The 56323-nt window shown below is 70.3% G+C and carries 47 protein-coding genes and 8 pseudogenes; 26 read left to right on the top strand and 29 right to left on the bottom strand.

All coding sequences use genetic code 11. The features are described from left to right. Positions 1-716 precede the first annotated feature (716 nt). Complete coding sequence (locus AB0N07_RS02285) at positions 717-1091, top strand: hypothetical protein (RefSeq protein WP_365831152.1); 375 nt, start codon at positions 717-719, stop codon at positions 1089-1091. Here AB0N07_RS02285 and AB0N07_RS02280 read toward each other — a convergent pair. The 6 genes and pseudogenes from AB0N07_RS02280 to AB0N07_RS02255 form a co-directional block, all read right to left on the bottom strand. Next, positions 1072-1368: pseudogene (locus tag AB0N07_RS02280) on the bottom strand (SCO5918 family protein); the annotation flags it as partial. The gene AB0N07_RS02285 and the pseudogene AB0N07_RS02280 overlap by 20 nt on opposite strands. Positions 1369-1688: 320 nt before the next feature. Beyond that, on the bottom strand, positions 1689-1892 hold the full coding sequence (locus AB0N07_RS02275) for a cold-shock protein (RefSeq protein WP_004986771.1): 204 nt from the start codon (positions 1890-1892) through the stop codon (positions 1689-1691). Positions 1893-2385: 493 nt separating this feature from the next. Further along, the gene (locus AB0N07_RS02270; RefSeq protein ID WP_365831150.1) at positions 2386-2856 is read right to left on the bottom strand and encodes an SHOCT domain-containing protein; all 471 of its coding nucleotides are present in this window, start codon (positions 2854-2856) and stop codon (positions 2386-2388) included. A 58-nt stretch (positions 2857-2914) separates the two neighbouring features. Further along, positions 2915-3793 (bottom strand): YhjD/YihY/BrkB family envelope integrity protein, encoded by an 879-nt coding sequence (locus tag AB0N07_RS02265; protein ID WP_365831148.1) that lies wholly within the window; start codon positions 3791-3793, stop codon positions 2915-2917. A 496-nt stretch (positions 3794-4289) separates the two neighbouring features. Then, on the bottom strand, positions 4290-4952 hold the full coding sequence (locus AB0N07_RS02260; protein WP_365831146.1) for an HdeD family acid-resistance protein: 663 nt from the start codon (positions 4950-4952) through the stop codon (positions 4290-4292). Positions 4953-5223: 271 nt separating this feature from the next. Beyond that, positions 5224-5433, bottom strand: a complete 210-nt coding sequence (locus AB0N07_RS02255) for a hypothetical protein (protein WP_365831144.1) — start codon at positions 5431-5433, stop codon at positions 5224-5226. Between the two features lie 199 nt (positions 5434-5632). On the opposite strand from AB0N07_RS02255, the pseudogene AB0N07_RS02250 reads away from it, so the two are divergent. The 5 genes and pseudogenes from AB0N07_RS02250 to AB0N07_RS02230 form a co-directional block, all read left to right on the top strand. Beyond that, positions 5633-6874, top strand: a pseudogene (locus tag AB0N07_RS02250) (glycoside hydrolase family 15 protein); the annotation flags it as partial. 118 nt (positions 6875-6992) lie between these two features. Further along, positions 6993-10046 carry a Tn3 family transposase gene (locus tag AB0N07_RS02245; protein ID WP_365831142.1) on the top strand — a complete coding sequence of 1018 codons (3054 nt, stop codon included), beginning with the start codon at positions 6993-6995 and terminating at the stop codon, positions 10044-10046. A gap of 177 nt (positions 10047-10223) precedes the next feature. Further along, positions 10224-10610 carry a luciferase family protein gene (locus AB0N07_RS02240; protein WP_365831140.1) on the top strand — a complete coding sequence of 129 codons (387 nt, stop codon included), beginning with the start codon at positions 10224-10226 and terminating at the stop codon, positions 10608-10610. A gap of 39 nt (positions 10611-10649) precedes the next feature. Next, a complete protein-coding gene (locus tag AB0N07_RS02235) occupies positions 10650-10868 on the top strand; it encodes a three-helix bundle dimerization domain-containing protein (RefSeq protein WP_365831138.1) in 219 nt (72 codons plus the stop codon). Between the two features lie 178 nt (positions 10869-11046). Then, a complete protein-coding gene (locus tag AB0N07_RS02230; protein WP_365831136.1) occupies positions 11047-11358 on the top strand; it encodes a hypothetical protein in 312 nt (103 codons plus the stop codon). 81 nt (positions 11359-11439) lie between these two features. Here the strand turns inward: AB0N07_RS02230 and AB0N07_RS02225 are convergent, their stop codons facing one another. The 6 genes and pseudogenes from AB0N07_RS02225 to AB0N07_RS02200 form a co-directional block, all read right to left on the bottom strand. Beyond that, the gene (locus tag AB0N07_RS02225) at positions 11440-12417 is read right to left on the bottom strand and encodes a site-specific integrase (RefSeq protein WP_365831134.1); all 978 of its coding nucleotides are present in this window, start codon (positions 12415-12417) and stop codon (positions 11440-11442) included. A 209-nt stretch (positions 12418-12626) separates the two neighbouring features. After that, positions 12627-13082: pseudogene (locus AB0N07_RS02220) on the bottom strand (helix-turn-helix transcriptional regulator); the annotation flags it as partial. Positions 13083-13233: 151 nt separating this feature from the next. Further along, a complete protein-coding gene (locus AB0N07_RS02215) occupies positions 13234-13761 on the bottom strand; it encodes a hypothetical protein (RefSeq protein WP_365831132.1) in 528 nt (175 codons plus the stop codon). Between the two features lie 120 nt (positions 13762-13881). Next, on the bottom strand, positions 13882-14736 hold the full coding sequence (locus AB0N07_RS02210; protein WP_365831130.1) for a class II glutamine amidotransferase: 855 nt from the start codon (positions 14734-14736) through the stop codon (positions 13882-13884). Positions 14737-14867: 131 nt separating this feature from the next. Continuing rightward, positions 14868-15152, bottom strand: a complete 285-nt coding sequence (locus tag AB0N07_RS02205; protein WP_365831128.1) for an SHOCT domain-containing protein — start codon at positions 15150-15152, stop codon at positions 14868-14870. A 30-nt stretch (positions 15153-15182) separates the two neighbouring features. Then, positions 15183-15605 carry a DUF6325 family protein gene (locus tag AB0N07_RS02200; protein ID WP_365831186.1) on the bottom strand — a complete coding sequence of 141 codons (423 nt, stop codon included), beginning with the start codon at positions 15603-15605 and terminating at the stop codon, positions 15183-15185. 174 nt (positions 15606-15779) lie between these two features. Between AB0N07_RS02200 and AB0N07_RS02195 the strand changes: the two genes are divergently transcribed. Beyond that, positions 15780-17117, top strand: coding sequence for a hypothetical protein (locus AB0N07_RS02195; RefSeq protein WP_365831126.1), 1338 nt, complete (start codon positions 15780-15782; stop codon positions 17115-17117). Between the two features lie 120 nt (positions 17118-17237). Here AB0N07_RS02195 and AB0N07_RS02190 read toward each other — a convergent pair whose 3' ends face one another. The 3 genes from AB0N07_RS02190 to AB0N07_RS02180 form a co-directional block, all read right to left on the bottom strand. Further along, positions 17238-18005, bottom strand: coding sequence for an amino acid ABC transporter ATP-binding protein (locus tag AB0N07_RS02190; protein WP_365831184.1), 768 nt, complete (start codon positions 18003-18005; stop codon positions 17238-17240). 85 nt (positions 18006-18090) lie between these two features. Next, complete coding sequence (locus AB0N07_RS02185; RefSeq protein WP_365831124.1) at positions 18091-18936, bottom strand: amino acid ABC transporter permease; 846 nt, start codon at positions 18934-18936, stop codon at positions 18091-18093. A gap of 31 nt (positions 18937-18967) precedes the next feature. Next, on the bottom strand, positions 18968-19843 hold the full coding sequence (locus AB0N07_RS02180) for an ABC transporter substrate-binding protein (RefSeq protein ID WP_365831122.1): 876 nt from the start codon (positions 19841-19843) through the stop codon (positions 18968-18970). A 183-nt stretch (positions 19844-20026) separates the two neighbouring features. On the opposite strand from AB0N07_RS02180, the gene AB0N07_RS02175 reads away from it, so the two are divergent. The 3 genes from AB0N07_RS02175 (at position 20027) to AB0N07_RS02165 (ending at position 23416) form a co-directional block, all read left to right on the top strand. Then, a complete protein-coding gene (locus AB0N07_RS02175; protein ID WP_365831120.1) occupies positions 20027-21643 on the top strand; it encodes a gamma-glutamyltransferase in 1617 nt (538 codons plus the stop codon). 51 nt (positions 21644-21694) lie between these two features. Further along, positions 21695-22408 carry a TetR/AcrR family transcriptional regulator C-terminal domain-containing protein gene (locus tag AB0N07_RS02170; protein WP_365831118.1) on the top strand — a complete coding sequence of 238 codons (714 nt, stop codon included), beginning with the start codon at positions 21695-21697 and terminating at the stop codon, positions 22406-22408. 330 nt (positions 22409-22738) lie between these two features. Then, complete coding sequence (locus AB0N07_RS02165) at positions 22739-23416, top strand: GAP family protein (RefSeq protein ID WP_365831116.1); 678 nt, start codon at positions 22739-22741, stop codon at positions 23414-23416. 20 nt (positions 23417-23436) lie between these two features. On the opposite strand, the gene AB0N07_RS02160 is transcribed toward AB0N07_RS02165, so the two are convergent. From AB0N07_RS02160 to AB0N07_RS02150, 3 genes are read right to left on the bottom strand one after another with little or no spacing between them, the layout of a single operon-like run. After that, positions 23437-24657, bottom strand: a complete 1221-nt coding sequence (locus AB0N07_RS02160; protein ID WP_365831114.1) for a cytochrome P450 — start codon at positions 24655-24657, stop codon at positions 23437-23439. Positions 24658-24670: 13 nt separating this feature from the next. Further along, a complete protein-coding gene (locus AB0N07_RS02155; RefSeq protein ID WP_365831112.1) occupies positions 24671-26065 on the bottom strand; it encodes an FAD/NAD(P)-binding oxidoreductase in 1395 nt (464 codons plus the stop codon). Beyond that, positions 26062-26289, bottom strand: a complete 228-nt coding sequence (locus AB0N07_RS02150) for a ferredoxin (RefSeq protein ID WP_365831110.1) — start codon at positions 26287-26289, stop codon at positions 26062-26064. The genes AB0N07_RS02155 and AB0N07_RS02150 overlap by 4 nt, the downstream gene beginning before the upstream one ends. An 881-nt stretch (positions 26290-27170) precedes the next feature. On the opposite strand from AB0N07_RS02150, the gene AB0N07_RS02145 reads away from it, so the two are divergent. From AB0N07_RS02145 to AB0N07_RS02125, 5 genes are all read left to right on the top strand, one after another. Beyond that, positions 27171-28010: an SDR family oxidoreductase gene (locus AB0N07_RS02145; RefSeq protein ID WP_365831108.1), complete on the top strand. Its 840-nt coding sequence runs from the start codon at positions 27171-27173 to the stop codon at positions 28008-28010. A gap of 643 nt (positions 28011-28653) precedes the next feature. After that, on the top strand, positions 28654-29811 hold the full coding sequence (locus tag AB0N07_RS02140; protein ID WP_365831106.1) for a SpoIIE family protein phosphatase: 1158 nt from the start codon (positions 28654-28656) through the stop codon (positions 29809-29811). A 375-nt stretch (positions 29812-30186) separates the two neighbouring features. Further along, positions 30187-31698: an SDR family oxidoreductase gene (locus AB0N07_RS02135; RefSeq protein WP_365831182.1), complete on the top strand. Its 1512-nt coding sequence runs from the start codon at positions 30187-30189 to the stop codon at positions 31696-31698. Between the two features lie 16 nt (positions 31699-31714). Then, on the top strand, positions 31715-33082 hold the full coding sequence (locus AB0N07_RS02130) for a deoxyribodipyrimidine photo-lyase (RefSeq protein WP_365831104.1): 1368 nt from the start codon (positions 31715-31717) through the stop codon (positions 33080-33082). A gap of 455 nt (positions 33083-33537) precedes the next feature. Further along, positions 33538-33705 carry a hypothetical protein gene (locus AB0N07_RS02125; protein ID WP_365831102.1) on the top strand — a complete coding sequence of 56 codons (168 nt, stop codon included), beginning with the start codon at positions 33538-33540 and terminating at the stop codon, positions 33703-33705. Here AB0N07_RS02125 and AB0N07_RS02120 read toward each other — a convergent pair whose 3' ends face one another. Next, positions 33706-34260: a hypothetical protein gene (locus AB0N07_RS02120; RefSeq protein ID WP_365831100.1), complete on the bottom strand. Its 555-nt coding sequence runs from the start codon at positions 34258-34260 to the stop codon at positions 33706-33708. It lies immediately after the preceding gene. A gap of 193 nt (positions 34261-34453) precedes the next feature. Here AB0N07_RS02120 and AB0N07_RS02115 point away from each other — a divergent pair, with 193 nt between their 5' ends. After that, positions 34454-37126 (top strand): glycosyl hydrolase, encoded by a 2673-nt coding sequence (locus tag AB0N07_RS02115; RefSeq protein WP_365831098.1) that lies wholly within the window; start codon positions 34454-34456, stop codon positions 37124-37126. Positions 37127-37199: 73 nt separating this feature from the next. Here AB0N07_RS02115 and AB0N07_RS02110 read toward each other — a convergent pair whose 3' ends face one another. Together AB0N07_RS02110 and AB0N07_RS02105 are read right to left on the bottom strand one after the other, a co-directional pair. Then, on the bottom strand, positions 37200-37421 hold the full coding sequence (locus tag AB0N07_RS02110; RefSeq protein ID WP_365831096.1) for a hypothetical protein: 222 nt from the start codon (positions 37419-37421) through the stop codon (positions 37200-37202). A 458-nt stretch (positions 37422-37879) separates the two neighbouring features. Then, positions 37880-38293, bottom strand: a complete 414-nt coding sequence (locus tag AB0N07_RS02105) for a carboxypeptidase-like regulatory domain-containing protein (RefSeq protein WP_365831094.1) — start codon at positions 38291-38293, stop codon at positions 37880-37882. A 104-nt stretch (positions 38294-38397) separates the two neighbouring features. Here AB0N07_RS02105 and AB0N07_RS02100 point away from each other — a divergent pair. Together AB0N07_RS02100 and AB0N07_RS02095 are read left to right on the top strand one after the other, a co-directional pair. Continuing rightward, positions 38398-38806, top strand: a pseudogene (locus tag AB0N07_RS02100) (aquaporin family protein); the annotation flags it as partial. Beyond that, a complete protein-coding gene (locus AB0N07_RS02095) occupies positions 38803-39231 on the top strand; it encodes an arsenate reductase ArsC (protein WP_365831092.1) in 429 nt (142 codons plus the stop codon). The pseudogene AB0N07_RS02100 and the gene AB0N07_RS02095, both read left to right, overlap by 4 nt. A 561-nt stretch (positions 39232-39792) precedes the next feature. Here AB0N07_RS02095 and AB0N07_RS02090 read toward each other — a convergent pair. From AB0N07_RS02090 to AB0N07_RS02070, 5 genes are all read right to left on the bottom strand, one after another. Next, positions 39793-40944 (bottom strand): ABC transporter substrate-binding protein, encoded by a 1152-nt coding sequence (locus AB0N07_RS02090; protein WP_365831090.1) that lies wholly within the window; start codon positions 40942-40944, stop codon positions 39793-39795. A gap of 140 nt (positions 40945-41084) precedes the next feature. Further along, a complete protein-coding gene (locus AB0N07_RS02085) occupies positions 41085-41465 on the bottom strand; it encodes a nuclear transport factor 2 family protein (protein WP_365831088.1) in 381 nt (126 codons plus the stop codon). Between the two features lie 35 nt (positions 41466-41500). Next, on the bottom strand, positions 41501-41911 hold the full coding sequence (locus tag AB0N07_RS02080; RefSeq protein ID WP_365831086.1) for a nuclear transport factor 2 family protein: 411 nt from the start codon (positions 41909-41911) through the stop codon (positions 41501-41503). 2 nt (positions 41912-41913) lie between these two features. Next, entirely contained in the window at positions 41914-42720 is an 807-nt protein-coding gene (locus AB0N07_RS02075) for an MBL fold metallo-hydrolase (RefSeq protein WP_365831084.1), read from the bottom strand. A gap of 259 nt (positions 42721-42979) precedes the next feature. Then, the gene (locus AB0N07_RS02070; protein WP_365831082.1) at positions 42980-43144 is read right to left on the bottom strand and encodes a hypothetical protein; all 165 of its coding nucleotides are present in this window, start codon (positions 43142-43144) and stop codon (positions 42980-42982) included. A gap of 125 nt (positions 43145-43269) precedes the next feature. On the opposite strand from AB0N07_RS02070, the gene AB0N07_RS02065 reads away from it, so the two are divergent. Both AB0N07_RS02065 and AB0N07_RS02060 read left to right on the top strand, forming a co-directional pair. Next, on the top strand, positions 43270-43707 hold the full coding sequence (locus AB0N07_RS02065; RefSeq protein WP_365831080.1) for a MarR family transcriptional regulator: 438 nt from the start codon (positions 43270-43272) through the stop codon (positions 43705-43707). A gap of 542 nt (positions 43708-44249) precedes the next feature. Then, a pseudogene (locus AB0N07_RS02060) lies at positions 44250-44378 on the top strand (1,4-alpha-glucan branching protein); the annotation flags it as partial. Between the two features lie 268 nt (positions 44379-44646). Here AB0N07_RS02060 and AB0N07_RS02055 read toward each other — a convergent pair. Continuing rightward, positions 44647-45603 (bottom strand): nuclear transport factor 2 family protein, encoded by a 957-nt coding sequence (locus AB0N07_RS02055; RefSeq protein ID WP_365831078.1) that lies wholly within the window; start codon positions 45601-45603, stop codon positions 44647-44649. 180 nt (positions 45604-45783) lie between these two features. On the opposite strand from AB0N07_RS02055, the pseudogene AB0N07_RS02050 reads away from it, so the two are divergent. Next, positions 45784-46015: pseudogene (locus AB0N07_RS02050) on the top strand (aldo/keto reductase); the annotation flags it as partial. Between the two features lie 537 nt (positions 46016-46552). On the opposite strand, the gene AB0N07_RS02045 reads toward AB0N07_RS02050, so the two are convergent. After that, positions 46553-47461 (bottom strand): helix-turn-helix transcriptional regulator, encoded by a 909-nt coding sequence (locus tag AB0N07_RS02045; RefSeq protein ID WP_365831180.1) that lies wholly within the window; start codon positions 47459-47461, stop codon positions 46553-46555. Positions 47462-47824: 363 nt separating this feature from the next. Beyond that, a pseudogene (locus tag AB0N07_RS02040) lies at positions 47825-48733 on the bottom strand (AraC family transcriptional regulator). Positions 48734-48861: 128 nt separating this feature from the next. On the opposite strand from AB0N07_RS02040, the pseudogene AB0N07_RS02035 reads away from it, so the two are divergent. The 5 genes and pseudogenes from AB0N07_RS02035 to AB0N07_RS02015 form a co-directional block, all read left to right on the top strand. Further along, positions 48862-49049 (top strand): annotated as a pseudogene (locus AB0N07_RS02035) (MBL fold metallo-hydrolase); the annotation flags it as partial. A 151-nt stretch (positions 49050-49200) separates the two neighbouring features. Continuing rightward, on the top strand, positions 49201-49851 hold the full coding sequence (locus AB0N07_RS02030; RefSeq protein ID WP_365831076.1) for an NAD(P)-binding domain-containing protein: 651 nt from the start codon (positions 49201-49203) through the stop codon (positions 49849-49851). 98 nt (positions 49852-49949) lie between these two features. Then, on the top strand, positions 49950-50891 hold the full coding sequence (locus tag AB0N07_RS02025) for a hypothetical protein (RefSeq protein WP_365831074.1): 942 nt from the start codon (positions 49950-49952) through the stop codon (positions 50889-50891). An 893-nt stretch (positions 50892-51784) separates the two neighbouring features. Further along, the gene (locus tag AB0N07_RS02020) at positions 51785-54751 is read left to right on the top strand and encodes a winged helix-turn-helix domain-containing protein (RefSeq protein WP_365831072.1); all 2967 of its coding nucleotides are present in this window, start codon (positions 51785-51787) and stop codon (positions 54749-54751) included. An 825-nt stretch (positions 54752-55576) separates the two neighbouring features. Then, the gene (locus AB0N07_RS02015; RefSeq protein ID WP_365831070.1) at positions 55577-56239 is read left to right on the top strand and encodes a ribonuclease domain-containing protein; all 663 of its coding nucleotides are present in this window, start codon (positions 55577-55579) and stop codon (positions 56237-56239) included. Positions 56240-56323: the final 84 nt, after the last annotated feature.

Here is a 56323-nt window from a genome sequence, read left to right as displayed (position 1 = left end):
GGGGTCCGGGGCCCTTGGTGGGGGGGGGTTTGTGGTGGTCGTCCAGCGGATCTTTGTGGGGGTTGCCCGATGTCATGACACCGGGGTGTGCACCGGGGGGGGGGGCCGTGGTCCGTACCCCCACCAGGGCCCCGAAGGAAATTGAACACCATCTGTCGGCCCTACTGCTGTGCCGACCTTCTGTTTCCGCTACCCGGCCCGGCAGAGGGGGGTGCGGGGGGATCGCAGCTGCTTGACCGGGGACCACCATCCATTCCGGGGTCTTGCGGTACCCGGGCCGAGGGCTACTCGGGCCGGGCGATCCTGATGGCGTCTGCTCCTCCGTTCGTCTCTGAACCAACCACTGATTGAACCGGTACTGCTGTTGGCAGCTCCTCAAGGTGCGAGCCGCCCAGTGCGGCTCTCAGTCCCGTCACCATCTGGGAACACTCTGGCTTCGAGGCTCAAGAGCCGCACTGACCTGCGTACTTCGTATTTCAGCCACCCGCCAGTTCGTGTCTGGCGGGTCTCGTCGACCGTGTCTACGAGAAGAAGCATACCCACGGCGGCGACGAAAATCTACTCCAGCGAGAGAAGGTTTCACTCTTCTGGTGGAGGAAGATCCCTGCCTTGACCGGCCCTCACCGGTGGGCGGAAGCCGCCTGCTTGCCGCGCGCGCAACCACTTCGGCCCCGCAGGGGTTTCGGGTGCGGGCGGGCCGCATAAGCTCTGCTGTCATGTCAAACCCTGATGAGCTGCTCGTCGCCATCTCCGCCGCGGTGGAGTCCGAGCGAAGCAATCAGATGTCGCTGACCGTGGTCGTCGGCGGCGCCGTCATCACCGGCCGGCTGGCTCCCGAGGCCGTGTGGAGGGAGCGGGTGGCGGAGGTCCTGAAGGACTCGGACCGTCTCGGCCCGTTCTCGGACGTCTTCGCCCGCCCTCCGGGAGGGAACCGGTCCGGTCGCGAAGAGGCGCCCACGCATCTGCACTTCCATCTCGCCCGGATCCTGCAGGGGAGCCTCGGGATCCCGGAGACGGGTGGTATGTACCGAGTCGCGATCAAGGACGTCAGCGCATGGACCGTAGGAGATCTCATCCACTTCGACCGGTGAGACGCTGCCCCGGCCGGGATCCCGAGGGCGGTTTACCGCCCCTCCTCGCACGGCCGCGGGGGTCGGCGCCGCCGACCAGCGCGGACGCGGTGTGGAGGAGAGCGGGTCCACCCTCGCCCACGGGCGCGCCCTCGGGGCGGTCGTGGCAGGTGAAGCCGGGCCGCGTCATGGCCCGGCCGACTTCTCGGGCGGTGAAGTCGGGCGGGTCCCGTCGCGTGATGACCTGACCCGCCTGCTTGACGGGGTGGCGACGGCGGCCGACGGTCACGGACTCACCACCTCCGCGCCGGCACGAGCGCGTCGGTGACCTGCTGGGCCGGCTCACGGGTGGAGACGAGAAGGTGGCCGCCACCCGGTACGTCACGGCCGGCCGAACAGTCGGGCAGTGCGAACTCGCCTGGCGCCGGCTGTCGGTTTCGGAACCTTCCTCGACACAGGCACGTGTCAAGGAATTTCCGCAGCAGATGAGTGGCGCGGAGATTCGTGAGAACGGGTCGGAAAATGACAGGGGCGAATCACCCTGGGAATAAAGCGAGCTGGGGCCCGCACCTCATGGTGCGGACCCCAGCTGCGAAAGTATGCGTCAGTGCCGGTGCGTCAGGCGGGAACGATGTTCTCGGCCGTCGGGCCCTTCTGGCCCTGCGCGATGTCGAACGACACCTTCTGGCCTTCCAGCAGCTCGCGGAAGCCCTGGGCGGCGATGTTCGAGTAGTGGGCGAAGACGTCGGCGCCGCCGCCGTCCTGCTCGATGAAGCCGAAGCCCTTTTCCGCGTTGAACCACTTCACGGTGCCAGTAGCCATGTTGTTTCTCCTTCGGAGGCGGTGTACGGGAATACGCCCTGTGCGCATTCCGTGTCGCCGTGATGATCAGCCGTCGGAAAAACCTTCTGGCAACCACACCTGCAACTGAGTTCGACAGTAGCACGGTGCGATCGGCCTCGCGCGGTCGAAAATTCCGCTCCGCCGGGTGGTCGAGGAATACTCGCCGTACCCCGCACCTATTTCTCATTTCACGGGAACAGATATTGCTCTCCGCGGGCGCGGCTTTCCTGCCGTGCGTCCCGCCCGGAGCGCTCTGACCTCCCTCGACGGGACATGCGCCGCTGCCACCGTCGTCGGCGGACGGCACCACGGCGAACGCACCCGAGACTGCCGTACTGCAACAAAGGTCACACGAGACTTCCGAGCGGTGCGCCCGTTGGGCTGCGGGCCCTTCTCCTGCCTCCTCGCGCCTGCCTGCCGTGTGTGCGTCGTGGTCATGCCGGCGCCTCGTTCCGTGCCGTCCTGCGCGTGCTCAACGTCCGTAGGTGGGGGAGGCGGTGGTGCCCGAGCCGGTGGCCGGCCCGTGGCCGGTCAGGACCAGTTCCTTCGCCCTGCTGAATTCCTCGTCCGTGATGTCGCCGCGGGCGCGGATCTCGGACAGCCTGGCGAGTTCCTCGACGCTGCTGCGTTGACCCTGGTCGGCCACGGCCGCCCTGATGTGGGCGTCGAAGGCGTCCTGCTGTGCCCGGGCCTGCGCCATCTCCCGGCGGCCCATGTTCTTGCCGCGGGCGATCACGTAGACGAGGACGCCCAGGAATGGCAGGGCGATGGTGAACACCAGCCAACCGGCTTTCGCCCACCCGTTCATGGCGTCGTCACGGAAGATGTCGACGACGACGCGGAAGAGCAGGACGAACCACATGATCCACAGGAAGAACAGGAGCATGCTCCAGAAGACGCTCAGCATGGGGTAGTCGTACGCCAGGTACGTCTGCGCGCTCATGTCACTCCTCCGTCCCGGGCGCTCGCCCGGCCGCCGTTGCGTGCTCGCTTCAGCGTGCTCACGGTCCAGGACCCGGTGCCTCACCCCTCGCGGGTGAGCGTGCGGCGGCTGCGCGGTACCACTCGGAGGAGGCGACGTACTCGCCGAGGGCAAGGCCCGAAACGGCCACCATGAACACGGCGATCAGCCAGGACAGAAACGTGAAGACGGGCCCCAGCGGGCCGAAGTTCTTCAGGCTGCGCTCCATGGCTGTGGGGACGAACAGGAGGGCGGCCCAGCTCAGCACGACCGTGCCCGTGCCCGCCAGCAGCGCTCCCGGCAGCAGGCTCCGCCAGCCGATCCTGCCGCCCAGCAACAGATGCTGGGACCACCACCACAGCAGCACCGCCGACAGCAGGGACAGCGCCCATCCGATCGCCGCGCCGCTGCCGAATCCGCTGCGCAGCGGTGCCTGGACCACGAGGACACCGAGCCAGACGACCAGCCAGAGCAGCCAACGCCAGAACAAGGCCCGAATCGGCGCTCGGGGCAGGTGCCAGCACCGCTCGCACACCGCCTGCAGCGCCCGGCTGAAAGCCGTGGCCGACCCGAGCGTGACCACCACGCCCACGGCTCCGACGGTGTCCCGTGTCGTACCGGTGGCGTGGAAGGCGCTGCGTACCTCGTCGAGAGTGCGGCCGCGCACACCCAGAACCGTCCCGAGGGAGTCGGTCAGCAGGTCCTGCACCCCTTCGGGGGCGAACGCCGCGACGGTCATCAGCAGCGGGAGCGCGGTGATGAAGGCTTGCGCGGCCAACCGCACGGAGCCCTCCACCACGTTGAGCGCCGTCAGCCGGGAAAGCAGCCGTGCCGCCGGGCCGAGCCGCAGAGCCGCGGCGACCCGCTCCGCCGTCACGCGGCTGCGGGACGCCGATGCGGAACCGGGTTTCCTGACCATGACTCACGTGGCCACCGCCGCGATGAAACCGGCCCGGGCGGCTCACCCGTGGCCTCGGGACGACGGCTGTCGGCTGGGCGCTCGAGCACGACTCGGCCCCTTTCAAGACGTGGGGTCGTGCTCCGGTGTCCCGGGAGGACTTGGCGAGGGAGCCCGTGATCGCCTCGACGTCGATCCCGAGCTCCTGTCCGGCCGGTGCGGACGCCAGTGGCGCGAAGGTCTCCACGTACCCGTCGGTGTCGTGGACCGTGTTCCGGACCCAGGCCGCGACGAGGGCAGGAGAAGGCGAGCAGCCGGGCCCCCGCGTGCCGGCGCAGCCTCCCGGACGCCGCGCGTTCCCCGGCGGTCAGGACATGAGGGTCCTTCGCGGATCCTTCCGGGTCCGGCGAAGCCGGGGCCGAGGCCGGGTTCATGAATGGTCCCCTCGTCGTGTGGTGAGCGGGTCTCGTTCCGGCCGCCTCTCGGCACCTGCAGGTCTCGCCGGCCGGCCCGGCTGTCAGATCGTCGCGGCGGGGCCGTGCGGGTCCGGGTCGCGCGCCCTTCGGAGCGCGGCCCGCCATGCGAGGGCGACCGCCGCTTCGGCCAGACCGAGCAGGACGAGCCACAGGCCGAGCAGCCGGGTCAGGGCGCGGGCCGATTCGGTCGGCAGGGCGAGCACCACGATCCCCGCGACGATGCCGAGCAGCGCGACGCCCAGGACGACGCCGCGGTGCGGCAGGTCCTTGTCGGCGATGGCCGTGTGGAGGGTGAGGATGCCGGACACCAGCCAGACGGCGCCGACGATCAAGGACAGCGCGGCGATGGTCTGCAGCGGGTTCCGCAGGCACAGCACCCCGGCCAGGAAGTACAGCACGGTCGGCAGCAGCCCTCTGAGCCGTTCGCCGCGTTCCTCCCGGCCGAAGCAGGCCACGAACCGGAACGCCCCGGTCACGAGCAGGTGCAGGCCGATGAGGACAGCCAGGACGTGCAGGGTCGCGTCCGGCCAGACCAGCACCAGGACACCCGGCACGATCGTCGCGATCGCCGAGCCCAGGATCCAGGTCCACGAGCCGCCCAGTTGCGCCAGTACGTCCGCGGCATCACTCACCGGGCGAGGGGCCGCCCCGTCGGCAGGGGGTTCAGGTCCGGCGGGCGACGCCGGATCACGCGACATGGTCATGGCTCCTCCTCGCGCGATCGGGCGGGTCGCTCCCGCACCGCCGACGGGGCGGAGCGTGGGTAACCCCTGGCTTCCTCAGCGTCCCGCGTGCCACCCGACCGTCGGGTCACCCCCGGCGGGTGATCGGGCGGCACCACCGTGGCGACGGGGCGGGACCGAAGAGTCGCGAGATGAGCGGATCTCAAGGCAGAGCGGACGGACCGACCGGACGGGCGCCACCAGACCGCGTCCGGCCCGCACGCGCACTCCGGCTGCTCTCGTGCCGGGACTGTCAGTAGGCCTGATCCTCCGGCAGTTGCCGCATCTCCAGGACGCGCAGGCCCAGCGACTGGAAGCGGGCCAGCAGTCCGTAGAGGTGCCCTTCGTCCACGACGGGGCCGAACAGGACCGTCTGGCCGGACATCACCACGTGACCCAACTCCGGGAAGGCTTTGGTCAGCGTTTCCGACATGTGTCCCTCGACGCGAATCTCGTAGCGCATGGGCAGTTCTCCCGCGGGCGGCGTGGGGCAGGCGGACGGCGCCCTTCCCTGGGATCGTCCACCTCCCTGCCTGGCCGGACCTCACCCGGTACAGGTGACCCGCCGCCCGGTGCAGGTGTGATCTCGTGTGGTATCCGGCGGCGCGGGCCGGGCCGGGCCGCGGTGGAGACGCTCGTGCCCTGCACCACGAGGAGAAACCATGGACTACCCCCCGATCGCCGATCACGGGTTGGTCGGCGACCTGCAGACCGCGGCGCTGATCGCCGCCGACGGCACCGTCGACTGGTGGTGCACCCCGAGGTTCGACTCTCCCAGCGTGTTCGCCTCCCTGCTCGACAGCGACCGCGGCGGCCACTGCAGGCTGGCCGCCGACGCCGGAGACGAGGTCACCGTCCGCCAGCTCTACATGGCCGACACCGCCATCCTGGTGACCCGCTACATGACCCCGGACGGCGTCGGCGAGGTCGCCGACTTCATGGAGCCGGACCTGTCGACGACCCCCTCCGCCTTGCACCGCTTGGTCCGGGTGGCCCGTGTGGTGCGCGGCAGCCTGCCGTTCGAGCTGATCTGCCGGCCGCGCTTCGACTACGGCCGAGCCGCGCACTCCCTGGAACGCCTCGACGACGGGTCCGTCGTCTTCCACGGCCCCGACACAGACCTGCATCTGCAGGCCACCGCCCCGGTCGACCTCCACGCGGACGGCAGCGATGTCACCGCCCGCTTCACCCTGCCCGCCGGTGAACCGGCAGCGATCGTCCTGACCAGCGAGAGCGGCGACGCCGCCGCCCGCAGCGGGCGGCCCGGCGGCCCGGCTCCCGACGTCGAGGCGATCACCGCGGCCTTCGACGCCTGCCGCGCCTTCTGGCTGACCTGGCTGCGCTCCTGCCGTTACCGCGGCCGCTGGCACGAGATGGTCGTACGCTCCGCGATCACCCTCAAACTCCTCACCTACGCCCCCACCGGCGCCCCGATCGCCGCCGCCACGATGGGCCTGCCCGAGCAGATCGGCGGCGAACGCAACTGGGACTACCGCTACACCTGGATCCGGGACGCATCGCTCTCCGTCCGTGCGCTGATCGACCTCGGTTTCACCGACGAGGCAGGCGCCTTCCGCCGCTGGCTGCGCGAACGCCTCGACGCCGGTGCGACGGCCACCGGCGAACCGCTCCAGATCATGTACCGCATCGACGGCGAACCCCACCTGAGCGAGGAGGTCCTCGACCACCTGGAGGGTTACCGCCGTTCCGCACCGGTCAGGGCCGGAAACGCGGCCGCCGACCAGATCCAGCTCGACATCTACGGTGAGGCCGCCTACGCCATCGCCCAGGCCGAGGACATCGGCGGCATCCGGGGCTGGAAGGTCCTGGCCGGCCTCCTGGACTGGCTGGCCGACCACTGGGACCGTCCCGACGAGGGCATCTGGGAGACGGGGGGCGAGGAACATCGGAACGAAAACCGGCGCTAAGCCTCCCGCGTACCTGAGAGCGCTTTGACCTGGACTTCTTCGAGGGCGGAGCCTTCAGCAGTCGTGTTGATCATTGACTGTGTGGAGGTCCGGGGTGCCGGTCGAGTTTCTGACGGATGCACAAGCCGCCGCGTACGCGGCGTACGAAGGGGCGCCGTCCCGTACGGAGTTGGAGCGGTTCTTCTTCCTGGACGACGCGGACCGGGAGCTGATCGAGGGCAAGCGGCGGTCCCACAACCGGCTGGGCTTCGCGGCCCAGCTCACGACCGCGCGCTATCTCGGGGTGTTCCTGGACGATCCGACCGACGTTCCGCCGGAGGTCGTCGACTACCTCGCCGAGCAGCTCGGCATCGCGGACACGTCGGCACTGAAGGCGTACGGGGAGCGGGAGAACACCCGGCTGGCCCATGTCCGTGAGCTGCGGAAGGTCCTGGAGTACACGGAGTTCGCCGAGGCGGAAGCCGAGTTGCGGGTGTGGGTGGATGCGCGGGCGTGGACCACCGGGGAGGGACCGAAGGCGTTGTTCGACGCGGCGGTGGGGTGGCTGCGTGAGCGGCGGGTGCTGTTGCCCGGCGTGACGACGCTGGCGCGGCTGGTGGCCTCGGTGCGGGAGGCGGCGAACCAGCGGCTGTGGGACAGCCTCTACGGGCTGCTGAGCATCGGTCAGCGGGCGGTGCTCGACTCGTTGTTGACCGTGCCGCCCGGTGCGCGGGTGTCGGAGCTGGACCGGCTGCGGCGCGGCCCGGTGCGGATCTCCGGGCCTCAGATGAAGTGGGCGCTTGAGCGGGCGGCGGAGATCGACGCGTTCGGGATGGGTGAGCTGGACGTGTCCGGGATACCGCCGCGGCGGCTGGCGGAGCTTTCTCGCTACGGCGTGGACGGCAAGGCGTCCCTGCTGCGGCGCCACGGCGACTCGCGGCGCCTGGCCACCCTGCTGGCCACCGCGGTCTACCTGACGAGCAGGGCGGTCGACGACGCGCTGGACCTGCTGGAGGTATTGATCGCGACGAGGCTGCTCGCGCGGGCGGAGCGGGAGACGGCGAAGCAGAAGCTGAAGACGCTGCCGAGGATGGAGCGGGCCGGGATCAGGCTGGCGACCGCGTTCCGGGTCGTGTTCGACACCACGAGTGAGCAGGTCGATACCGAGTCCGGGGAGATCAGTCCGCCGGAGGTGGCGACGCTGACGGCGATGTGGGAGCGGATCGAGGAGGTGGTGCCGCGCGAGGAGCTGGCCGCCGCGATCGCCGCGTTGTTCGAGCTGGCGCCGCCGATCGACTCGGACGCGGACGAGGCATGGCGGTCGATGCTGGTCACCCGGTTCCCCACCGTAAGGCCGTTCCTGGCTCTCCTTGTCCAGGTCGTCGACTTCGGCGCCACCCCGGAGGGCCTGCCGGTCCTCAAGGCCCTGAAGTCGCTGCCCGACCTGATGGGGCGCAAGAAGGTGAGCCCAGATGAGATCGACACGTCGCTGCTGACCGGCTCGTGGCGGCGGCTGGTCCTGTCCGCGCCGCACATGGAGCCGGGCACGGTGGACTGGAAGGCGTACGTGTTCTGCGTGCTGGAGTCCTTCCACCGGCTGCTGCGCCGGCGGGAGGTGTTCGCGAAGAACTCCTCGAAGTGGGGCGACCCGCGGGCGAAGCTGCTGGACGGCGAGGCATGGGAGCAGGTCCGCCCGACTGTGCTGGCTTCCCTGAACCTGCCCGGCGAGGCGGGTGAGCACCTGGCGGCGCGGGCCGCGCTGCTGGACGGCACGTACCGGGAGGTCGCCGGGCGGGTGCCGGCGAACTCGCAGATCGTGTTCGACGACGGCCGCCTGCATTTCGCCGCCCTTCAGCCGGAGCCCGAACCCGCTTCCCTGAGCGACCTGCGGAAGGCGGTGGAGGCGATGATGCCCCGCGTCGACCTGCCGGAGGTGCTGCTGGAGGTGTTCTCGTGGACCGGCGCCGACCAGGCGTTCACCTCGATCACCGGCGGTGAGGCGCGGCTCAAGGACCTGCACGTGACGGTCGCCGCGCTGCTGGTCGCGCACGGCTGCAATGTCGGCTACACGCCGGTCATCGGCGGGATCGACGAGCTGAAGTACGGCAGGTTGTCGCACGTCGACCAGACGTATCTGCGGCTGGCCACCTACCGGGCCGCGAACGCCACTCTCATCGAGCACCAGGCGTCCATCGGCCTCGCGCAGGTGTGGGGCGGCGGGCTGGTCGCCTCCGTGGACGGCATGCGGTTCGTCGTCCCCGTCCCCTCGGTCTACGCCCGGCCGAACCCCAAGTACTTCGGGCGCCGGGGCGGCGCGACGTGGCTGAACATGATCAACGACCAGGCGGCGGGGCTCGGCGGGAAGGTGGTGGCCGGCACCCCGCGCGACTCCCTGTACGTGCTCGATGTCCTCTACGACCGGGACGGCGGCAAGCGCCCGGAGACGATCGTCACGGACACCGCCTCGTACAGCGACATCGTCTTTGGACTCCTCACCCTGGCCGGGTTCGCATACGCGCCGCAGCTCGCCGACCTGCCGGACCAGAAGATGTGGCGCATCGACCGCACCGCCGACTACGGCGCCTTCCAGGAAGCCGCCCGCGGCCGGGTCGACCTCGCCCGCATCGAGCGCCAGTGGGAGGACATCCTGCGGATCATCGGCTCCATCCACACCGGCGCCGTGCGCGCGTACGACGTGATCCGGATGCTGTCGCGGGACGGGCGGCCGACCCCGCTGGGGGACGCGATCGCACACTACGGGCGGATCGCCAAGTCCCTGCACATCCTGCGTCTGGCCGACGAGCCCGGCTACCGCCGCCAGATCAAGGCTCAGGCCAACCTCCAGGAGGGCCGCCACGCCCTCGCCCGGAAGATCTTCCACGGCCGCTCCGGGCAGCTCTACCAGCGCTACCAGGACGGCATGGAGGACCAGCTCGGCGCGCTGGGCCTGGTCCTCAACGCCGTCGTCCTGTTCAACACCCGGTACATGGACGCCGCAGTCAGCCAGCTGCGAGCGGACGGGTTCGACGTCCGCGACGAGGACGTCGCCCGCCTCTCGCCGTTCGTGCGGCAGCACATCAACATGCTGGGCCGGTATTCGTTCAAGCTGCCCGAGCTGCCCGGCGGGATGCGCCCGCTGCGCGACCCGGACGCCACCGACGAGGAATGACCGGCCCTGGCCTGCGCCGCCGGGTGGGAGGACCCGCAATCTCCAGAAGCGGGACGGGTGATGGCTGCCCAGGTGATGAGGGTTCCGCTCATCCCGGGCCGTCCTCCCGCAGCTACGGCTCGGTTACAGCTTTCCGACGCCTTGGTGGCGTGGTAGCGAGCGGGTCATGATGGCGGCATGACGTTGGCCGTGCGAGCCATGACTCAGCTGGCTGGGTGGCCGGACCTTACCGAGGCTCCGGCGAGCTGTGGTGCGGGGCGTGCGCTGCGCTCCGCCCGGGGGGAGATCGTCCACTTCCATTCGGACCGGGAGGTCGACCTGCACCTCACCGCGTCGGCGATCCGGCGATTCACGGCCGAGTTTCTGGGCTCGCCCGCGATCCGGATGGTTCAAGGATCGCCCTGGGTGACCATACGTCTTGCCGGGAATGCGGACGTCGATCTGCTGATGACCCTGGTGAGCCTTGCGCTGAAGGCTCACCAGACGTGGCCGGTTCCGGGCGACGCCCTACAACCCCCATGTAATGATCACTTCCGTGCGGCTGTGCCGCGCGAGGATTCCTAGCCGAGGCTGACGGCCGCACCGCCCGAAACAGGTGACGTCATGGCGATCGACCCACGTGAACACGAGGCCGTCCGGGCGGTCACTGAGCGGCTCAAGAACTCCTACGGCGCGAAACGCTCCCCAGGCGAGGTTGAAGCGGCCGTGGCCAAGGCCCACGCAGCGTTCAGCGACCGACCGGTGCGGGACTTCGTCCCGGTCCTCGTCGAACGCAAGGCCCGCCGTCTTCTGGACGAATCCTCCCCCGGCACCACCCCGTGATCGGTGCCATGGCCGGCGGCAGAATGAGGCCGCCGGATCCGCGAGCAGCACGCGACACACCGGGCTGAGCCTTCCGCCGGTCGGCCTCACCGCATCGCCGAAGGGAGCGGTGTGCCGCAGGCTGGTGCACGGGGCCCTGGCAAGCGGTGCGACGAAGTCGCGGCGGAAGGCGGAAGGCGTGGACGCCCCTCCGACTGAGAACTGGATGCTCGGCTGGGCGCTTCGAGCCCGCCAGGTCGCTCACGGAGCGGTGATGGCCGGGCTCCTGGTGGACCTCGCCGCCGATCACCGCCAGGTCCACCTCGCCCACACCGTCCGCTTTCCGATCGACCCCGCCGCTCGCGCCCTCAGAGTCCAGCCTGCCGCCGTCCGCCTCGCCCTGCACCAGCTTGCCAAGGCCAGACTGGTCCACTTCCAGACCGAAGACCATCCCGACGACGGACCGCACGTCACCGTCACCCTGCTGCACCCGCCACCACCCCTGGCCTGACCCCGGCTGACCGCCCGCGCAACGACCCACCCGCCGACGCCCAAGGTTCAGGAACAGGCCGTCGGTTTTGGGGCACCCGACTCAGCGCGTGCTGTCGCCGGGCGCGAGCAGACTGGTGACCTCGGCAATCGCCTCCGCCGACGGGTGGAAGTAGCGGCGCACGTTCTCCGGCTTCTTATGACGTGACTTCGCCATGAGCATCGGCAGGCTGGCTCCGGCCTCGCCGAGGTGGGTGAGACCGGAGTGCCGGTATTCGTGCAGGTCCCAGCCCGTGCCCAGCACCCCGCCAACCGCCGTGTGCGCGTCGAGCAGGGCGCGGGCCTGCCCGTACGACAGCCGGACCAGCCCGGTATCCGGGCAGACGTCGCGCGGTGCAAGGACCTTCCCCGGCCCCGGGCGGCGGTGCGTGACGAACACGGGGCCGCGTGTACGGCCCTTGAGCAGCCGGGGCAGCAGGCGGGCAGTGCCGGCGTCCCAGTACACGGTGTCCAGCACGAAGTCCTCGCGCGGGGCGCCCCGGCGCCGGGTACGCGGCTGGGCGCCCTTGGCTTTCACCGGGGCCCGGCGGCCGGCCAGGTCCAGCTCCTCGATGTTGACGCCGAGGATCTCCTCCGCCCGCGCGACGGTCTCGTACAGCATCCGCCACAGCGTCTTCTCCCGCAGGTGGACGTCACGGCGGGCGATCAGCCGGTCGACAGCCATCTTCGAGCGGGCCGGGGTCTCCGAGTCCGGCGGCGGCATCCGCTTCACCCAGGCCGGCACCGCCGGGGCGTCGTATCCACGCTCGGCACACCAGCCCAGCCACGACAGCACCGACGCCCGGCGGGCGTTCCAGGTGTTGACCGCCGCTTCGCCCCACAGCTGTTCGAGGACTCCGCCGATCTCGTCGTCAGCGACGGTGGCAAGCGGGCGGGCCTCGCCGAGCCGTTCGGCGGTCTTGCCGACCGCGATGCCGTATGACCGGAGGGTGTTGCCGTTGCCGAGCGAGTCGAGGAAGACGTCGGCCGCCGTGCGGACGGTCAACGCCTTCCCGATAGGCATCTGCACGACCACGGGCACTGGCCCCTCCCTTGCCGCAGATAACAGGGTCGCCTCGCGCACAGCCCCGCGGACGTCGCCGCAGGCCGTGATCAGCGATGCCACAGATAATAGGGCGTTATCTGCGGAAGACTTTCAGACGGGTCCGGCCGCCGATGATCCGTCAGCCGCCCACCAGGGCCGATCAAGGCTTAGCGCCGGTTTTCGTTCCGATGTTCCTCGACCCCCTACTCGTCGAGCACGACGACCACGGGCTGGTCGCGTTCGTTCAGTTCGGCGGCGAGCGTCGCCAGCAGCTTGTGGTCCACCATGGCCGCCTGCGTCGGAAGCCCGACGGCACCGGAGGCCGGCACACCGCACGCGCGCAGAGCCTGGAGGACGTACGCCCAGAACATACCGGGACGCCCGTCCTCCTCCTCGGCGGTGAGCCAGGCGACCGGCTGCCGCAGCCCGGCGGCCCAGTCGGCGGTCAGCAGGGTCTTTCCGGTGCCGGCCGCTCCGTTGACCAGGGTCAAAGGCGTCTGGAGAGCCTGGTCCAGGTGCCGGACGAGCCGCCGCCGCCGCAGGTAGGTCGCCGGCCTCGACGGCAGCGCGATCCGGGTGCGGAGAAACGGGTCCCCCAGAGGATCGACCCACAGATCAGTGGGATCGGCCGGTCCTCGAGCACGGTCGTCGCCATCCGCCACGGCGCTCACCACCCTGTCCGTCGAAGTCGGGTCATGGGCAGCGCTCTTTCCTCCAGCATCCCAGTGTTCCTGCTCCCGCGCGCGGGAGCAGGGCCGACGGTTCGCCGGGGTCACGAGAACGGTCCGGTCCGGATCAGTGCTCCAGAGCGGATCAGTGCTTCAGAACGATCTTGAAGGAAATGATCAGCAGGCCGAGCAGCAGGTTGACCGATGCCGTGGCGGCCACAAGCCGCCGCGAAGCACCGGCGCGCCGTGCTGCGGCCACGGACCAGCCCACCTGGCCCGCCACGGCGACGCAGAGCGCCAGCCAGAGGGTGCCGCGCACATCCAGGCTCAGGAGCGGGCTGACGGCCACCGCGGCCGCCGGCGGGACGGCGGCTTTGACGATCGGCCACTCGTCGCGGCAAACGTCCAGCACCACCCGGCGGCCCAGCGTCTGCTGCGCCAGGCGCGCTCCGAACAGGTGGGCATGCACATGCGCGATCCAGAACGCCACGCCGGTGAGCAACAGCAGCAGCACCAGCTCGGTGCGGGGGAACGAGCCCAGGGAGCCGGCGCCCACCACCACGGAGGCCGCGAGCATGGATCCGTAGACTCCGCCCGTGTAGTCCGCGTGGGTCCGGTGCTCGGCCCGGCGCGCACTGCGGGACGTGGTCGGGCCGGTCCTGGTTCTGGACACCGGCGACTCCCTCCGGTGGAGCCGGCCGGAGCGCCGCCGGCGAACGCTCCACCGCTCCTCTGATCGCATGCGAAGTACGCGCCATGCTCCTCACCCGGCCGCGGGGCAGCGGTGTGCCGGTCAGCTCCGGGCCGCTCCGCCTCGGAGGTCGGGCCGGAAGGTGCCGGTCACGTCATTGCCCGACTGGATGACGCAGTAGCTGTTCTCCGGTACCTCGTTCCAGGCGCCGGGGAGGTCGCCCAGCGGTTCGGACACGACGAGGCGCGTCTCGTCGGAGATGTTCCGGAGGAACTCCGCGTCCGGGTGGAGTGCGCGCAGGGTGTCCACCTTGGTACTGAAGTACAACGACCGTGAGCGCCCTTCGCTGGAGTGGCGGAAGGCCCATACGCGCTCGCCGTCGGCCACCGCGACGGTCATCTGGAGCGGGTGCCGGACGTCGTGCGCGTGCCCCGTTCTCTCGACGAGGCCCGCCATGCGTGCCACGGCTCCGGGCGGATCCTCCGTCAGGCCGAAGGTCAGGGCGAGGAAGAACATGAGCTCGGAGTCGGTGGACCCCTCGATGCCGGGGTACAGCGACGGATCGACCGCCAGGGCGAGGTCACGCCGGAGGAGGCGGAATCCGCTGATCATCCCGTTGTGCATCCACATCCAGCGACCGTTCCGGAAGGGGTGGCAGTTGGACTGCTGCACGGCTGTCCCGGTGGCCGCCCTGATATGGGCGAAGAAGAGATCCGAGCGAACGTGCCGGGCGACCTCTTGCAGATTGCGGTTGTTCCAGGCCGGCCCGACGTCCCGCACGATCGCCGGGGTGTCGGCCGTGTCCTTGGCGTACCAGCCGATACCGAAGCCGTCGCCGTTGGTCGTCTCCACCCCCATACGGGAGTGCAGACTCTGGTCGATCAAAGAGTGGCCCGGATCCAACAGAACCTGACTGAGAAGGACGGGGGTGCCCGAGTAGGCGATCCAGCGGCACATCTGGGATCCCTCCGCTCCTGGCTGAGGCACCGGCCGTGTCCGGCTCAAGCAGGTGTCGCGCCCGCCCGCACCCGGCCCGCAAGTCTTCCCTCGGTCGAGGACCCGGATCCACAGCCGCACTGCGGAGCAGGTCAGGAGCCCAGGAGCCGGCGCTTCTGGTCCTCGAACTCCGCTTCAGTGAGAATGCCCTGGGCCTTGAGGTCGCCCAGCTGCTTCAGCTGTTCGATCTTGCTGGTCATGTCGGCGGCCGGCGGAGCGTACCGCTCGGCAGGAGGTGCCGGCTGCGGTGCGGGCGCCTGGTACTCCTGCTGGGCCGCCCATCGACCCTGCTGCCGGCGGGACACACGGTTCGACACGGCGGTCGCAGTTCCGGCGACGACGGCCGTGCGGGCGACCCCTCGGAGGAGTCCCGGCATGGCGATCTCCCTTCTCGCTTCCCTTGCTCCTCAGGGCGCGGTCTCGGTCGCGTCGAGTGCGGCCAGAACGGCCGGCGCGGGAATTCTTCCCGATGCGACCAACTCGGCACCGCCGCGATGCAGGGCGGCGGCGAACGGGGCGGCCCAGACGTTCTCGTAGATCAGGACGCCGGCGGAGTTGCCGGGTTCCAGGGCGGCGGCTGCCTCTTCGAGGTCGTCCTGGCCGAGCAGCCCGGAGGACGCTCCTTCGAAGACGGCCAGGTCGAGTCTGCCGTCGCCGGTGAGATCTCCGATCTCCAGGCCGGTCACGGATCCGTCGGTCTCCTTCCGGATGAACGTCAGGTCGAGGATCCGGATGAGGCCGCGGTCCACCAGATCGACCAGGAGGGGGAGGCCCTCGCCGGTCATCCGGTTGCCGGGGAACTCGACGACCAGATAGTCGATCGGTCCCATCTCGCCGGATGTGTCGACTTCATCGAATGCGTCGCTCACGGCGTCACCTCTGAGCTACTGGCTGTCCCCCATGCCATTGCATCACCGGACCGCGCCGGTCGCACGTCGTGCGCGGTTCACCCATCGGGCTCACCCCGGTCGCGCCTACGGCATCGCATGGATCTTCTGGTGTCCATGACCCACACAGGTGACGAGCCGCTCTCGAACCCGGAGCGCAGCGAACTGGATGAACTGCGGCACCGCGTGGGTGCCCTCGAGAGTGCCGCCCGCCCGCAGGCGGCCCGTCATCACCGGTTCCGGTCCACGGGCTCCGTCCTGCTGATTCTCTTCGCGGCCCTGCTGTCGCTGCTGTCCGTCGTCGCGGTCTGGGCGAACAGCATCGTGCGGGACACGGACCGCTACGTCGCCACGGTGGGGCCGCTGGCAACCCAACCGGATGTGCAGCAGGCGGTCACCCGGCGGGTCACCGATGCGGTGCTGGCGCAGATCGACGTGGACGCGCTGGTCAAGCAGCTGCAGAACACCGTGTCGGAGAAGGGCGTCCCACCGAAGGCAGCCCAGTTGGTCGGCAATCTGCAGGGGCCGATCAAGAACGGTCTGAAGCAGCTGGTCAGCGGCACCGTGGAGCGGGTCGTGACCAGCAAGGCCTTCGAGACGGTCTGGGTGGAAGGCAACCGCAGAGTGCACTCGGCCTTCGTCAAGGCACTGACGGGCAGAGCCGATGGCGCGGTCTCGCTCGAGAACAACCAGGTGGCCATCGACGTGGCACCGATCGTGGCCCAGGTCAAGGAGCGGTTGGTCAGCGCCGGCCTGGGCGTGGCCGCGAAGATCCCGGAGGTCCACACGAACTTCGTGGTGTTCGAGTCGAAGGACATCGGCAAGATCAGGACCTACCTGAGGGTGCTGCAGATCATGGGCAGCTGGCTGCCCGTCATCGCCCTGCTGGTCGCCGCCGCGGGGGTCTACACCGCCTTCAACCGCCGACACGGGCTGATCGGGGCCGCGTTGGCGGTGTTCGCGGCCATGCTGGTCCTCGGGATCATGCTCACCGTCTTCCGTGACGTGTACCTCAACCATCTGCCCCCCGGTGCCTCCCAGGCCGCCGCCGGAGCGGTGTACGACGCGCTGATCAAGTTCCTGCGCGCCGGTGTACGGGCGCTCGGTGCCGCAGCACTCGTCACCGCCGTCGGCGCTTTCCTCTGCGGCCCGTCCCGGATCGCCGTCCTCGCCCGCACGGGCTGCCGCAGGAGCATCGGCGCCGTGCGTGACGTGGCGGTCTCCGGAGGGCTTCGACTGGGGGCGGTCGGGCGGTTCGTGCACCGCTTCAAGCGGTGGATCGGGGTCGCGATCGTGGTGGTCGCCGCGATCGTCCTGTTCACCTGGAGTTACCCGACCACGATGGTCGTGGTGTGGACCGCGGTCATCGTGCTGGTGGGCTTCGCGATCCGTGAATTCCTGGACACCGGACCCGCACCGGACACCACCGACTCCCGGGCCACCGCCGCTCCCTGACGGTACCGCCAGGAAGGGTTCAGAAGGCCGTCCACGGAAGACGAGAGCCCGTCCCGGACCCACACCATCGCCTTCGAGACGGGATGCGGACTCCGGGATCGGTGTCCGCGCCGCTCATGCTCAGTCGCCCTCGTTGATACGGCGCAGGAAGGCGCGTGTGCGTTCGTGGGCGGGGTCCGTCATGAGCTTCTCAGGGGGGCCCTCCTCCAGGACGGCACCCTGGTCGAACATGATCAGTCGGTCCGCGGCCGAGCGGGCGAAACCCATCTCGTGCGTGACGACGATCATCGTCATGCCGTCGTCGACGAGTTCCTTCATCACGGCGATGACCTCGCCGACCATCTCGGGGTCGAGGGCGCTCGTCGGTTCGTCGAAGAGCATCAACTGCGGCTTCATGGCGAGGGCGCGGGCGATGGCGACGCGCTGCTGCTGGCCGCCGGACAGGGCCGACGGTCGCGTAGAAGCCTTGTGTTCGAGGCCCACCCTGGCCAGGAGCGCCTGTGCCTGCTCCCTGGCCTCGGCCTTCGGCGTGCCGAGGACCTTCGTCGGTGCGACGGCCACGTTGTCGAGCGCGGTCAGATGGGGGAAGAGGTTGAAGCGCTGGAAGACGAAACCGATGTTGCGGCGGCGTTCGGCCACCGCCTTCGGCCGCTCCTCCTGCGGCCGACCGGAGCCGGACCCGCGCGGCCGGTAGCCGACCGGTCGGCCGTGGACGAGGATCTCGCCCTCGTCGATGCGTTCCAGGTGGTTGAGGCAGCGCAGGAACGTGGTCTTCCCGGACCCGGACGGTCCCACCATGACCACGACCTCGCGGGCCCGGACGTCCATGGAGACACCGTTCAGCACCCGCACGTCGCCGAAGCGCTTGACCACCCCGCGTGCCGACATCACCGCCGACGCGTCGGCCGACCCGGCGGACACCCCGGCCTCGTGACCCTCTTGTTCCCCGGCTTTCCTCGTCATCGGTTCCATGTCAGTGGGCCTCCTTGCCTACGAGCGCGGCGTCCTCGCGGCCGGGGGTGCGTCCCGGGCCGCCACCGGTGAGCCGCTCCCGCAGCGAGGGTGCGGCGATCACCTGTCCGGGATCGGCGAGTCTGCGCTCGATGAACCGCTGGACGAACGACCACACCGTCGTCAGCGCGAGGTAGTAGCAGGCGGCGACGAGGAAGATCTCGAAGGTCTTGAAGGTCGCCGAGTTGATCGACTGCGCGGTCAGGAACATCTCCTGCAGGCCGATGACCGACAGCAGGGAGGTCGACTTCATCATCAGGTTGAACTCGTTGCCCAGCGGCGGAACGATGATCCGGATCGCCTGCGGCAGCAGTACGACCCGCATGGTCATCGCCGGAGTCATGCCCAGCGCCTGCGCCGCCTCCGCCTGCCCGGGATCGATGGCGTCGAGAGCCGCTCGGAAGATCTCGGCCATGTACGCGGCCTCGTTCACGGCGAGCGTCAGAATGGCCGCCTGCACGACGCCGAGCAGGACGAGCCCGCTGAACTGGACGTCGCCGAAACGGTAGATGCCCGCCGCGGCGAGGCCGTTGTAGACGAGGACGAGCTGGACGAGCAGGGGTGTGCCGCGGATCAGCCAGACATAGGTCCGGCCGCCCCAGCGCAGCGGGGCAAGGCGGCTGCGCTGGGCCAGGGCGACGGCGAAACCGAGGAGCACACCGAGCAGTTGGGCGATCACCGAGATGTAGACGGTGCGCCAGAGTCCGTCGAGGAACACCCCCGAGGGCGAGAACAGGTAGTGCCAGAAGAACGGCCAGTCGAAGCCGGCCGGCTGCCCTGCGTCGGCGAGCACGGTTGCGTGGGTCACGTGGTCTTCTCTCTGCGCGCGTGCCGCGGGGTCAGCCGGAGATGTCGTCGCCGGTCAGGTTCCACTTCTTGAGGACCGCGTCGTACGTGCCGCTCTTGCGTACGGCTGCCAGCGCCCGGGTGAGGGCGTCGTGCAGGGACGTGTCGTCCTTGCGGGTCGCGGCTCCCACCTTGATGCGATTGAACGGTTCGCCGACGAGGCCGAAGGTGCCCGGCTGCTGCTTCAGCACATACGCGGCGGTCTCCAGCGTCGTGCCGTAGGCGTCCACCAGCCCGAGGCGCAGTTGCTGGAGGGCGTCGCTGTCCTTGGTGAACTGCCGGATGTCGATCTTCGGCTTCCCGGCCGCCGCGCACTTCCCGGACTGGTCGGTGAGGTACTGGACGACGGTGGTGCCCGTCTGCCCGGCCGCCTTCTTGCCGCACAGGTCGTCCGCGCCCTTGACGGCGTCGGCGTTCTTCTCCGCCACGACGAGGGTGTTGGAGGCGTACATGTACGGGACGAAGTCGACGACCTTCTCCCGCTCCGGCTTGATGTAGAGCTGGCTGATGATCGCGTCGCACTGCTTGGCCTGCAGCGCCGGGATGATCCCGTTGAAGCTGGTGTTGGCCCAGTTCGCCCGGACCCCGAGCTCGGCGGCCAGCGCGTTCCCGAGTTCGATCTCGGCTCCCACCGGCTTCTGTGCGACGTCGTAGTACGTCAGTGGCGGCGCGCTGATGTCCGAGCAGTAGGTGATCTGACCGCTCTTCACGAGCGCACCCGCGGGCACCTTGACCGATGCCGCCTTCGTGGCGTTGGCGTCGGTGCCGCCGGAGGTGCCGGCGCATCCGGTGAGGGCCATGGCGGCCGCGGCGGCGGCGCCGGTCAGCACGGACACCGATCTACGGGAGAAGGAGAGCGACCTGGCCATTTCCGAACCCCTTTGAGAGTTCGCGCTGTTGCGCGGCGATGTAAGTCAATGCCATAGTCGATAACGTTGACTATGACTGGGAAGCTAGGCCCGCCGCTCTTGGACTGTCAAGAAGTCCCTTGTAACGCGGCGGTTAAAGAGGCCGCACCGCAGGCGGCCCCGGCGCACTCGGGAAAGGGAACGATGTCCGCATTCACCCAACGTCCGCTCGCCGCGAGGGGCGGCGCATGGGCCGTCGCCACGCCCCACGCCGCGGCCAGCGACGTGGCGGCCGAGGTGCTGCGCGGGGGCGGCAACGCGGTCGACGCGGCGCTCGCCGCCGCCGCCATGCTGACGGTGGTGTACCCCAACCAGTGCTCCGTCGGCGGTGACCTGCTGGCACTGGTGGGCACCCGGGACGGCGACATCCGCTTCGTCAACGCGAGCGGCCGGTCCCCCCGCGTGGTCGACGCGGCGTCGTTGACGGCGGCGTACGACCTGATGCCCGTGCTCGGCGCCCTGCCGGTGACGGTTCCCGGCGCGGTCGCCGGGTGGGGCGTACTCGCCGAGACCTGGGGCACCCGTCCGCTCGCCTCGGCGCTCGCGCCCGCCGAGGCCGCCGCCCGTGAGGGGGTGCCCGTGGCTTCCGGGCTGGCCCACGACCTCGCCCGCGAGAGCGGCAACCTGGCGCGCGATCCCGGCATGCGCGGCGTGTTCTTCGCCGACGGCGAGGTCCTCGCGGCCGGACAAGCGCTGCGCCAGCCCCACCTCGCCCGTTCCCTGGCCCTGATCGCCTCGGAAGGCCCCGCGGCGATGTACGGCGGAGAGGTGGGCGCGAGCCTGGTGAAGCTGCTCGCGGCCGGCGGCTCCGCGATGACGGAGGAGGATTTCGCCGCGCACACCGTGGAGCTCTCGCCGGCGCTCGCCGCGGAGTACGACGGTGTCGAGTACCTGTCGGCCGGTGCGAACTCGCAGGGCCTCTACTTCCTCCAGGGCCTCAAGGCGCTCGACGTGGCCCGCACCGTCCGCGGGCCGCTCGACCCGCTGGGCCGCGACGCCGGCGTGGTCGCCTCGGTCCTCGCCTGGACCGCCGGCGACCGTGACCGCCACTGCGCCGACCCGGAGTGGAGCAGCGCCCCCGTCGACCAGCTGCTGTCCGACGCGTACGCACGGCACATCGCCGAGCACGCCATGGCCGGCACGGCGGTCGACCTGCTCGCCCAGCGCAGGGCGACCGGTGACACCGTCGCGGTGGTGGTGGCCGACGCGGACGGCACCTGGGTCTCCCTGATCCAGAGCGTCTTCCACAGCTTCGGCGCCGCACTTCTCGACCCCGGCACCGGGATCGTCCTGCACAACCGGGGCGCCTCGTTCTCCCTCGACCCCGCCTCGCCCAACCGTCTGGCCGGCGGGAAGCGGCCGCTGCACACGCTCATGCCGGTCCTGGTCCGCGAAGGGGGCGAACTCGTCGGCGCGCACGGCGCGATGGGTGGACGCGCGCAACCCCAGGTGCACACCCACATGGCCCTGCACCTGGCCGTCGGCTCCTCTCCCGAACACGCCGTGTCGGTGCCACGCTGGGTCCTCGGAGCCATGGAGGCGGGAGTGACGACCGGCGCGGGCGTCGTCAGCACCGAGCGGGACGTCCCTCCCACAGGCGTCCAGACGATCGAGAGGGCGGGCTTCACCGTCCGGCCGCTCGGCGTGAACGACGACGGGGTGGGCCACGGCCAGTTGGTACGGCGGGTCCCCGGGGACGGCCGACCGCACCTGGCGGCGGCCGCCGATCCGCGCGCGGACGGTTCCGCGGTGGCCGGCTGACGCCATGGCCGGATACGCGATCATGGGAGCGAGCGACGTGGGGAAGGAAGCATGACCGAGAGCAGTGCCAGGACGTCCAAGAGGGCGGGCCGGAGCCGGCTGCCGCGAGGCACCCTGAGCCAGGAGCTGATCGTCCAGGCGGCGTTCCGGGTCGCGGACTCCTCCGGCATGGAGAAGCTGACGTTCCAGGCCCTCGGCCGTGAGCTGTCCGCCCATCCGACGGCGATCTACCGGCACTTCCGCAACAAGGACGAACTTCTGCTCGCACTCATCGACGCCCTGCACGAGGAGGCCCTGGCCAACACCCCACCGCCCACGGACGACTGGGCCCACGACCTCATGCAGATCGCGATCCACACCCACGAGGCGTTCCTCCGCCACCCCCGGGTCGGGGCCCTGGCCGCCGCGCGCACCGCCCGGCGGGAGAACGAGTTCCGGTCCGTGGAACGCAAACTGGACTGCATGCGCCGGGCCGGGCTCGACGACGCCGAAGCCGCCCGCTACTACCGGGTCTTCGCCGACCTGGTGCTGGCCTACAGCGCCATGGACGCGAGCCTGGCCGCGCTGTCCCCGGAGCTCCGGGACGCCGACCTGCAAGCCTGGGAGACGGACTACCGCACACTGCCGTCCGACAAATACCCCAACATCGCGCGGGTCGCACCACGGTTCGTGGGCCTGGACGACCCCCAGAACTTCGTGACGGCCGTGCAGGCGGTCATCGACACGGTCCGGGCGAAGACGGAGCGCGAGGCCCGCCGCACCTGAGCCGCAGCGCGCCGCGTCCTCACGGCGCGGACACGCGCACGATGCCTGCGGTGTGCGCCTGACCGGCCGGTCCTGTGGGCACGCTGTGGGCACGCGTCGACCCGCAGGCGCGGGCAGCCCTTCTCGGCGCCGGCTTTGTTCGCGATCACCGAACTCCCCCGAGGCCGGTGGTCAGGTCACCCGTTCGCCAGCGGTCGATGGCCGACGGCCACGAAGGCCCCCACGATGGCGGAGAGGGCTGCGCCCGTACCAGAGGCAGGCACGACGTTTTCGAGCCGGCCGCATCGGACAGTCGGCTCCGGATCATCCGTCTCTCCCCCGGAGGCCGCAGTGGGACACGCTGTCGGCGATGTGCTGGGCCTGGCCGCGGGTGTCGCAGTCAGCCCGCTGCCGATCGTGGCGATCATCCTCATCCTGGCCACCCCACAGGGGCGCCGTGGCGGACTGCTGTTCGCCCTCGGTTGGGTTCTGGGGCTCGCGGTGCTCGGCGCGATCATGCTGGCCGTGGGCGGAGCAGGCGGAGCCTCGGCCGACAAGCAGCCCGCCACCTGGGTCGGAGCCCTCAAACTCGCTCTGGGCGCACTCCTCGCTCTCTTCGGCGCCCGCCAATGGCGGCGCCGCCCCAAAGACGTCTCCGAGGCACAGCTCCCGAAGTGGATGGCAGCGATCGACCGCTTCACCCCCGTCAAGATCCTCGGCCTGGGGCTGCTGCTTTCGGCGGGCAATCTCAAGAACGCGCCCCTGACCATCGCCGCGGCCGCCTCGATCAGCTCCGCCGGGATCCCCGTCCCGCAGCAGGTCGGAGCACTCGCGGTCTTCGTGGTCATCGCGTCCCTCGGAGTGCTCGCACCGCTCGCCGTCTACCTGGTCATGGGCGAACGTGCCAAAAGCATCCTTGCCAACTGGCGGGACTGGGCCGCGCAGCACAACGTCGCCGTCATGGCCGTCCTGTTCTTCGTGCTCGGCCTCAAACTCCTCGGCGACGGCATCGACGTCCTCGCCGCCTGAGGCAGTCCCCGGCTGTCGCGCTAACCGCCGTTCTGCTCGATGTGCAGATGGATCGGCCCGCGCAGCACGGGACTGCGTCGGTACGGTGGCGGGTCGGCGACCAGTCGGGGCCGGTCGATGCGGCGTACCAGCTCGCTCAGCGCGATCTGGGCCTCCCGTCGGGCCAGCGGGCCGCCGAAGCACAGGTGGATGCCGCTGCCGAAGCCGAGGTGCTGGTTGTCACGCCGGTCGGGGTCGAAGCGGTCGGGATCGTGGAAGCGGTTCGGATCGCGGCTGCCCGAGGCCAGCATCAGCATGATCTGCGAGCCTTTGGGAATGACGGTGTCGGCGACGGCGATGTCGCTGTACGCGGCCCGCCACGGAATGATGTGCACGGGCGGCTCGTAGCGCAGCAGTTCCTCGACCAGCGGCACGACCAGATCCGGTTCGTCACGCAGTCGTTGCAGCACCTGCGGGTGGCGCAGCAGCGTCAGCATGCCGTTGGTGATGAGGTTGACGGTGGTCTCGTGACCGGCGATCAGCAGCAGGTTGGCGGTGCTGACGATCTCCTCGTCGGTCATCCGCCCGTCCGGCCCGTCATCGTTGGCCAGTCGTGACAGCAGGTCGTCGCCCGGGCGGCCGTGGCGTTGTTCCAGCAGCCCGCCGAGGTACTGGCGCAGCCCGGTGCGGGCCTGCAGGCCGTTCTCGAGTATTTCCTTCGGATCGGTCCCGGGGTCGTAGTCGATCGCGTTGATGAGGTCGTTCACCCAGACGCGGAACCTCGGTTCGTCCTCGCGCGGCACACCGAGCAGGCGGCAGATGACACTGACGGGGAACGGGTAGGCGAAGTCGTCGACGATGTCGATCTGCTCCTTGCCCGCGAAGTCGTCGATCAGACCGCTGACGGTGCTGGTCAGGGAGGGGTCCAGGCCGGCCACCAGCCCCGGGGTGTGCGGCGGGCCGAAGTGGCGCATCGCCATCCGCCGCAGGCGGTCGTGCTCGGGCGGGTCGATGTTGATGAACGCCGGCGTGGTGTCTCCCTCGCGTGAGGGCATCGGATGCGACAGATTGCGCACGTCGGAGCTCAGGTGCGGATTGTGCAGGATGTCCGCGAGTTCGCGATACGTGCTGATGACGTAGCTGCCGTCCTCCTGCCGGGCCACCGGTGTCCTGCGCAGCTCGGCGTAGAGCGGGTAGGGGTCGGCCCGGGAGGAGTAGTCGAGGATCCGGTGCAGTGTGTCGGGCGTCTCGGTCGTGGTCATCTCGCGCTCCCTCCTACCGGTGGTGCTGGTGCGCGGCCGTGACGCGGCGCTCACCCGGGTCGTGGCCGGTGACGACCACGGTGGCGCCCTGGGCGAGCAGGACGGGGCCGGGGAAGTCGACGGGCACCGGTTTCGTGTCGACGGGCTGGTCGGGCGTGGGGCAAAGCGGCGGGAAGGGCGCGGCCGTCTCGATGAGCCGCCGGTAGTGGTCCAGCCACTTCGCGTTGTTGAAGCTGACCGCCGCGGTGACGCGGCCCTGGTAGCCGTACGCCGCGACGAAGCGGTGGTCGGACACCGACCCCTGGGTGACGACCACCTCGTCGGCGAAGGTCGGCACGCCGACGGACTTGATGTTGACGCCGAACTGGATCGACCAGAACAGCGGGATGGACAGGTGGGGCCAGCGGTCCGCCTGGCCGTTGACCATGTTGTGGGCGGCGACCTCGGCCTGCTCGACGGCGTTGGCCCAGTGCTCCAGCGAGATGAGCCGGTACTCGTAGACCGGGTTCGGACAGCGCGCCACGTCCCCGGCGACGAAGACGTCGTCGGTGACCAGCCCGTTGAGGTCGAGGGCACGGCAGCCCGTGTCGCAGGCGATGCCCCAGACACCCGCCGCCAGTCCGGAGCCCTGCAGCCACTCGGTGTTGCGGACGCCCCCGAGCGCCACCACCGCCACGTCGGCGTCGATCGTGCTGCCGTCGTCGAAGTGCGCACGGCGCAGCCGCCCCTGTGCGTCGCCCTCCAGCCGGGTGACCTTGACACCGCACCGCAGGTCGACACCGTGGGCGCGCTGCAGGTCCGCCGCCACCTCGCCGATCATGGCGCCGAGCGCTCCCACCAGCGGGGCCGGCGCCAGTTCGGCGACGGTCACCGGGATGTCCCGCTCGCGGCAGATGGAGGCGATCTCGGAGCCGGTGAATCCCGCGCCGATGACCAGCACGCGGGAGGGCCCGGCCGCGAGGGCCCGCTGCAGACCTTCGGCGTGCTCGCGTGTACGTACGACGAACACGCCGTCCAGCGCTGCCTCGCTCTCCACGAACCAGGGCCGGGCCCGTACCCCGGTGGAGATCAGCACCCGGTCGAAGGGGACCTCGCGTCCGTCGGCGAGACGCACGTGGTTGGTGGCCAGGTCCAGCCCGCTCGCGGGCACGCCCAGCAGCCACTCGGCGTCGATGTCACGACGTCGCGGCAGGAGAGTACCCCCGGCGGGCACCCACCCGGTCAGGACCTGCTTGGACAAGGGGGGACGGTCGTAGGGCTCGCCCGACTCGTCGCCGATCATCGTCAGCGATCCGGTGAAACCCTCGTCGCGCAGGGTCTCCGCGGCCCGCAGTCCGGCCAGTGACGCCCCGACGATCACGATGCGGCCGTCGCGCTTGAACGCTCGCAGGTTCTCGGCGCTGGTCATGACCTCGACGCCTCCACCGGTACGTCCCGCCCCTCCAGTCGGTCGACCAGAATCGCCTGGACCGGGCAGGCCGCCGCGGCGCGCAGCACCCGGTCGCGCTGGGCGTCGTCAGGGTTCGGGTCGTACATCAGCGCTTCCTCGCCGTGCATCCGGAACGCGTCCGGAGCCAGGAACGCGCACTGCGCATACCCTTCACATCGGGAAAGATCAACGACAACTCTCATCCCGACCTCCACAGGGACTGCGAGCTGCGGACCCGGAAGCCGGCGCCCCTCCGGCGCGTGAAGCGCGAAGACATGGGAAAGAGGTTCGGCCGTTGCCCGCCTCGGCGAACTGCGAGGCGTTGCACCGCGCTTGGCGGGTCTCCGCAGAAAGAGAGATCCTGACATTCCTCCCGAACAGCCTATGCCGGGCGCACATCGCCCGCACGCCGAGAGCTCAGGCGGCCTCCAGGGGCACTGCGGAGGTTTTCACGATGGCCCTCTCCGAAGCGGTGTTCCGTGGCCTGTACCACCGGCTGCGAGGCCCGGCCGAGGACGGCGGGGAGGAACGCCGTGGCGGTCTGGACCGGTTGACGCCGGAGCGGGTCGTGGCGGCTGCCGCCGAAGTCCGGTACGGGCGCACCGTGTCGTTGGCGGCGCCCATCGAGACCCGGTCCGGTCCGGGCAGTCCGGAGCCCGCCTCCCGCCGGATGACCTGGCCGGAGACCGACGCCACCGGACCCGGTGCGGCGGCCGGCAGGCGTCGTGGCCGTGGCCTGCGGCGCCGTCAACTGGGCGGCGCTGCGGCCGGCTTCGGCGAACGACCGGCATCGGCGCGGGCCGGCGAGCCGCTCCGATGTGGTCGGCCGGTACTCCGTGCGCCAACAGTCCGGCCTGTCCCTGACGGCCGTCGCGAACGCCCTCCGCGTGGGCGACCACCTGCTGGAGCGGCTGGGCCGAGCCGTCGGCGGCGTCCGGAGCCCGACCGGGCGAACATCCTCCGCCGGGCAGCGCAACGACGTCCACCCCAGGAGGCCGCCGTCCCTCCCGGGTGCTTGTCTGATGCCCGGACCTCCGGGCGACGGGCCCGGCAGAAACGGGCACGCAGTGGAGGGCAGGACATCGTGAGTTCCACCGAGGGGACGTTCCAGGGTGTGATCCCCGCTCACCTGCTGCGCGGGCAGAAGGCACTCGTGACCGGCGCGAACTCCGGGATCGGCAGGGCTACGGCCGTCGCCCTGGGCCGGGCCGGCGCCGACGTCGTGGTCAACTACGTGGCCGGGCCCGACGAGGCCGAGAAGGTGGTCGAGGAGATCACCGGCCTCGGGGTCCGGGCGGCCGCCTACGAGGCGGACGTCTCCGACGAGCAGCAGGTCGTCGCCATGATGGACCGGATGGTCCAGGAGTTCGGCACGATCGACATCCTGGTCGCCAACGCAGGACTCCAGCGTGACGCGGCGTTCACCGAGATGACGCTGGCCCAGTGGCAGAAGGTCCTGGACGTCAACCTCACCGGGCAGTTCCTGTGCGCCCGTGAGGCGACGAAGGAGTTCCTGCGGCGCGGAGTGGTCCCGGAGGTGTCGCGCGCGGCCGGGAAGATCATCTGCATGAGCTCGGTGCACCAGATCATCCCGTGGGCCGGGCACGTCAACTACGCCTCCTCCAAGGGCGGGGTGCAGATGATGATGGAGACGCTGGCCCAGGAGCTCGCCCCGAAGAAGATCCGCGTGAACGCGATCGCCCCCGGGGCCGTCAAGACCCCCATCAACCGCAGCGCCTGGGAGACGCCCCAGGCCCAGGAGGACCTGTTGCGGCTGATCCCCTACGGCCGGGTCGGCGACCCCGAGGACATCGGCCACGCGGCCGTCGGCCTCGCCTCCGACCTCATGGACTACGTCGTGGGCGCCACGCTGTACGTCGACGGCGGGATGACGCTCTTCCCGGGATTCGCCACCGGCGGCTGACCCGCACCCCACCCGCGTCGGCCTCCTCCGGAGAGACGACACATGCACACGGTCCTGCTGCCGGCGGACGTACCGGCGCAGCCGCCGATCGCGCTCGACATGCCCGGCCACGGCGTGGGCCGCGGCGACGCCACCGCACTGCTCCCTGCCCGGCGCGGGGGTGGGCGTTCTTCCTGCTGGTCTCCGCGGCCGGGACCGAACCTGTCTCGGCCGCCCTCAAGGTGTCCGTGTCTCCGAAGGTGACGCTGAAGGCATCCGCCACCGGCGTCAGGCGCGGCACCACGGTCAAGTTCAGTGGCACCGCCGCGGTTCGTTCCATCGGCGTCCCGCCCGGGTCCTGGCATCTCGACTGCGGCGGGCTACCTGGCCTCCCCCACCGCGACCACTGCTGCGCTGCCGATGTCTTCTGTGGGGCCTGAGGCGTGGTGCTGCCGAACATCCCGCCTCGCGGCCCGGCCCGGCCCGGCGGGCCGCGTCGCTTCCTCGCTTGTTGTCCGTGCGCGCGTTCGACGTCAGGTAGCTTTTTTATGTCTGTTATTCCTTTTTTGGGGTGTTCGACGTAGTGGGATGGTTCCAGTCGCTTCGAAGACTGGCGGGGGAGGAGCCTGTCGCGCCCCGAGGCCTGCCCGCCCAGGACCTCGGCGTGTCATCCCAGCTGGCTGCGCTGCGTACGGCGGCGGCTCGGATCGGCACCACACTGGACGAGGACACCACGTGCGGGGAGCTGACTCGTGAGGCCGCCAGGCAGGCGGGCGGAACGGCGGCGCTGTTGCGGCTCAGAACGCAGGCCGACGTCGAGTACGAAGCCGTCAGCGGGAACCCGGCCGTGCTGCCTGACGCCCGGTGGGCCGCACCCGCGACACAGGAGGCGCCGGGCCGGGGGGAGAACGGGGCTGCTTTGCCGGCGTCCGGCGGGCCCCGCCCGGCCTTGTGCGTGCCACTGGCCGCCGGCGGGCACCACTGCGGCACGCTTGTGTGCGCCCGGGACGGCGCACCGTTCACCGGCCTGGAGGTGGCATTCCTCGCCTTTCTCGCCGAGCACGCCGCCTCCCACATTCGGCATGCCCGGGAACACGCCCAGGTCAGCGGCATCGTCGGCAAGCTGCAGCGCGCCCTTCTCGTGGAACCCGGCCGCCCGCACCCCAACCTGGACGTCGCCGTCCGCTACCGGCCGGTCGGGCAGAGCGCCGTGGTCGGCGGCGACTGGTGCGAGACCGTCCGACTGCACTTCGGCCGGACCCTGCTCATCGTCGGCGACGTCATGGGACACGGCTTGGAGGCAGCCGTCGATATGACCGCCTACCGCTCCGCTCTGCGCTACACAGCCTCCGCCGACCTGCCACCACACCGCGTGCTACGCCAGCTCGACGACATCGCCTCCAGGGAGCCGGACCGCCGACCGGCCACCTGCCTGATCGCGCGCGTCGATCCCAACCGCGGCCAGATGACCGTGGCCAGCGCCGGACACCTGCCCCCAGTCGTCATCGACGGACGGGGTCGTACCGCACTGCTGCCAGTTCCTGTCGGCCCACCCCTGGGCACGGGCCTCGGTGGCTACGAGTCGTCCACCTACCGGCTGGAGTCCTCCCAGACACTGATGCTCTTCACGGACGGGCTCGTCGAGCGTCGCGGCGAGGACATCGATCAGTCCCTGGCCCGGCTGTCCGGCGTCGGCATCGAAGGCGGCGCGGGTGTCGAAGACGTCCTCGACACGATGCTCACCCGCCTCGACGTCGGCCACGCCGAGGACGACGTGGCCGTCCTGGCCGCCCGGCTGCACCATCGCCCTGGCCGCACCTAGGACGCGCGACGCTGAACGGCCTGAGCCGTGGTGGTCGCGAGGCGGCGGCCCTGCCGACTCCCACCAGGGCGTCGAGTTCGTCGAGGTCGAGGTGCAGCAGCTCAGCGAGCACCGACGGTGCCTCGGAGCCACGCGGGTCAGTTCTGGCAGCCGCATTCCGAGGCGGGTGCGCCGAAGCCGTTGTCACCGTCCTCAGGCCGGGGACGGCGAGGTTGCGGTGTTCGTCCGCGGCCCCAAGCATGGAGTCGGGGAACAGCGGCAGGGCCCCTCGGAAGGCACCTCCCAGGAGGACATGAGAGCCATGACGTTTCCTGTGCCCCGGTCCGCAGGCCGTCGCCGGACAAGGCGCACTCGACAGGCATGCGTGCGACCCGCATGACCGACGACGACCAGCCGCCGCGCTGTCTGGTCACCGGCGCCACCGGTTACCTGGGCGGAAGGCTGGTGCCGGAGTTGCTGGCCGCCGGGCATTCCGTGCGCTGCCTGGCCCGGTCGCCCGGCAAGCTGCGGGATCATCCGTGGGCCGGGCAGGTGGAGGCGGTGCGCGGGGACGTGACGGACGAGGGCGCCGTGCGCGCGGCCATGGAGGGCCTGGACGTCGCGTACTACCTGGTGCACGCGCTGGGCACCGGCCGGGGCTTCGAGGAGACCGACCGGCGTGCCGCCCGGATCTTCGGTGAGCAGGCGCGGGCCGCCGGAATCCGCCGGATCGTCTACCTCGGCGGACTCAGCCCTTCAGGAGTACCCGAGCACGCACTGTCACCCCATCTGCGGTCCCGCACGGAAGTGGGCCGCATCCTCCTGGCCTCGGGCGTGCCGACCGCCGTACTGCGGGCAGCCGTGATCATCGGGTCGGGTTCGGCCTCGTTCGAGATGCTGCGGTACCTGACCGAGCGGCTGCCCGTGATGGTGACCCCGAGTTGGGTGCGCACCCGCATCCAGCCCATCGCCGTCCGCGACGTGCTGCGCTTCCTCGTGGGATGTGCACGGCTCCCGTACGACGTGAACCGCGCCTTCGACATCGGCGGACCGGACATCGTCACGTACGAGGAGATGATGCGGCGGTACGCCGTCGTCGCCGGACTGCCGAAACGGGTCATCGTCCCGGTTCCGCTGCTCACCCCCCGGCTGTCCAGCCTCTGGGTCGGTCTGGTCACCCCGGTGCCGGGCGCTCTCGCGCGCCCGCTGGTCGAGTCGCTCAGGCACGAGGTGGTCTGCGCCGAGCGGGACATCGTCCGTTACGTGCCGGACCCGCCGGAGGGACCGGTCGGTCTGGACCGGGCGATCCGGCTGGCTCTGCGGCGTGTGCAGGACGCCGACGTCGCCACCAGGTGGTCCTCGGCCTCGACTCCCCGTGCCCCCAGCGACCCGCTGCCCACCGACCCCGACTGGGCGGGCGGGAGCCTCTACACGGATCACCGCGAGCGCACGGTCGAGGCGCCGCCGCAGGCGCTGTGGCGGGTGGTGGAGGCGATCGGCGGCGAGAACGGCTGGTACTCCTCCCCGGCTGCCTGGTCCATGCGGGGCTGGCTGGACGCTCTGGTCGGCGGTGTCGGTCCGCGCCGAGGCCGCCGGGACGCGACCAGGCTGCGGGTCGGCGACAGCCTGGACTTCTGGCGAGTGGAGGAGATCGAGCCGGGCCGGCTGCTCCGGTTGCGCGCGGAGATGCGGCTGCCGGGCCTGGCCTGGCTGGAGATGACCGTCGACCGGGATCCACAGGGACGCACGGTGTACCGGCAGCGGGCCCTGTTCCATCCGCACGGCCTGGCCGGGCACGCCTACTGGTGGGGTGTGGCTCCCTTCCACGCCGCGGTCTTCGGCGGCATGGTCCGCCACATCGCCGCCGCGGCCGAATCGGCTGCCTCCGAACCGGCCCGTACCCACTGAGGGGGATCGAGGAACTGTGCGCGTCTCGGTCGCCCTGTTCACCGCTGACCTGCGGGTGCACGACAACCCGGTCCTTCAGGCCGCTCTGAAGGACGCGGAACGTGTGGTCCCGCTCTTCGTCGTCGACAGCGGCATCCGCCGCACCGGCTTCACCGGACCCAACCGCGCGGCGTTCCTTGCCGACAGCCTGGCCGATCTCGACACGGCCCTGCGGTCCCGGGGCGGCCGGCTGGTGGTGCGCGTCGGTGACGTGGTCGAGGAGACCTGCCGGGTGGCGGCGGAGACCGGGGCCGCCGTGGTGCACATCGCGGGCGGGGTGAGCCGCTACGCGGCACGGCGCGAGGACCGGCTGCGCGCGGAGCTCGCCGGCGACCGGCGCGAACTACGTGTCCACGATGCCTCGTTGACGACTGTGCCACCGGGGGCGCCGACGCCCGCGGGCAAGGACCACTTCGCGGTCTTCACGCCGTACTTCCGACGGTGGGAGAGCTTCTCCGTGCGCGGCGTCCTGCCGGCACCGGACGCCGTACGGCTACCGGACGTGGGCTCGGCCGGCCTTCCTCGCGCAGAGTCCCTCACGTCGGGTTCCACCTCGCCGGGCCTGCCTGCCGGCGGGGAATCCGAGGCCCGCCGCAGGCTGCGGTCATGGCTGGCAGGCCCGCTGTCCGCATACGGCGACCGGCATGACGACCTGGCCGCCGACGCGACTTCCCGGCTCTCTCCCTACCTGCACTTCGGCTGCCTCTCGCCCACCGAACTGCTGCACCGGGCCCGCGCCCAGGACGATCCCGGTGCGCGTGCCTTCGTCCGCCAGCTCGCCTGGCGGGACTTCCACCACCAGGTCCTGGCGGCCCGCCCCGAGGCTGCCGACCACGACTACCGGTCCCGGCACGACCGTTGGCGCCGCGCCACGAAGGAGTTCGAAGCCTGGCAGGACGGCCGCACGGGCTACCCCGTCGTCGACGCCGCCCTGCGACAGCTTCGCCACGAGGGCTGGATGCCGGGCCGTGCCCGCCTGCTCGCGGCCGGCTTTCTCACCAAGACGCTGTACGTGGACTGGCGGGCGGGAGCCCGCCACTTCCTGGACCTCCTTGTCGACGGCGATGTGGCGAACAACCAGCTCAACTGGCAATGGGTCGCCGGGACCGGCACGGACACCCGCCCGAACCGGCTCCTCAACCCACTCGTCCAGGCACGCCGGTACGACCCCCGCGGTGAGTACGTACGCCGCTGGCTCCCCGAGCTCAGCCACCTCGACGCCACCGCGGTCCACCGCGTCGCTCACCTCGACACAGCCACCCGGGCGGGCCTGGACTACCCCGCCCCGATCGTGGACCTCACCGAGGCCGCCACCCGATTCAGGGAGCGGCGAAGAGCCGACTGACCGGACAAAAGCAAGGCTTCATCATGGAGCGGGTGACGAGACGGGCATGTGGGTGGCCCGGACCCTCCAGCGCCCGGCAGGCAGCGGGACCGGTGCCTGATCAGGCATCCCGCCGCCGGGATACGGCGTCGTCCTCGACGCCGGACGACGTGGTCACGGCTTTCCCTTGACTCATTCCGGCTTCCGGAGCCGTTCGCTCCGGTGCCACCAAGAAACCGGTCGTCCATGGCAATGGCCTCTCAGCCGGACAACAGCTGTCCGACAGACGCACAGACACCCGGCGGTGAGAAAGTCTTCCTCTCGCCGCCTGGCTGCTCACCTTCCCGTGCGGCGGCGAGGATCACCCGAGTGAGCACCGCATCTCCCGGGTCTTCGACTGGCTGCAGGCTCCCTACGCCGGGTGGGGCCACTTCCTCGGCGACTACGAGGGCCTTGCCACCGACGGCTCTTCAGCGGTGCGCCCGTTCTTCGTGGAGACCAACGACAACGCGCCGCAGGACTCCACCGACGCGTACAGCGGCGTGCTGCCCACCAGTGGCGGCTACGGGCCCGTCGCTCCGGCCACGGCCACCACTCGTGCGACGGCCTCGCAGGCGGCTCAGCCGCACCGCGTCATCCGCTGATCAGACGCTGTCTGCGGGCGCCTGCGGACCATTGGTCGCGGTCGCGCAGGCGCCTGGCACATTGCCCCAGCCTCTGGCGACGGCACTGAGGTCCCGACGGGGCTGTGCCGCCTGGCGCCGTACCTGGACCGTCGCGGTGGGCGGGGCGCCGTCGAGGACGGTCATCTCGGTGCCCAGGGCGGGCATGCCGACGGACTGGATGCGTACCCCGTGCTGGTGGGACCAGAAGCGGGGCACCGGCATGAACGGCGCGGTGTCCTGGGGGCCTTGGAGAAGGGCGCCGGGTGCGTGGCGGCCCATCTCGATGGCGTTGATCCAGTGCTCGACGTGGCGCGGGGTGTCGTCGAAGCGGAGGTTGGGCCGGCGGCCGACGTCTCCGGCGGCGACGATGCCGTCGATCGCGTAGCCGTTCGCGTCGATGACGTGGGTGGTGGGGGCGCACAGGATGCCGTCGGTGAGATCGAGGCCCGTCTGCTGAAGCCACTGCCCGGCAAGAGGGATCTCACGTTCACCATCGACCGAGAAGGCCAGGCTTCGACCTTTTCCACGCAACACGCGGTACATGTGAATGATGTCGCGATCTACGGCCCCAAATAGTCGTACGTAAAGGGAAGTTCGTGTCCATGCGAGCCTCAAACGTAAACTCCCGGCCATTTTTCCTTTGAGCCCTTTGTGTGACTGTTATGAGCACGCCAAGATCTTCCCGCGTCGAGACACCCCCATATGCCCGACGCAGGGAGGAGAGGGCATGTTGCCCCCAAGGCACCAGCGACGGTTCATGACCTGCACCGTCGTAGCCGCCGCGTTCGGGCTGGTCAGCACCCAGTCGTTCGCAGCGTCGGCCGACACGAGACCCCGGCCCTGGCAGGCACGCCACCAGGCCGCGATAGGCCGAGAGCACATCAAGGCGTTGCACGCCGGCCACGGAATGTCCGCCTTCGCTGCCGAAGGCGATGACGACGGCGCCGACGAGGCGGAGAACTCCGCCGAGTCCACGGCCCAGTTCACCGAGGCCCGTACCGCGCCCGGTGTGGTCGCACCCGGCGCCTACGGCGCGGCCTGGCAGCAGCTGCAGTCGATGAAGCACGCGAGCGGCAGCTGGGACCACGTCACGAAGAAGGCGTACAACTCGGACGACTCCCGCTACCGGGATGTGAACTCCAACTCCAGCGGCGGCTCGGGCAAGGTGACCGGCCGGATCACCGGAATCGCCGCCGACGACCAGGGATACGTCTACGCGGGCGGCGCCAACGGCGGTGTCTTCCGCTCCACCACCGGCGGCGGGCACTGGAAGCCGATCGCCGACAAGCTGCCCTCGCTGTCGACGGGCGCCCTCTCCCTGGACGGCCAGAAGCGGCTCTGGTACGCCACCGGCGAGTCCAACACGGGGGCGACGTCCTTCGTGGGCACGGGCGTGTACGTCCTGAAGGACCCGCAGCACGGCAAGTTCCAGCCCGGCGACCGCGTGGGCGGCGCCGAGCTGGAGTCCACGGTCATCCACGCGCTGCGCTTCGCCGGCACCAAGGTGTGGGCGGCTACCAGCACCGGCGTGTGGTCGCACTCCACGACCACCCTGTCCGGCCCCTGGAAGCACGAGTTCGCCCCCAACCCCGACTACCTTCCCGGTGGTCCGAAGGCGGACGACCCGAGTGCCCCGTACAAGAACATCGCCAACGACATCGCCGTCGACCCGAAGGACCCGAACAAGGTTCTTCTCGCGGTCGGCTGGCGCGGCGGCGACACCTACAACGGCCTGTACGCGCAGGCGAGCGACGGCAGCTGGAAGCCGGCCACCGGTCTCGGCGACCTGCCGACCAGCAGTGACGACGTCGGCAACGTGACGTTCGGCGCGGCGGCCGACGGTTCGCGCCTGTACGCCATCGACCAGTCGCCGGCGCAGATGGCCGCCAACCCGGACAGCGGGCTCAAGGGCGTGTACGTGTCGAAGAGCGGCTCGCCGTTCGGGCCGTGGACGCTGATCGCGGACTACACCAAGCTGAAGGCGTCCGGTTCCGCCCTGCAGGGCGCCGGCTATCAGCCCGGCATCCAGTCCTGGTACAACCAGTTCCTCCAGGTCGACCCGGCCGACGCCGACCACGTCTACCTCGGCCTGGAAGAGGTCTTCGAGACCAAGAACGGCGGCGACAGCTGGATCACGCCGGGCCCGTACTGGAACTTCCCCTTCCCCTGCTGGAGCATCGACCCGGCCAAGCAGACCGGCGACTGCTCACCCACCACCCATTCCGACCAGCACGCCGTCGCGATCGGCAGCTACAAGGGCAAGAGCTGGGCGTACGTCGGCAACGACGGCGGTATCTACCGCCGCCCGCTCAGCGGCGCGGTCGACTCCGGCGGGCACGCCAAGGACTGGCAGTCCCTCAACGACGGCACCATCGACACGCTCCAGTACTACTCGGTGGGCGTCGGCAAGGACCTCGACAACGGCGGCGTCTCCGTCACCGGTGGCCTGCAGGACAACGGCCAGTCGATCCTGCGCGGCCACGACAAGGTCATGGGCTCCAACTTCGGCGGCGACGGCGGCGACACCATCGCCGACCCCGCCAACGGCTGCAACATCGCCGCCGAGTACGTCTACCTCGACCTGTGGGTGACCCAGAACTGCGGTGTCAACGACGGTTCGTGGACCACCGACCCGTCCAAGGCCACCGAGTACGAGGTCGCCCCGCCGGACAAGGACCTGGGTGGCGCGGGCGCCCGCTTCATCGCACCGATCGCCGCCGACGCCAAGGACACCAGCACCTGGATCGCGGGCGGTCGCCACGTCTGGGTGAACACCAAGGGCTTCGCGATCCGCTCCGGCAAGGAGTGGACGAACGCCTACGACCTCGGCGAGGGCCATGTGGCCACCGCGGTGGCGTCCTCCGGTGGCACGGTCTACGTCGGCTGGTGCGGCCCCTGCAACAACCAGGGCTTCACCCGCGGCATCGCGGTCGGCAACGCCGACGGCACCGGCTGGCACCAGCTGAACCTGCCCGTCGACGGCACGATCCCGAACCGCTACGTCTCCGGCTTCGAGGTCGACCCGGCCAACGCCCAGCACGTCTACGTGGCGATCAACGGCTTCTCCCGCCGCTTCACCGAGGGCCCGGGCGCGGGCGTAGGCCACGTCTTCGAGTCGACGGACGGCGGCGCGAGCTGGTCGGACATCTCGACCAACCTGCCCGACGTCCCCGCCGACACGGTCAAGCTCCTGCCGAACGGCGGCCTCGCCCTCGGCACCGACCTGGCCACCTTCTACCGGCCCGCCGGCGCCACCAAGTGGCAGGTCCTGGGCCACAACCTGCCCACCACGGCCGTGATGCAGCTGCGCCTCGGCCCCGACGGCAAGCTGTACGCCGCCACCCACGGACGCGGCATCTGGTCCTTCGACGTACGGCGCCTGAAGGGCCGTAAGGACTGATCCGACGCATTCCGGCATACGGCGGCCGGTGCGCACCCCGAGGCGGGGGCGCACCGGCCGCCGCGCGTCCGGCTCACTGCACCGGATACGCCGCCACACTCAGCCGCAGCGTGAACACGGGCGCGCTCTCTGGTCCCCAGGTGATGCTCACTGATCCGGTGCGCGCGGCCCGCACCGTGACTCGGGTGGCTCCCTTGCTGTCCGTGGCGGTCGAGGTCACCAGCGCCAGCATGGGGTTGCTGCTGCGGGGCTGCGGCCAGGCACCCTGTGCCCGGGGGTTGAGGATCACGGTCACTGTCGCACCGGATCGCACGCACAGGGTGTGGACGGAGGGGTCTCCGAGGCCGTGGGTGATGGTGGCGGATCCCGTTACGCATCCTGGGGACGCGGTGGCTGTCGGGTGAGGGCTTGGAACTCGAGTCGACGGCGACGACGGTGGCGTCGCCGACCGCGTCGGGGAGGGCGAGCTGGGGGTGCTCGGCGTGCTGGAGCTGCTCTCCGAGGGCGCGGTCGTGGGTGGAGCGGTGGAAGGACGCGGCGGTGCCGAGTCCGCCTCCGAGTTGCCGCCGCTGCCTCCGCAGGCGGTCAGGAGACAGGAGACGGCGACCAGGACGGCCGCGAGCGAGGGCCAGGATCCTCGGCCGCGTCTGCAGTCCTCCATCATCATGACCACTCCCTTTGCGCCATCGGACGTCACTGCGACGTCAGGGGCCGCCGTTCGGTTCCCGAAGTCCCTGGCAGCTTGGCAGGGCCTCAGCGGATACCGGAGTCGAAGGGGATGACGATGTCGGTGAAGCGGCCGTTGGTGACCCTGACGGTGACCGGCTGGGGGATTGGGGCGACGGCGCCGGTGAGGTTGGCGGGGTGGACGGTGTAGGTGCCTGGCGGCAGCGGGACACGAAATCGGCCGTCGGCATCGCTGGTCGTCTCGGCGACCTTCCGTGCGGGGGCGCCGCTGGTGATGGTCAGCCGGGCGCTCAGGGGCCGGTCGGGGCAGGGGCTGTGCTCCCGGGCCATGGGGCAGCCGCCGTCGACCATCGTGCGGCCTTTGATCCCGGAGTCGGATGCGGTCGGCGATGCGCCTGGGTGAGCGTCCCCGCATCCGGCGGCCGAAAGCGCGGCGGCCAGCGCCAGGACTGCGAGCGCGGCGCGAGCGAGGCTGTTCATACGGGTTGGACTTTCCAGGGTGGTGGGCGGTTCCGGTGACAGGGCGGTTCCGGTGACAGGGCGGGCCCGGTGGCCGGGCGGAGAAGAGCCCCGCCCGGCCCGCCGGCAGACCGCTGGTGCAGTGGTCGACGCACGACCGCACGGCCGGCCACCTCCTGCTGGGCGAGATCGTGGCCACGGCCGGCCTCGTCCTCCTGATCTTCGGGCTGGCCCGCGTCGGCCGCGCCCATTTCGCCCCGGGCCGCGTACTGGTTCACGTCCTCGACGTCGTTCGCGAACCCGGCGGTGACGATCGGCCGTGCCTTCACGGACACGTTCGCCGGCATCGCACCTGGATCGGTCGCCCCCTTCGTAGCGGCCCAGGTGGTCGGTGCCGTACTCGGACTGGTGCTCGTGGCGGTGGTCTTCGGGCGCCCGGCTCCCGCACAGGCCGATACCTTCGCCATGCACGCCGAGCCTGAACTCGCCGCCCCACCCTTCCCTGACCCGCCGCCCAGGAAGACGCCACCATGAGCAGCACTCCCGCCGCCGACCGGCCCTCCGTCCTCTTCGTCTGCGTCCACAACGCCGGCCGTTCCCAGATGGCCGCCGCTTTCCTCACGCACCTCGCCGGCGATGCGGTGGAGGTCCGTTCGGCCGGCTCGGCCCCGGCCGACACGGTCAACCCCGCGGTCGTCGAGGCGATGCGCGAATCAGGCATCGACATCTCCGCCGCGACTCCGAAGATCCTCACCGTCGAGGCGGTCCAGGCGTCGGACGTCGTGATCACCATGGGCTGCGGCGACGCCTGCCCCGTCTTCCCCGGCAAGACCTACCTGGACTGGAAGTTGGACGACCCGGCAGGGCAGGGCGTCGACGCCGTACGCCCCGTCCGCGACGAGATCGAGGACCGCATCCGCGGCCTGCTCGCCGACCTCGATGTGCAGCCCCGCGCGTGACAGTCGCTGCGTGGCGACCGGCGTCGTGAACTGCTGCTTTGCGTAAGCGACTTCGCAGACAACCCCACGTGATAGCGGCACAGGCCACACAAAATGCGTCTCGCCATTTGAGTCTCCCGAGGGTGAGGTTGCCCAAAGTGACACCCAGACGCCCCGGGGATAGCCGCCTGACCTCGACTCAGGGCACACAGAGGGCGCGCCACCCTGAAATTGGTCTAGACAATAAACAAACCCCAGGTCGCTGACCTGGGGTTTCATCGTGGAGCGGGTGACGAGAATCGAACTCGCGCTCTCAGCTTGGGAAGCGACGGCGCTTGGGTGGCGATACTGCGTTTGACCTGGGGATACGTTACCTCCGGTGCGGTTCGGAGGGCTGGCTTCGAACCGTTGCTCACCGTGGTTGTCCGGTCTTATGGGCACGCTTTGGGCACGAGCCCGCACGGGGATGCTGTGCAAAGCCCGGCTGTCGCTGAGTCTGTCCGTCGCCTGTATCACGGCCAGGAGTTGTCGGGCCGCCGGCCCGTCGCGCGGGAGTGCGGGGCCGGCGGCACCGGTCGGCGGTCAGGCTCCGGGGTGCAGTCCGAGCCAGCCGGGGCTCGGGTCGCCCTTGACCTCACCGAAGTAGAGGGCGAAGGTCTGCTTCCAGCGCTCGATCGCCGCGCGGTCGGCCATGAAGCGAGGGAAGCCGTCGAGGTTGCCGTTGGGGTACTCCCAGACGGGCTTCAGCCCGGTCGGCGGGGTGACGTCGGTGCGGACCGACCAGCCGTTGGTGGCGGCCTTCTGCTGCTCGACGGAGAGCCGCCAGTTCAGGTACAGCTTGGCGGCGGTGGGGTTCTTGGCCTGCTTGAGGATCGCGGCCCGCTGTCCCCAGGACATGAACGGCGCCTCCTCGGGCAGCACCCACTTGACCGGCCCGGTGGACAGCGGCGCGCCGGAGCCGCCGATGCCGATGGCCTTCTGTCCGCTGCTGACGGCCGCGCTCGGGGTGTAGCTGCCGCGGGCGAACTGAAGGTCCTGGGTGGCCAGTCGGGCGAGCCAGTCCCAGCCGTACTTCTCCACGTAGAGGGTGTAGAGGTAGAGGACCGCGTCGTCGTCGTGCGGGTAGGAGGAGGCGATCTTCCCCTTCCAGCGGGCGTCGGCCAGGTCGAGCGGACCGCTGGGGATGTCGGAGCCGACCGCGGCGGGACCGTACATGTAGCTGAAGGCACTGACCTGGACGGCGACCCACGCGCCGTGCGGGTCCTTGAAGGGGGCGTAGAGCTTGGAGAAACCGGCCGGCTTGTAGGCGAGCAGGCGGCCCTGCTCCTTCCAGCGCACGAAGTCCTGCACGGTCTGGAGCTGTACGACGTCGGGTATCAGGGTGTCGGTCGCGAACTGGTTGTCGACGCGGACGTCGTGGTACTTGCTGTAGTCGACGACCACGGTCAGGTCGATGCCCGGGAAACGGCTCTTGAAGCCGTTGCGGATTCCGTCCGCCTGGCTGGAGATGTCACCACCGGCGTAGAGCACGAGCTTGCCGCCCTCCGCGAGGGCTGCCTGGTAGAGCTCGTCAAGAGTCCGCTTCTCCTCGCCGCCGCCCGTTGCCACGCGCCCCGCGGGGGCTTGGCCGGTGGCGGCCTGAGCGGGGGTGACGGAGGCAGCGGCGACACCGAGACCGAGAGCGGCGCCCGCTCCGGTGGCGAGCAGGCGGCGTCGGCTGGGAAGGCTGGTCATGGTGGGGGGAGCCTCTCTGTCCGTTCTGTTCTGTTCTGTTCGGTTGTCTGTGTGGTGCGGCTGGACCACGGCGGCGCAGCAGCACGCCGCCCGGGTACGGCACCCGGGCCGTACCCGGGCGCCGTGCTGCTGCTGCGGGGTCAGAACATGGTGTTGTCGTTGGCGCTCTTCTCGGGCACCTCCTGGATCACGTCCCAGTGCTCGACGATCTTCCCGTCGGCGACGCGCCAGAAGTCCGCGACGGCCATGCCCCGGTCTTCGGGCTTGAGGTGCAGGTTGCTGTGGGTGACCACCAAGTCCCCTTCGGCGATCACGCGCTTGATGTCCAGGCGCAGGTCGGGGAACTGCCCGCGCAGCCAGTGCACATAGCCGACGAAGGCTCCCGGGCCGTCCTGCGCCTCGGGGTTGTGCTGGGTGTAGTTCTCGCCGAGGTGCGCGGTGGCGGCCGCCTCGGGCTGGTAGTCGTTGAATGCCTGCTCGTAGAAGGCGGTCACGAGCGCCTTGTTGTCCGCAGCGGACATGTCTGTCTCCTGCCTCGCGGTGGGTGCGGTACGGCTCAGTCGTTCATGGCGTCGCGGACGAGCGCCGTGTCGACGAACTGTTCGAAGCGGACGATGAGTCCGCCGCGTACGACGAAGTGGTGGGCGACGCGGACGTCGATCGGCTTGCCCGTGGCCTTGTTGACGGCGGTGTAGCGGGCGAGGACGACGACGTTCTCGCCGTCGACGACGTAGGTGTCGTCGTGGGCGGCCCAGCCGTCCCACTCCTTGCCGAGTTGCTCCATGACGTTCGAGGTGACGCCCTCGGGGGTGCGGTAGGTGCCGGCCAGCGGGAAGCCGGCCATCTCCGTCCACTCCACGTCGGGGGCGAGGGTGGCGCGCAGGGCGTCCAGGTCGCCGGCGGCCGAGGCCAGGTACTGGCGGCGCACGACGTCGGCGGGCGCGGTGGAGGTGGCGAACTCGCTCATGGTCAGCCCCACTTCATCTCGCCCTTGGCGACCTTCGAGCCGATCTGGGCGGCGATCAGCATGCCGTTGTCGGGGAAGCGCTTGACGAGGGCGTCGTTCAGCGCGGCACCGTCGGTGGCCTTGCCGAGCTCCTCCTCGAAGGCGACCAGGTAGTCACGGGTGGCGCTGATGGCGGAGGTGTCGGCCGCGGTGCCGGGGAGGCGGTGGCCGGGGACGACCAGTTCCGGGTCGAGGGCGGCCATCTCGTCGAGCAGGTCGATCCAGGCGGCGCGGTCGGCGGGGGTGGGGGTGTCGGCGACCCAGACGTGCTCCTGCTGGAAGAGCAGGACGCCGCCGAGCAGGGCTCGGTGCTCGGCCTGCCAGAGGTAGTGGCGGTCGGGCAGGCCGGCCGGGCCGCCCCTTAGCTCGAAGCGGTGGTTCTCCAGGGTGAGGTCGCCGGTCAGCGGCTCCAGGTCGACCAGGCGGGTGGGCAGGTTCGGGCCGAGCGCAGCCCAGGCCTTGAGCTTGCCCTCGTACGAGTGGGCGATGTGCTCGATGACGATCGGGGTGGCCACGAACCTCGCCTCGGGGAAGGCGTCGGCGATCACCTCGGCGCCGAAGTAGAAGTCGGGGTCGCCGTGGCTGATGAAGACGGTGGTGAGGGTCTTGCCGGAGTCGAGGATCTCGGCGACCAGGCGGTGGCCGTCGGCGCGGGTGAAGGCGGCGTCCACCAGCAGCGCCTCGCTCTCGCCGGTGACGAGGGTGGCGGTCTTGTTCTTGCTGCCTGCGGGGAAGTCCAGGTCGAGGACCTTGAAGGAGAGAGTGCTCATGCGTGCTTCCTCGGGTGAAGGGTGATGGTCGGGGAAAACACCTCGCGGCGAGGTGTACGACGTGAACCGGGTCGAGTTGGGCAGCCCATGGCGAGCAGGGGTTCAGCCCTGGGTGCCCTGCTGGTCGATCGGGTGGAGGCTGAGGAGGTGGGGTCGGACGGGTTGGCGCCGTGTACATCGCCGATGGAGAGGCTGAGGCGGGCCTTGCAACGGTCGAGGGCAGCTCCGTCGCTCATGAACTGGCCGAGGCCGAGCGGGTTCATGGTGGCGTGGTCGAAAACTGGGCCTCTTCGTTTGAGGCGGTCCGTTCGGCGGTGGTGGAGGCGGCGGCGTCCGCCGAAGTGGGCGCCGCAGACAGACCGGACGCGCGGACGCCGTCCATGGGAGCGACGACGTTGAAGGCGGCCAGGACGCGCTTTCCCATGGGGCGGACTCCACATCTGTGGGGTGGACACGGCGAAGTATCTGCCGAGGCAGACAATATATCTGCCGTAGAAGATTTTGCAACGGCAGTTTCTTCCGTCCGCGTCCTTCTGGCACCCTTGAGTGGTGAACGAGCAACTGCTGAATGACGACGACGTGACACTCTTCGGTCTCTTCGTGGAGGCATACAGTCTCATCAAGCCTCTGGTGAACCGCGATCTCGATATACCGCACACCTGGTTCGAAGTGCTGCTGCGACTGGGCCGCACCCCCGGCCACCAGCTCCGCATGACGGACCTGGCAGAGGCCGTGTCCTTCAGCTCCGGCGGCTTCACCCGGCTCGCCGACCGCATGGAAAAGGAAGGACTCATACGCCGCGACCCCGATCCTGCCGACCGACGAGCCGCGCTCGCCGTACTGACCGACAAGGGCGGCCAGGCACTCGACCACGCGCTGACCGCCCACGTCTCCCACCTGCGCAACCACGTCGCAGGACCGCTCTCGGTCGAGGACCGCAGCCACCTTGAGCGCATCCTGCGCACGCTCCGAGACGCGAATGCGTAAGTTCCTGTCCTTGATCCAGAATCACCGTCGCGGGCTGCGGACGCCGCCAGAGCCTGCGGCAAGCGGAGTGCCCGGTATGCGGCGGGTCGTGGACGGTGGGGGTGGAGCGGTCGAGGGCGGCTTTGTACCGCTCGGACCGTCGCCGGGTGCGGGCACGCCGCCAGCGACGGGCGTCGCGGAACGGTGTGACGGAAACGCCGTGGCCGAACGCCTCGCGCACACCCTGAACACCCTCTGTTCCGCAGGGTAGTTGGGAACGGCTGACGGGTGCTTCGAGCGCCCCGGCCGCGGAAGAACGCGCGAGGCACCTTGAGGTGACCGGACGTCGACTCAGGTGTGAGCGGCTTGCCCAGGCGTCCTTGAGAGCGCATGCCGTGCGTCCACTGCCAGAAGTCGCCGACAGCCGTCCGGTCCACCGCGGCGGCCCAGGACGCGCAGGTCTGGCGGGCCCGCTGACCGGGTTCGGTGATCCGCTGGCGTTCGACGTCCAGCCGGCGACCGATCTTGGCGGGCACGCTGCGGTAGCTGCTTCCCGGCGCCCTGGGCCCCGCTGGGCCTACGACGGCTGTCACGACCCGGTGCTGTACGCCCGGCTCCTCGCGCTGGTCGAGGGCCGCGTCCAGGCCCAGGCCCAGAGCCTCACCGACACCCCCGACGACGAGGTCACCCGTTTCCTGCGCGGGCGCTGCGCTCCCTTCCGCGCCGTGGCCCGTCGAGGTCACCGACGACGAGCGGAGCACCGTGCTGACCGCCGCGGACGGCGGGGCCCTGTGGCTGCACCGCGCCCTGGACCCCACCGCACCCGACACCCGCCCCGCGACGGCGGCCGGCCAGGTCAGCGGCGCCCGGGAGGCGGCCGACGGCACCCGCGCCCGGGCGGTGTTCGCCACCGTGCACGTCGACGGACCGGCACGGGGCCGACGGGCGATGCCCCGGCCTCTAGAACATGCCGTTGCCGTTGGCCGAGGTCTCCGGGACGTTCTGGATGACGTCCCAGTGCTCGACGATCTTGCCGTTCCGCACCCGGAACAGGTCCAGGATCGCCGTGCCCCGGTCTCCCGGGTAGTTGACGTAGTCGCTGTGGATGGCCACCAGGTCGCCCTCGGCGATGATCCGCTTCGGAGTGACCGTCAGCTGCGGTGCCGAGGCGAAGTAAGCGCCGAGGCCGGCCTTCGCGGCGGGCACGCCGCTCTGCATCTGCGTGTTGTGCTGGAGGTAGCCGGGGTCCCAGTAGCGGTCGAGGGCGGTCAGGTCCTTGTGGACGATGAGCTCGTCGAAGGCCTTGACGACCAGCGCCTCGTTGGCCTTGGTGAGCCGGTGGTCCAGGGGCTGCGAGACCTGCGGTGAACTCAGCGTGGAGAACATGTCGTTGCCGCTGGCCGTGGTGTCCGGCACGTTCTGGATCACGTCCCAGTGCTCGGCGATCTTGCCGCCCTGGAAGCGGAAGATGTCGATGACGGCCGCGCCCTTGGTGCCCGGGACCAGCACCACGTTGGAGTGCAGCATCACGAGGTCGCCCTGGGAGATGACCCGCTTGACGTCGTAGCGGGCGTCGGGGAACTGCTGGTGGATCGAGGTGGCCAGGGCCTTGAGGCCCGCCGCCCCGTCGGCCGCGGTCGGGTTGTGCTGGATGTAGTCCGGCCGTACGTAGCGGTCGACGACCGCGGTGTCACCGTGCTCGAACACTCTCTTGACGACGGTGATGGCGACGGCCTTCTGGTAGCCGAAGCGGGCGAGGTCGCCGTAGTCGCCCTGGCCGTGCGCCGCGTGATCGGCGGCGACCGGGCCCTGCGGGGCCGCCACGGCGGGTACGGCGGCCGAGCCCAGGACCGCGGCGGCGGCGAGGAAGGCGACGACGGCCCTGCGGGCGGGGATGGTGGGGGCAGTAGGGGGCATGGTGCGCTCCAAACGTCTCATGCGTGCGAAACCGGGGGGTAGCTTGAAGTTTCAAACTCTGCATCGGCAGATAATCACCGCGGAGCGGTCCATGTCAACTGTCTTTGCCGCCCCTTGGCGTTCCTTGACCTCCTCGACGCTCTTGCCTGGAGCGCACTCGAAGCCGTGCGCCAGGGGGTCATGCAGTACACGCAGCTCGGACGCACGGGCCTCAAGGCCAGCCGACTGGTCCTCGGCACCATGAACTTCGGCCCGCAGACCAACGAGGCCGACAGTCACGCGATCATGGACGCGGCTTCTGTGACTGGGCGAACGTGTACGGCTGTGGCGAGAACAAGGGCCGTTCCGAATCGATCACCGGCAACTGGTTCGCCAAGGGCGGCGAGTGCGCGACAAGGTCGTCCTCGCCACCACTTGGTGGTACGGCAGGCAGAAGACGTATACGTCCGAGCGGCGCATTACCTCGGCTGAGGTCGCGCCCGTCTGGGCGTCCCAGCCGGAGGCCGGTGCGATGCGGAACGAGACCTTCGACGTGCCGCGTTCCATGTGCCCGCCCGGACAGAAGCGCCGCCAGCACCGCTGCGATCACTGGTCGCTGCCGCGCTACTGCCGCCGACCGCACGCGTCTCTCCACGCCGAGGCCCGGCGATCAGTCGGCGTACGAGGTCGAGGACCGCGAAGTCGAGGGTGCTCATGAGAGGACTCCGGTGGGAGGTGGCAGGTGGTTTCCGGAGAGGGCCGTGAGCCGTCGGCCGTAACCTCGGGCAAGGCGTGCACCGAAAACACGATCGAACAGCCTTGCCGCGCCGCGACAGAACCAAAGCGGTGGCCGACTTCCGGGCAGGATGTGTCCAGGGCGCCTTTCCGGAACGATCTCCAGCTTTTCCCTCGACCTCATGGCCTGCAAGGTGGAACGAGGACACGGCGTGGTGAAACGACGACGGACGTGTCAACCACGGGTCTCAGCGCTCTGCGGATTCCGGAAGGCACCGGGCGTCGTGCCGGTGTGGCGAACGAAGAACTTGCCGAAATTGGTGGACTCCGGGAAGCCGAGACGCCGGGCGATAGCCGCGATCGGCTCGTCCGTGTGCACCAGCAGCCGCTGGGCCTCCAGAGCGACGCGGGCGTCGATCACGTGCTTGACGGGCTGCCCGGTGGCCGTCACACAGGCGCGGGAGAGGGTCCTGACGGTGTAGCCGAGACGCTCGGCGTAGTCGGCGGCGCGGCGGGTGGTGGCGTAGGAGCGTTCCAGCTCGGTGCGGAAGCGGGCGTACACCTCCCCGCCCGCGTGCGGGTCGTCGTGCTCACCGTCGCGGGGAAGCCGGTCGATGTACAGCAGTACGGCGGCGAGGAGGTGCCTGAGGATCTCCGGTGACGCCGACTCGTCGGGACGGTCGTACTCCGCGCGCAACTGGCCGACCAGCGTGGTCAGGGCGGCGTAGTCGGCGCTCGCCCCGAGCTGTCGGCAGGCCGGTCCGTACCAGGTGCTGACCACTCGGTCGGCGCAATTCAGGTGAGGCGGGAAGGAAGGGGTGAACAGCACGTGCACGCCGTTGGTCGTGCCCGGCCGGACGTAGCGCTGGACCTGGCCCGGCCGTACCCAGAGCAGGGTGCCCGGTCGGCACGGATAGGTCACGAAGTCGATCGTGTGCTCCCCGCTGCCCTCCATGATCAGTGAAAGGGTGTGGAAATCGACCCGGTGAACCCCGTGAGGGTCCCTGCGGGCGCGCCGCTGGTGCAGGGTGGCCAGGTCGATGATCTCGAAGCCGGGCACTCGCTGCCGCGGCGGCTTGAAGCCGAGACGCGGGATCAGGTCGGCCTGCGAGCGGTCCACGGCGTTCAGCTCTTCGACCTGCATCACGATCTCCACGCGTCGTCGTCCTACCGCGGCGGATTCGCACCCTATCCAGCCGTCCGCGACCCGCATGACGCTGCACGCCAGGTTCCAGCGTCCTTGCACTCAGCCTGAACAGGATGGGCGAGTCGGCGATGCGACTGTCGCACCGACCGGTTGCGCACGAGGCCTCTCGGCACGTCCGTGCGGGGACCGCCGACCCGGCGAGGTCGACGCCTGTTCGGATCGCACGCCGAGCGAGATCGCGGAGCCGGGCTGGTTCGATTACGGCGATCGTGCGCACGTCTGGACAGCGGACCGCATGGTGTTCGACCTGCTGCATTCCTCTGGCTGCTGCTCTGACGACAGGACTCCCGGTGTCTCAGGTCACTCGTGCCCCTGGTGTGCTTGGCGGAAAGCTCCCGGAGTCACCCCTGTGTGACGGGTGAAGAACTTGCCGAAGTTGGTGGGTTCGGGGAAGCCGAGGCGGCGGGCGATGGTGGCCACCGGTTCGTCGGTGTGGGCGAGCAGACGTCGGGCCTCCAGGGCGACGCGGCCGTCGATGACGTGTTTGACGGGCTGTCCGGTGGCGGCCGTGCAGGAGCGGGTGAGGGTCTTGACGGTGCAGCCGAGGCGGTGGGCGTAGTCGGCGGCGCGGCGGGTGGTGGCGTAGGAGCGTTCCAGCTCGGCGCGGAAGCGGGCGTACACGTCGCCGCCGGCGTGCGGGTCTCCGCCGCCCTCCGGGTTGGGCAGCCGGTCGATCTGCAACAGCGCGGTGGCCAGGAGGAGTTGGAGGATCTCCGCCGAGACGGTCGGCTCCGGGCGGTTGTACTCGGCCCGTAGCCGGCCCAGCAGCGTGGACAGCACGGCGTACGCGGGACGTGCACCCAGCTGCCGGCACGCCGAGCCGTCCCACTCGTTCACCAGCCGGTCGGCGCTGCTGCCGTGCGGGGGAAACGCCGGCCTGAACAGCAGGTGGGTGCCGTTCGTCGTGCCGGGACGGACGAAACGCTGGACTTGGCCCGGCCGGACCTATAACAGGGTTCCGGGGCGGCACGGATAGATGACGAAGTCGATCGCGTGTTCCCCGGTGCCCTCCGTGATCAGCGTGAGGGTGTGGAAGTTCACCCGGTGCACCAGGTCGGGCCGCCGGCCCCGCTGCTGCCGTCGATGGTGCAGGGTGGCGAGATCGATGATCTCGAAGCCCGGGACCCGTTCCTCGGGCGTGTGGAAGTCGAGCCGAAGGATGGCGCCGCCCCCGGAGGAATCGCCGTCACCAGGGCCCGCGGGAAGCATCGCGATCTCCAGATGTCCTCGAATTACCATGCCGCGTCCTGAGCATATCTCGCCTGCCTGTCTTTTCACCGAGAGAGTGGGGGACATCGAGAGGGCGCGAAGCCGCCTCCATCTCAGGGAGCATCCCCATGAACGGCACGGTCACGGTCCTCGACAAGGGCGCGGTGCGCATCCACGGCTACATGTCGCCGGCGGACACCTTCCACACCACCACCACCCAACTGATCGAGACCTCGGCTCGCGTCATCGCGATCGACGCCCAGCTGTTCCCCTGTTCCCCGCCCACACCGACGAGGCCCTCGCCTGTGTCGAGGGCTCGGCAAGCCCGTCCACGGCCGCCTTCGACGGCGACGACCTGCTGATCGTCGACTTCCAGTTCCGGATCGCCGATCCGAAGCTCCCGTTCAACGTGGTGCGGGTCCACGTCTGACCGCGGTCACGCACAGCACGGAAAGGACACCACTCTCATGAAGATCACCATCGTCGGTGCCGGCAACATGGCCCGCGGTATCGCCACCCGCGCCCTGGCCGGCGGCCACACGGTCACCGTCACAGCCAAGGACCCCGGCAACGCCGTACGACTCGTCGACGAGCTGCGCGGGCAGACACACGCCGAGGGCCGGATCGCCGCCGCCGATGAATTCGCCGTGGACACCGCGGACATCGTGGTCCTCGCGGTCCCCTTCGACGCCGCCCAACAGCTCGCCGCCTCCTACGGACCGCGGCTGAGCGGCAAGGTCCTCATCGACATCAGCAACCCCGTCGACGGTTCGCTCGACGCGCTGGTCGTCGGCCCCGGCACCTCCGCCGCCGAGCAGATCGCCGAGGCCGCGGGACCGGACGTACGCGTCGTCAAGGCGTTCAACACCACGTTCGCCGCGACCCTCGTCGCCGGGAAGGTCAACGGGACTGCGCTGGACGTCTTCATAGCCGGCGACGACGAGGCCGCCCGCAAGCAGGTCGCGGACCTCGTCACTTCCGGCGGACTGAACCCGGTCGACGTCGGCGCCCTCAAGCACGCCCGTGAACTCGAAGGCTTCCAGCTGCTGCACATGGCCTTGCAGATCCGTGAGGGCGGCCACGGCTGGGCCAGCACGATCAAGATCGTCGCTCCCTGAGCCGCAGGAGCACAACCCCACCGAACCCCGCTGCCGGCCCGGAACCCCCATGGGCCGGCAGCGGACCGACGGCACCACCCCACCAGGAGAAACACCCCATGCGCGTCCGCACCTCCCTGACCACGCTCGCCGCCACAGCGGCCCTCCTCGTCACCGCCACGAGCGCCACCGCGGCGACCGAGCCCCTCTCGGCGGCGCACATCACCAACCACTTCGAGCTGGCGGCCTCGCAGCAGCCCGAGAACATCACGGTCGACCGCACCGGGGCCGCGTACCTGACCTTCTCCTTCGCCCGGCAGATCGTCCGCGTCACCCCGGGCCACCGCCCGCACGTGCTGGCCACACTGCCCGCCCCGGCCAAGGCGAGCACCCCCAACCTGGGCAAGGCGTTCGTCGGCGGCATCGCCCGCGCCGACGACGGCACCCTGTACGTCACCTACGCCACCGGTACCGCCGACCTCACCGGCGTCTGGGCCGTCCGCCCCGGTGGCCGTCCGCACCGCATCGCCGCCCTGCCCGCCGAGGGACTGCCCAACGGCCTGGCCCTCGACCCGCGCACCGGGAAGCTCTACGTCACGGACTCCGTCCACGGCGTCGTCTACCGGCTGCCCGCATGCGGCGGAAAGGCCACGGTCTGGGCCAAGGGCAAGCAGCTGGAGCCCACCACCTTCGCGGGCGCCAACGGCCTCAAGCTGCACAACGGTGCCGTCTGGGCAACCAACCTCGACCGGGGCACCGTCCTGCGCATCCCCGTCACCGCCCGGGGCACCGCGGGAAAGATCCAGGTCCGCGCCACCGGCATGCCGTCCATCGACGACTTCGCCTTCACCGGCCACGGCGACACCCTCCTCGCCGCCCGTGACGACAACCAGGTCGACCTCGTCCGCCCGAACGGCACCCACACCGCCGTCCTCACCCCGGCCGACGGCCTCCAGACCCCCACGTCCGTCGCGGTCCACCGCGGCACGGCGTACGTCCCCAGCGCCGCCTACCTGACCGGCAAGGACCCGAACCTGCTCATTGCCCGCGTCGACCGCTGACGGCGCGCTTGCCGGCGGATGCACGAAGTCCTCAAAAGGGTCTAGACGACAAACAAACCCCAGGTCACTGACCTGGGGTTTCATCATGGAGCGGGTGACGAGAATCGAACTCGCGCTCTCAGCTCGGGAAGCGACGGCGCTTGCGTGGGCGCTACGTCTCTGTTTCCGCTCTTCAGGGCACGCTGTGGGCACGGAGCTCCGAGGGGACCCTTGGTTTGGCCTGTAGCCCCGGACTGGCATGTGGGGGCGGACATTGCTGAGGTGTGCCGTGATGCGGCGTTGCGGTAGCACATGTCCGGCCGCGAGCGGTCTGATCGTCTCGATCTTCAACGCAGCGCATGGACGTTGTCCGCACCTCATGAGCCAGGACCAACAGGAACCAGGATGGCGGAGCCTCCTTGACCGGACCGCGCCTGCACGAGGCCGGAGTCCCAACGCCGGGCCGACAGGGCGCGCGCCCTGTCGGCCCGCGGCCCGAACGGGACCAGGCGGTTGATCACTGGCACGATTCCTGTCGCCAATCAATTCTCGGCTGCCTGACAATTGAGTCCGAGTGATTTCAAGGGAGGGCTCGGTTCTTCGATGAAAGGCCGACGGGTCGCGTGACGGCTCTGTGACTGGTTACGAGGCGACAACGTCCTCTGCGTCGAGTTTGTGAGATGGACCACGCAAGACTGCCACCGCCTTTGTCGGTGCAGGCCAAGGGGGGTGGGCGCCGCATTCGGCTTGTGGCCGGGCCCCTGCTTGTTCACGCAGGGGAAACCCGCCTCGTAAATCCTGAGCAGCCCAAGTCCTTCACTGCGGCTGACACGAGGCGGCTATGGGCCGACCGTAAGAGATCGGCAAGAATTCCAGGCAATTTTCGATCATGGTACGGGGGAGACGGGGAAAGCATGACCAAGGTGATCGCAGAGTGCGGGAATCTGCCCGCCGCCATCACGAGTTTCGTGGGCAGGCGGCAGGAGACCGCTGAGATCCGCCGCCTTCTGTGCATACGGCGGCTGGTGACGCTCACGGGCATGGGCGGTGTGGGCAAGACGCGGCTGGCGCTGGAGGTGGCCGCCGCGGCCCGGGAGGAGTTCGCGGACGGGGTGTGGCTGGTGGACCTGGCCCCGGTGACCGACCCGTCGGCGGTGGCGGCCACGGCGGCGGGCGCGCTGCGGGTGCCCGACCTCGGGGCGCTGCCCGTCATGGACCAGCTCGCGGGTTATCTGGCCGGGCGGCGCGCGCTGCTGGTGCTGGACAACTGCGAGCACCTGGTCGACGCGTGCGCCGCACTGGCCGGAACCCTTCTGTCGGCTGCTCCCGAGCTGTGCATCCTCGCCACGAGCCGCCACACCCTGGGCGTCACGGGCGAGCACGTCTTCGCCCTCGCGCCGCTCGCGCAGGAGGAGGCGGTGGAACTGCTGCAGGACCGGGCCGCTGCGTTGTGGGAGCGATTCCACGGAGGCGAGGCCGGCCACGCCGAGATCGCGCGTCTGTGCGCCGATCTGGACTGTCTGCCGCTGGCGATCGAGCTGGCCGCCTCCCGGCTGCGCACGCTGACCGTCGGCCAGCTGACGGACCGCCTGGAGAACCGCTTCGCACTGCTCACCGGTGGCAGCCGGACGGCACCGGCCCATCAGCGCACGCTGCGCGGGATGATCGACTGGAGCTACGAGCTGTGCGCCCCGGCGGAGCGGCTGCTGTGGAACCGCCTGACCGTCTTCGCCGGCGGGTTCAGCCTGGAGGCCGCCGAAGGCGTCTGCTGTGGGGAGGGGATCGCCGAGGCCGAGGTGCTGGACCTCCTGGACCGGCTGGTCGCCCAGTCGGTCGTCCTGACCTGCGAGGCGAGTGGCCGACGGCGTTACCGGATGCTGGCGAGCATCCGGGAGTACGGCAGGGAGCGGCTTGCGGATTCCGGCGAGCAGGACGCACTGCGCCGACGCCACCGCGACTTCTACCTCGCCCTCGCCCGCCGCATCGACCGGAACTGGTACGGCCCCGGCCAGGTGGAGAACCTGGCCGGGCTGCGTGTGGAGCACCCCAATCTGCTGGCCGCCCTCGACTACGAGGGTGACCCGCGGTCCCGGCTGGCGCTGGTCGCCGCCCTGCGCTGGCACTGGTGCGCGGGCGGGTTCCTCAGTGAGGGGCGCCGCCAGTTCGAGCGGGTGCTCGCCGCTGCGCCCGAGCCCGGCCCGGAGCGCGCCCGCGGGCTGCTGGTCGCCGTCTGGGTGGCGCAGACGCAGGGCGACCTGGCGACGGCCGACCGCTGGCTGGACGAGGCCGAGGCGCTGGGCGAGCAGTTGGGCGACCAGTGGGTGCGGATCCAGGCGTCGGGCCTGCGCGGGGTGTCCGCGCAGAACCAGGGGCGGCCCAGGGACAGCATCTGCCGGTACGAGGAGGCCCTGGCCGCCATGACAGCGCTGGGTGACGAGTGCGAGGCGGCATCCTGGCGGCTCGCGCTGGCCTTTAGCCAGGCGCATTTCGGTGACCCTCGGGCCGCACAGACCGGTGCGGGGTTCACCGCCGCCGCCCGGGCGAGCGGGGATCGCTGGGGCCGGGCCCTGGTGCTGATGGCCCTGGGCCACGACGCCTGGGCCCGTGGTGACCGCGAGACGACCGAGACCCTGGTCAGGTCCGCGCTGGAAGGCATGCGTGGCTTCAACGACTACGCGATGGTCGGGAGGATGCTGGAACTGCTCGCCTGGGCCACCGCTGCCGGCGGCGCTCACGAGCGGGCCGCCCGGCTGCTCGGTCTGGCGGATGCCCTGTGGCACGACGCCGGGAGCTCGATCTGCGCGTTCGGACCGCAGATGGCCGAGTGGCACGCCCGCTGCGAGCAAGCCGCGATCGCTGCGCTGGGCGAGGCGTCGTACCGGCAGGCGTTCGCCGAAGGCGGCACACACGGCACCCGCGCACAGGCCGTCGACTTCGCCCTCGCCGTCGACACGGATTCCGGTGCCGGGCCCGAATGCGGCAGGGACACCACGCACGACACCGGCACCGCATACGACGGTGGCACCGACGCCGACGGTGAGCTCGGTGCCGAAAGCGATATCGGCACCGAGGGTGATCCCGGCACCGGCGCTGACATCGACGCCGACGGTCACATCGACGTCAGGGAGACTGCGCCGAGCTCTGTGCGCCGCCGACACGCGCCTGCCGCCGCGGACACCGAGCCTGCGTCAACCGACGCGGGACCCCGCGTAGGCGACGTCCTGCTGGTCGACGGCGACCCGACCGCCAGGGAGAGCGCGCGGCGCATCCTGGAGGCGAGCGGCCACCGGGTGCGTGGCGCCGCCGACGGCGTGACGGGGCTCACCCTGTTCCGTCGGCAGACTCCGGACGTGGCCGTGCTCGCGGGTCGGCTGCCCGGCCTGGACGGGATGAGCCTGGCCGGGCGGATCCGCGAGGAGTCCGCGGTGCCCATCATGCTGATCGCGGACGGCGACGATCCGGCGGACGTGGTGACGTGCCTGGAGGCGGGAGCCGACGACTGCCTGGCCAGGCCGGTCGACGGCACGGTTCTGGTCGCCCGCGTCCGCGCCCTGCTGCGCAGAACCGTCCCCGCGGACCAGCCGTCCGACACCCGTGTGGTCCGGTTCGGGGACCTGGTCTACTGCCCCGTGTCACTTGAGGTGCGCAGGGAGGGGGAACCCGTCCACCTGACCACGACCGAGCTGAAGCTGCTGCGGGAGTTCGCCGCTTCGCCCGGCACGGTCCTCACCCGGGACCTGCTCCTGGAGCGGGTGTGGGACTACGCCTGGTCCGGCGACAACCGAGTGGTGGACGTCCATGTGCAGCGGCTGCGCGCCAAGATCGGCCGGGACCGCATCGAGACGGTACGCGGCTTCGGCTACAAGCTCCGCGTGGCCTGAGGGGGCACCTGCCCACGAACGGCGCGAAGGTCGCCCTCGCCGCGGCCGGACCCCCGGCTGCCGGTCGAGCTCGGCGCGAGAGCTGGAGGGCTGGTCGGCGGCGGTGACGCGGTGGGCCAGGCCCGGTTGCCGAGCGCCGGGCCGCCCGGCTGATGGGGAGAACCCCCGAGAGGAGTGCACTCCTACCGCGCCGCTCACCACGCGCGTGCCCTGAGGCATGAGACCTGGGTGGCGAACGAGGTACCCACCACCACGTCGCGACCTGGGCACGGCGGCTGCAGCCGAGCTTGGTCATGATGCCGTCCATGTGGCCGCCGACCGTACGCGGCGACGGCGCCAACTGGGCGCGGCGATCTGCCGGTTGGCCATGCCCTCGGCCACCGGCGCGGCGACCTGCCGTTCCCGTCGGCTCAGCGGACTCGACGCGGTGGTGGCCGGGGCGCCCCACCCGCTGCCGGCTACGGGGCGGTGTCCGGAGCGAGGGCGACCAGCGCGGAGATGACAGGGCCTCGTTGATCCGCTCGGTCAGCTCGATGTCGCGGCGCTGCCGTGTTCCGTCGACAGCTCCGGCGCGGGGTTCGCCTGAAGGGCTGCGACATGTGACGGGACGTCAGTCGGTGCGGGCCAGAGTCCACGTGCCACCACGCACCGCTTCGGCCGCGGCGGGGACGCTTCTGTAACAGCCGTACGTCAATCGCCCGACGACCACCTGTGATGCGGTCGCCGAACCGTTGCCGTACCACCGAGACACACGGCCGGTCTTCTTGGGCTCGGCCGGGGAACACCCGCCCCGGCCGGAATCCGACACCATCCCAAGGAGCCACCATGTCCTCGACCGAGGCATTGGAGACCCCGCGCGAGAAGCGCTCCCTGTCGTCCCGGCTGCGTGCCCACGCCCGCAAGGCCGTGATCCCGGCCATGCTGCTCAGCGTCACCGTCAGCGGACTCGGCCTGTCCACCGCCGCGCACGCCGCCGATGGCCCCCAGTGCCCCCCCACGGCGTCCCAGACCTGCGCCGCCGAGGCGCCGTGGCGCGGGCAGCAGCCGAACGGCGTCTCCAACGAGGACTGGTATGCCGCCATGACCGCGGCCCAGTTCTGGAGCGACCACGCGACCGTCCGCCAGGGCGGCAGCGGCGGGTACCTCGTCACGGGCCAAGGAGGCTGGCCCGGCGACACGGCCGGCCGGGGCTGGTACTCGTACACCACCGGCCCCTGGTACAACCAGACGACGTGGTGGATCTACTACGGCGGCCAGTTCTGGGACCGGGACAACGCGGTCGCGAACCACGAAGAGTACGACTACGGGGTCTCGGCCTGGGACGCCAACGGCGGGGGCGGGCAGTACCGCGAGTACGACGTCAATGCCCACACGACCACCGCCGCCGGCTACCGGGGCCAGATGCGGATCGTCCGCAACACCCGCAACGGCCACGTCTACGCGACGTTCGACCACTACCAGACCTTCCACTACCTCGGCCGCTGGTAGCCGGCGTGCGGCCCCCCGGGGCGGGCCCCCCCGGGGGGGCCCCCCGCGCCCCCCCCCCCCACGCTCACTTCATCGTCAGGGGGG

Source organism: Streptomyces sp. NPDC051172 (genome assembly GCF_040682555.1).
Lineage (GTDB): Bacteria > Actinomycetota > Actinomycetes > Streptomycetales > Streptomycetaceae > Streptomyces.
This window is presented reverse-complemented; position numbering and strand designations above follow the sequence as displayed.

Coding starts and splice junctions, on each gene's coding strand:
- AB0N07_RS02135 (WP_365831182.1), top strand. CDS start 30,187: ATGACCGACGACGACCAGCCGCCGCGCTGTCTGGTCACCGGCGCCACC.
- AB0N07_RS02255 (WP_365831144.1), bottom strand. CDS start 5,433: ATGCGCTACGAGATTCGCGTCGAGGGACACATGTCGGAAACGCTGACC.
- AB0N07_RS02160 (WP_365831114.1), bottom strand. CDS start 24,657: ATGACCACGACCGAGACGCCCGACACACTGCACCGGATCCTCGACTAC.
- AB0N07_RS02055 (WP_365831078.1), bottom strand. CDS start 45,603: ATGCCCCCTACTGCCCCCACCATCCCCGCCCGCAGGGCCGTCGTCGCC.
- AB0N07_RS02195 (WP_365831126.1), top strand. CDS start 15,780: ATGACCCACACAGGTGACGAGCCGCTCTCGAACCCGGAGCGCAGCGAA.
- AB0N07_RS02270 (WP_365831150.1), bottom strand. CDS start 2,856: ATGAGCGCGCAGACGTACCTGGCGTACGACTACCCCATGCTGAGCGTC.
- AB0N07_RS02090 (WP_365831090.1), bottom strand. CDS start 40,944: ATGACCAGCCTTCCCAGCCGACGCCGCCTGCTCGCCACCGGAGCGGGC.
- AB0N07_RS02105 (WP_365831094.1), bottom strand. CDS start 38,293: ATGAACAGCCTCGCTCGCGCCGCGCTCGCAGTCCTGGCGCTGGCCGCC.
- AB0N07_RS02025 (WP_365831074.1), top strand. CDS start 49,950: ATGCGCGTCCGCACCTCCCTGACCACGCTCGCCGCCACAGCGGCCCTC.
- AB0N07_RS02095 (WP_365831092.1), top strand. CDS start 38,803: ATGAGCAGCACTCCCGCCGCCGACCGGCCCTCCGTCCTCTTCGTCTGC.
- AB0N07_RS02080 (WP_365831086.1), bottom strand. CDS start 41,911: ATGAGCGAGTTCGCCACCTCCACCGCGCCCGCCGACGTCGTGCGCCGC.
- AB0N07_RS02260 (WP_365831146.1), bottom strand. CDS start 4,952: ATGACCATGTCGCGTGATCCGGCGTCGCCCGCCGGACCTGAACCCCCT.
- AB0N07_RS02070 (WP_365831082.1), bottom strand. CDS start 43,144: ATGGGAAAGCGCGTCCTGGCCGCCTTCAACGTCGTCGCTCCCATGGAC.
- AB0N07_RS02150 (WP_365831110.1), bottom strand. CDS start 26,289: ATGAGAGTTGTCGTTGATCTTTCCCGATGTGAAGGGTATGCGCAGTGC.
- AB0N07_RS02155 (WP_365831112.1), bottom strand. CDS start 26,065: ATGACCAGCGCCGAGAACCTGCGAGCGTTCAAGCGCGACGGCCGCATC.
- AB0N07_RS02180 (WP_365831122.1), bottom strand. CDS start 19,843: ATGGCCAGGTCGCTCTCCTTCTCCCGTAGATCGGTGTCCGTGCTGACC.
- AB0N07_RS02190 (WP_365831184.1), bottom strand. CDS start 18,005: ATGTCGGCACGCGGGGTGGTCAAGCGCTTCGGCGACGTGCGGGTGCTG.
- AB0N07_RS02020 (WP_365831072.1), top strand. CDS start 51,785: ATGACCAAGGTGATCGCAGAGTGCGGGAATCTGCCCGCCGCCATCACG.
- AB0N07_RS02175 (WP_365831120.1), top strand. CDS start 20,027: ATGTCCGCATTCACCCAACGTCCGCTCGCCGCGAGGGGCGGCGCATGG.
- AB0N07_RS02085 (WP_365831088.1), bottom strand. CDS start 41,465: ATGTCCGCTGCGGACAACAAGGCGCTCGTGACCGCCTTCTACGAGCAG.
- AB0N07_RS02075 (WP_365831084.1), bottom strand. CDS start 42,720: ATGAGCACTCTCTCCTTCAAGGTCCTCGACCTGGACTTCCCCGCAGGC.
- AB0N07_RS02170 (WP_365831118.1), top strand. CDS start 21,695: ATGACCGAGAGCAGTGCCAGGACGTCCAAGAGGGCGGGCCGGAGCCGG.
- AB0N07_RS02045 (WP_365831180.1), bottom strand. CDS start 47,461: ATGCAGGTCGAAGAGCTGAACGCCGTGGACCGCTCGCAGGCCGACCTG.
- AB0N07_RS02235 (WP_365831138.1), top strand. CDS start 10,650: ATGGCGATCGACCCACGTGAACACGAGGCCGTCCGGGCGGTCACTGAG.
- AB0N07_RS02015 (WP_365831070.1), top strand. CDS start 55,577: ATGTCCTCGACCGAGGCATTGGAGACCCCGCGCGAGAAGCGCTCCCTG.
- AB0N07_RS02200 (WP_365831186.1), bottom strand. CDS start 15,605: ATGGGACCGATCGACTATCTGGTCGTCGAGTTCCCCGGCAACCGGATG.
- AB0N07_RS02240 (WP_365831140.1), top strand. CDS start 10,224: ATGACGTTGGCCGTGCGAGCCATGACTCAGCTGGCTGGGTGGCCGGAC.
- AB0N07_RS02205 (WP_365831128.1), bottom strand. CDS start 15,152: ATGCCGGGACTCCTCCGAGGGGTCGCCCGCACGGCCGTCGTCGCCGGA.
- AB0N07_RS02285 (WP_365831152.1), top strand. CDS start 717: ATGTCAAACCCTGATGAGCTGCTCGTCGCCATCTCCGCCGCGGTGGAG.
- AB0N07_RS02265 (WP_365831148.1), bottom strand. CDS start 3,793: ATGGTCAGGAAACCCGGTTCCGCATCGGCGTCCCGCAGCCGCGTGACG.
- AB0N07_RS02275 (WP_004986771.1), bottom strand. CDS start 1,892: ATGGCTACTGGCACCGTGAAGTGGTTCAACGCGGAAAAGGGCTTCGGC.
- AB0N07_RS02210 (WP_365831130.1), bottom strand. CDS start 14,736: ATGTGCCGCTGGATCGCCTACTCGGGCACCCCCGTCCTTCTCAGTCAG.
- AB0N07_RS02115 (WP_365831098.1), top strand. CDS start 34,454: ATGTTGCCCCCAAGGCACCAGCGACGGTTCATGACCTGCACCGTCGTA.
- AB0N07_RS02030 (WP_365831076.1), top strand. CDS start 49,201: ATGAAGATCACCATCGTCGGTGCCGGCAACATGGCCCGCGGTATCGCC.